The organism is Pseudorhodoplanes sp. (assembly GCF_046289595.1).
Lineage (GTDB): Bacteria > Pseudomonadota > Alphaproteobacteria > Rhizobiales > Xanthobacteraceae > Pseudorhodoplanes.
This window is the reverse complement of sequence record NZ_JBKBVB010000012.1, coordinates 1-49882: the sequence shown is the minus strand read 5'-3', so window position 1 is coordinate 49882 and position 49882 is coordinate 1. Positions and strand designations below refer to the sequence as shown.

Genomic DNA, 49882 nt, shown 5'->3' with positions numbered 1-49882 from the left:
TTCATCACGATCAGTTCCGAATCGTTCGACAGCCGGCCGATCGCATGCATCACCGCGATCATCAGCGCGATCGGCGCAATCACCAGAACCAGCATCGGTATCACGAGGCCGGTAATGCCAAGGAAGACCAGCACGGTCTGGCCCCGGCTGGTCATCAGATCGATGTCGCGCAGCGCCTGGGTGATCCAGATGACCGAGGTCAGACTGAACAATACGATCGCGAACGCGCCGAAGGTGGTGCGGAAAATATACCGGTTGATGGCACCCAGCCCCGGCACCGCCGGCAGACGAACGGGAAGGCGCGGCCAGCCCGCGGGCAGGCGCGGCCAGCGCAACCGCAGATGCGGCAGCTTCAGCGATCCAGACCCGTACAAAGCCATGCGGCCCGACATTCCCCCTGATACCGTCCGCGGGCCCCAGCTGGACCCTTGGCGCATCCCGGCAGCGACTCTCCGAACCTGCCTTCCAGGACATCTTCATGATCGATTCACAAAGTGTCTCAGCCAAGGCAAAGCTGTTGAAAATGCATCGAAAAAAGTTAATCCGGCGGCAAGATTTACGGCGCTGTGGCTTCCGCATCACGTTCCGGCGCAGGGTCAGGTTCCATTATGGTTAACCGATGCCGGCCGGTCGGCTCTGACGGGTGACGCCGCGGGGTGGCGAAAGTCATTGGCGCGACCGCGGCGAGCCCCTAAACGGTTCCCAGGCGCAAATTTGACAGGGAATAGACATGGCTGGCGCACTGAAGATTGGATTTTCGAGCTATTCGGCGCCGGAAAAGGCTGTCCTGATCGTATTTGCCGGCTCTGACCTGGCATTCGGGCCGAAAACCCGGGCCTTGCTAAAGCCCGCGGTCGATCTGTTAAGGCGGGCGGCCGCCGCCGACGGCTTCAAGGGCAAGAGCGGCACCGCGCTCGACCTGGTGGCACCCTCCGGCCTGAAAGTGTCACGGCTGATCGTGATCGGGGTCGCGGCCAAATCGGTTGCGGAGTCGTCCGACGACACGTCTCCCGACGAACCGGGCCGGGATATGGTCAAGCTTGGAGGGGCGGCGTTCGGCCGGGTTCCGGCGCGCGCCGCCGAGATCGCGATCGCGGGCGAGTTCCCGGACCGGGACTTGACACCGGACGAAGTGGCCGATCTTGCGCTTGGCGCGTCGCTGCGCGCCTATTCGTTCGACCGCTACAAGACCAAGAAAAAAGACGACGACACTCCCAAACAACGGCGGCTGACCATCGGCACCGCCGAACCCGACAAGTCCCGCAAGGCTTTCGCGTCGCGCGAGGCGATTGCGGACGGGGTGACGCTGGCGCGCGACCTGGTCAACGAACCGGCCAATGTCCTGTATCCCGAAGAATTCGCCCGCCGCGCCGGCGCATTGCGCAAGCTCGGCGTCGGCATCGAGATTCTCGATAAGAAGGCGATGACCAAACTCAAGATGAACGCGCTGCTTGGCGTCGGCCAGGGTTCGGCGCGTGAGAGCCGCGTCGTCATCATGCGCTGGGATGGCGGCAAGAAGGGCGACAAGCCGCTCGCCTTCATCGGCAAGGGGGTATGCTTCGATACCGGCGGCATCTCGATCAAGCCGGCGGCCGGGATGGAAGACATGAAAGGCGACATGGCGGGCGCGGCCTGTGTGGTCGGCCTGATGCATGCATTGGCGGGCCGCAAGGCGAAGGTGAATGCGATCGGGGCGATCGGGCTGGTCGAGAACATGCCCGACGGCAATGCCCAAAGGCCCGGCGATATCGTGACCTCGATGTCCGGCCAAACCATTGAAATCATTAACACAGATGCCGAGGGCCGGCTGGTCCTGGCCGACCTGCTCTGGTATGTCGGCAAGACCTACAAGCCGCAATTCATGATCGATCTGGCGACGCTGACCGGGGCCATCATCGTCTCGCTCGGGCATGAATATGCCGGGCTTTTTTCCAACAACGACAAGCTCGCCGAACAGCTCACGCAAGCGGGAAAGCTGACTGGCGAGCGTGTCTGGCGGATGCCGCTCGGCCCCGAATACGACAAGCAGATCGATTCCAAGTTTGCCGACATGAAGAACACCGGCGGCCGCATGGGCGGTGCGATCACGGCTGCGCAATTCCTGCAGCGGTTCGTCGACAAGACGCCCTGGGCGCATCTCGACATTGCCGGCACTGGAATGGGATCGCCGCAGACCGACATCAACAAGAGCTGGGGATCGGGCTATGGCGTTCGTCTGCTCGACCGGCTGGTGACCGAGTCGTACGAAAAATAGCAGCGCAGAACAGGCCGCGATGAGGCGCGCATTCGCGATTGCGTTGGTGCTGTTGACGGCGCTCGGCGCGCGGGCCGAGGTCGATCTGCCGCTGATCGAACGCATTGCCGTCCAAGGCGAAAACGGCAAGCCGGTCGCCGAGGCCGGCGTGATCGCATTCCTGCGCAAGCCCGCCGATGCGCCGCGTCCGGTCGCATTCGTGATCGGCGGCGGTCCCGGCACCTCGTCGGCCTATCTCAATCTCGGCGCGCTCGGCCCGCAGCGCATCGCCTTCGACGGCGCCGCCTCCGAGCAGCGGCCGCTGGTGCCGAATGCCGAAAGCTGGCTGCCCTTCACCGATCTGGTCTTCGTCGATCCGCCGGGAACGGGGCAGGGACGCTTCGTGCCTGGAAAGTCCGAGGCCAGGGCCAGGGAGCAGATCTGGTCGGTCGAGGGCGACATCGATTTTCTCGCCGACGCGATCGCCACCTGGCTGCGCAAATACGAGCGGATCGGCGCGCAAATCGTGCTGGTCGGGCAGAGCTATGGTGGATTGCGGACGCCGCGGCTCGCGGAGGCGCTGCATCGCCGCCATGGCGTCGCGGTCAGCGGGCTGATCCTGGTCTCGCCGATCCTCGATTACGGCTGGCGCTATCATGCGCGGACCTCGCCGCTTTCCTTCATGACTCTGCTGCCGTCATTCGCCGCCGCGCGCATGGAGAGCGAAGGTACCTTCGATGCGCAAAAGCTCGGCCCGATTCAGGATTATGCCAGCACGGCGTTTGTCGACGATTTTCTGAAAGGGCCGCGCAACCGCGAAGCTTTGCAGCGCATGGTGGTGCGCGTGACCGCGATCACGGGCCTGCCGCGCAGCGTGGTCGAGGCGGCGCGAGGCCGCGTCGACGAAAACCTGTTCACGCGCGAGTTCGCCCGGCAGCACGGCAAGGTGGTCTCGGCTTACGACCCCGCCGTCACCGGCGACGATCCCGATCCCTCGGTGCCACGGCCCGATTTTTCCGATCCTTTTCTCGCGGCGCTCAAGCCGCCGCTGACCGCTGCCATGGACAATGCGCTGCGTGTCGCCGGCAAGCCTGTCGTCCCGTATGTCGTCTCGAACGATACTGTGTTCCAGAACTGGCGCTGGAGCGACGGTCACGGCCTGCCGGAGGCGGTCACGGCCTTGCGCAAAATGCTGGCGCTCGATCGCGGCCTGCGCGTGATCGTGGCGCATGGCTATTCCGATCTGCAGACTCCGTATTTCGAAAGCGCGCTGATCCTCGCCCAATTGCCCGATTTCAACGGCCGCCTCGAACTGCGCACGTACCGCGGCGGCCATATGTTCTACGGTCGCGACGAGTCGCGCCGGCAATTTCGGCGTGATGCGGAAGCCTTGTTTGCCGCGCTGGCAAAGCGCCCTTAAGAGACTGCGAGAAGCGTATGGCCGAAATCCGCTTCTATCACCTTGTCGACCGCCCGCTGGAACGGGTCTTGCCGCAGCTCTTGGAAATTTCGCTTGAGCGCGGCTGGCGGGTGGTGGTGCAAGCCGCGTCCGATGACCGGATCGAGGCGCTCGACGCGCATTTGTGGACCTATCGCGACGACAGCTTTCTGCCGCATGGCACGGCACGCGGCGCCGATGCGGCCGATCAGCCGGTTCTGTTGGCCGCCGACGATCGCAACCTCAACGACGCCAATGTCCGCTTTCTGATCGATGGCGTGCCGATCCCTCAGGACGCGTCGCGATACGACCGGCTGGTCCTGATCGTCGACGGCAATGACGAGGATCTGGTTGCGCAGGCCCGCATGCAATGGACCGAAGCAAAGGCCGCCGGCCATGAGACGAGCTACTGGCAGCCCGACGAGAATGGCCGCTGGGTGCAGAAGGCGTGACCGCGCCCCGTTTGCGGCACGCCAGGGAATGAAAATATCACTCTATCTCAATACGTTACACAGATTTCTAGGTGTGGGCTGACCCGCGTTAACGAGCCTCGCATTCTGTGATCGGGCCAGATTGATTGCTGCCATGTTGCTGACTAACAATCCGGGCTTCTCTCGACCGCAAGGTCCGGAGTTGGGGGTCTAGCCGTGCGAACCTGCGTAAAGTTCCGATGCGTGTTGCGCCTTGCGACGCCGCTCGCCGCCATGTTGCTGGCCGCCTGCGCGTCTTCGGACGCCACGCAGCCCGGCGCAAAGCCTGCGGATATATTTGCGACGCCGGACTGGGCGAAGGCCAATCAGGCCCGCGCCGAAACCAGACGCGCCATCACCCAGGCCGATCTGATCAATCCGGACGGTTCCTGCGCGATGCCCCAGACGACGGACGGCATGGCGTCGCCCGCGCTCGACCCGGCCGATGCGCTTGCCGGGCAGGGCCAATTGCCGGTGCTGGCCGGCGGCGTCGCGCTCGGCATGACCGAATGCGAGGTGCTGCAGCGCACCGGCGCCCCGGACACCTTCAACATCGCAAACGAGGGTACCATCCGTGTCGCCACCCTGACCGTGACGCAGGGACCGTCGCCCGGGCTTTATCGCTTTCGTGAAGGACGGCTGGTCAGCATGGAGCGGGTGCAGGCGCCGCCGGCAGCAAGACCTGCGCGACCCGCACGACCGCAGAAAGCCGCGAAGCAGGGGCAGCAGCAAGGCATGCCGACGCCTCTGCGCGGTCCCCAGCAATAAGCCGGTTCGGCAGTCGGCATCACGCCTGCGCGGCTTCGAGCGCTGCGCTGGCCTCCAGCCATTCGTCTTCGACCTGCGCAAGCTTGTCCGCCGCCTCCGCGCGGGTCTTTGCGAGTGCGGCCGCCTTTGCCGGTTCGGAGACGAACAATTCGGCAAGCGTGGCATCCATTTTCTCGATCTCGGCGGACAACTTCTTGGTCATCTGCTCCGCGGCCGCGATCCGCTTCCTGAGCGCGGCCAGCTCCGCACGTCGTTCGCCGGACGCCTTGCGGGCCTCGGCGCCGGGTTTGGGCGCAACGGAACCGGAATTGGCGTTGCGGGTATCGCTTGCCTTGCCGGACAGGATCAGCCGGCGATAGTCGTCGAGATCGCCGTCGTAGTTTTCGACGCCGCCATTCTGCACGATCCAGAGCCGGTCAACGCTGGCTTCCAGCAGGTAGCGGTCGTGCGAAACGAGGATCACCGCACCGGGATAGTCGTTGATCGCCTCGATCAATGCGGCGCGGCTGTCGATGTCGAGATGGTTGGTCGGTTCGTCGAGGATCACGAGATGCGGCCCGCCGAAGGTGGCAAGCCCGAGCATGAGGCGCGCCTTCTCGCCGCCTGACAGCGTTTCGACGGTGGCATCGGCGCGCGCCGCCGAAAAGCCGATGGCGCCGGCCTTGGCCCGGACCTTCGCCTCCGGATCGTCCGGCATCAGCCGCCGCACATGCTGATACACGCTGTCCTTGGGCCGCAATTCGTCGAGCTGGTGCTGCGCGAAATAGGCGATCCGCAGCTTGTCGGCGCGGGTGATGCGGCCGTTCATGGGCGCGAGGCGGCCGGCCAAAAGCTTCACCAGCGTCGATTTGCCGTTGCCGTTGGCGCCGAGAAGCGCGATGCGGTCGTCGTCGTCGATCCGCAGCGACAGGTTGCGCAGCACCGGCTTGCCCGGCTCGTAGCCGACCGACACCCCGTCGAGGGCGAGGATCGGCGGCGACAGCGTCCTGTCGGGCGCGGGCAGCACAATCGGGCGGACCTCGTCGTTCACCATGGCGGCCGGCGGTTCGAGCCTCGCCAGCATTTTCAGCCGCGACTGCGCCTGACGCGCCTTGGTCGCCTTGGCGCGGAAGCGGTCGACGAAAGCCTGCAGATGCTTGCGTTGTGCTTCCTGCTTCTTGGCGAATTTCGCATCCAGCATCTGGCGCTCGCGGCGCTGCCGCTCGAACGACGAATAGCCGCCGCGATAGAAGGTCAGCTTGCCGTTCTCCAGATGCAGGATCGAATCCACCGCGTTGTCGAGCAGGTCGCGGTCGTGGCTGATGACGATCACGGTATGCGGATAGCGCGCGAGGTGGTCTTCGAGCCAGAGCGTGCCTTCGAGGTCGAGATAATTGGTCGGCTCGTCGAGCAGAAGCAGATCGGGTTCGGAGAAGAGGACCGCTGCAAGCGCGACACGCATGCGCCAGCCGCCGGAAAACTCGGAAACTGCGCGGGCCTGATCCGCGGTCGAGAAGCCAAGGCCCGCAAGGATCGCCGCAGCGCGCGCCGGCGCGGAATGCGCATCGATATCGGCGAGCCGGGTATGGATTGCGGCGATGCGGTCAGCGTCGGTTGCGTGCTCGGCTTCGGCGAGCAGTGCTGCGCGCTCGCGGTCGGCGGCCAAGACCACGTCAATGAGGCTGTCCGGCCCGCTCGGTGCTTCCTGCAACAGGCGCCCGACGCGGGCGCGCTGGCGCACCACGAGACTCCCGGATTCCGGCGCAAGATCGCCGGTGATGACATTGAAAAGCGTGGTCTTGCCGGTGCCGTTGCGGCCGACCAGGCCGACGCGGCTGCCCGCGGGCACCCGCACCGAGGCGTCGTCGATCAGCAGGCGTCCGGCGACGCGGACGGTGAGGTTGTCGATCGTCAGCATGAGCGCGCGTTGTGGCCAATCGCGGTCCCGAGATCAACCGGCCGTCTGCGCGCGGCCGGCGGCCGATTCCCCGGCCAAGCCGAGCTGGTCTCAAACGAAATCGATGAGGAAAAGAATTGCGGGGATGATTGAAGACGGGGGGATGACAGTGACTCTTTTTGCGAATCACGGAACATTACGGCGGGGCCAGCCCTCCGGCGGCTCGAGTGGCGTTTCACCTCAAACCTGAACGAGGACGCTATGGCGAAGAAGGCCAAGAAGAAAAAAGCTGCGAAGAAGAAAAAGAAGTAAGTCGGAGTTTACATCGGCCCGGGCGGAAACCTCCTCCCGGGCCGAATGCTTTCCGGGTGCGGGCCGCGATCTGCCGCCGGTCGCCCGGCGGCCGATCAAGCGTCAGAGCGGCGGCAGCTGCCAGTCCGGCTTGCGGGTCTGCGAGGTCAGCATTGCACGCCCGGCCGTGATGGTCGCGATGACCTTGATGTCCTTGATGGTCTTGGCGCTGACTTCCTGCGGATCCTTGTCGAGCACCACGAAGTCCGCGTATTTGCCGGCCTCGATGCTGCCGACCCGGTCGTCGACGCCAAGCGTATAGGCGGCGTCGATCGTCACCATCCGCATCGCCCGTTCGACATTGCGCACGCGCTCGGCCGGCGCATGGGTCTTTCCGGACAATTCGCCGATGCGGTTCACCGCGGTCCAGACTTCGTAGAGCGGGCTCGGCACGCCGACCGGGGTGTCGGAATGCAGCGACAGCACGATATTCTCGCGCAGGATCGTGTTCATCCGCGCCGCGAGCGAGGCGCGGTCGGTGCCGATATAGTCGGCATTCAGGTCGGCGCGTTCGGAGACGTAATAGGGGTTGGTCGAGATCACCGCGCCGAGCGCCTTGACCTGACGCACCTGCGCGGTGCTCGAAATCCCGAAATGCTCGAACGAGAAGCGGTGGTCGAAGCGCGGCGTCTCGGCCTGCAGGGCGGCCAGCGCATCGAGCGTGATCTGGTTGCCGCCGGAGCCGTTGGAATGCACATGAATCTGGAAGCCGGCATTCCACCACGGCCGCATCGCGTTCAGGAACGCCTCTTTCGAGGTGTACATGAACAGACCCTTGAACCGGTCGTTGTTGATGTAACCGGGATATTGCAGCTCCATGCCGAACGAGACGAAGGCGTCGTCGGCATAGAATTTCACGCCGTTGAAGATCTGGCGCTCATTGCTGGTGTAACGCAGTTTGGTCACCTCCTCGACGGCGCGGTCGCCATACAATTCCTGGAAGGTGGCGCCGTCGGCGACATGCACGATGCGGGCGATCGAGTTGGGCTGGCCGAAATACTGGCGGGTCAGCATGTTTTCGAGTTCGAGATTGACGCCGCCGTAGAACAGGTCGCCCGTGGTGGTGATGCCGGCCTGCTGCATCAACGCGCCGAGATAGCGCAGCCGCCGCATGCCTTCCTCGGGCGTCAGAACCTCCGCGAGCGGCTTCAGCATGATGATCTTGGCGGCTTCGGTGCCGAGGAATTGACCGTTCGAGGAGCCGTCCGGATTTTTTCCGGCGCCGATGGTCTTGGCGACCAGCTCGTTGGTGATGCCGTATTTCTGGATCGCGGCCGAGTTGGCGAAAACGTAATGCTCCGATGCATCCCAGACAATGATCGGCTGGGTCTTCGAAATGGCGTCGAGCTGATCGCGATCGAGCAGATCGCCGCCCATCGCAATCACGTCATAGCCCCAGGTCAGCACCGTGGTGCCCGGCTTGGCCTCCTTGACGTATTTTCGGAGCGCTTTCATCGCGTCGTCGCGGGTCTTCACTCCCGGAAAGTCCGGTCCGTAAGGGTTGCGCAGCGGGAAATAAGTCAGGGGCGGCAGGCTGATTGCCACCGACCCCATCACCGGATGGCCGTGCGCCTCGACAAAGCCCGGATAGATCACCTGCTTGGCAAAGCGCCGGTCGATTTCGTAGGGAAAGCGCTTCATCCAGGGCTGAAGGTCTTCCAGCGTGCCGACCGACAGGATGCGGCCGTCCTTGACCGCAACGGCGGTCGCGGTCGGCCAGCCCGGATCCATGGTGACGATCTTGCGCGCGACAAAGATCGTCATCTTTTCGGTGGTTTCCTGCGGCTTGGCCGACATCGAGGGCGGCAGCGGCTTCAGCAGCGGGAGGCTGGATGGCTGGGCCGTCGTCTGCTGGGCGGGCACCGGGAACATGGGCTTGATGTTCACCGTTCCCGGCGGTTGGCTCTTGGGCGCCGTTGTTGGTGCAGTTGCCGGCGCGGCATCGGTCGCCGGCTGGTTGGCCTGTGCGAGCTGGATGGCCTCGCGAAACAGCGGCGCCAGTTCGGTGATGCAATAGGTGCCCCAGGTTTCCGGCGCGCCGGTCGGCGTCTTGTGGCTGGCGCCGAGGCGCGGCCGGGGATGATGGACGCCATGGGCGTCGGCAGAGAAACGGACATCCGAAAAAATCAGGGCCGTGCATAAGGCGGTTGCGACCACAACAGCTTTCAGTCTCATCGGCGCACATACCTCCCCAAAGTCATATGCACCGACCATCTAGCGTGATTCGCGATTGCGCTTCATGATGCAGCTTACGCGGGCCGGTCATGCGACAGGCGTCACGATGACGCGGTGTCCGCGGCCGAAGGAGTGTCCGTCATGTGCGTGCCAGGATGCCAAGATGCGGTGCGCGCAGCGTTGAGCCGGCGCGGCTTCTTCAGGGGCGGTGCTGCGGCCGCATTCGTGGCGACGGCGGTCAATGCCGGGCCTGCTGTCGCACAGGAACGCAGGTTCAGCCGCGTGATCGATCTGACGCATGTGATGTCGCCGGACTTTCCGACCTTCTTCGGCGTGCCGGGAATCGAAATGAAGCGGCAGGCCGATCTGAAGAAGGACGGGTTCAATGCCTATGTCTGGCAGCTCATGGAGCATGCCGGGACGCATCTCGACGCGCCGATCCATTTCTCCGAGAACGGCGTGACCGCCGACCGGATCGAGGCGGGCTCACTGGTGGTGCCGCTGGCGGTGGTCGACGTGTCGGAGCAGGCGGCGAAGAACACAGACTATCAATTGTCGCGGGCCGACCTCGATGCCTACGAGAAAAAGCACGGCCGCATTCCCGACAATGCCTGTGTGGCGATGCATTCCGGCTGGGCGCGCTACATAACCGACGGCGCGAAATATACCGGCAAGGACGCGGCGGGGAGCTTCCATTTTCCGGGCTTTGCTCCGGATGCCGCGCATTGGCTGATGACCGAGCGCAAGGTGGCAGGGCTTGCGGTGGATACGCTGTCGCTCGATCACGGCGCCTCGAAGGATTTCAAGACGCATTATCTGTGGCTGCCGTCCGGCCGCTGGGGGCTGGAGAATGTCGCCAATCTCGACCGGGCGCCGGCCGCCGGCGCGACGCTGGTGGTGGGCGCAGCCAAAGTGAAGGAGGCTACCGGCGGCCCGGTGCGGCTGATCGCGCTGGTCTAGGGGCGGGCTATTTGATCGTGATCTGCCCTGCCGTCTGCACCTGCAGCTGCGCGTCCTTGGCGAGCGCGCCATGGTTCGCCAGCACATAGGCGGTGACATCGAGCCGCTGCGTGTCGTTGATCAGGGTCGGATCGTTGAACGGCATGATCTGCATGTATTCGATCAGGTTTTGCGCGTTGCCGAATTTTGCGGCCAGCAGGCTGCCTTCGCCCCAGATCGGGGTCTGATAGCCTTCGCCGCGTTTGCCGTCGACGCCGTGGCACTGCGTGCAGAATTGCGCGTAGACCTGTTTGCCTCGCTCAAGCTGGGGATGGGGATCGGCGATCGAACGAATTGCCGGAAAGCCGCAAAGCGCAGCGGCAACGGCAACAGCAATGACATGAAGCTTCATCGAAACAAACCGCATTGTGTTGGTCGGAGACACGCACAGAAGGAGAGGATGGAACCGATCTGCGCCATGCCGCAGACATGCCGCGGCATGGCGATGTTGCATGACGTTGCGGTCAGACGACCTCAATCTTGAACTTCGGAATCGACCAGTTCGCCATGCCGAGCGTGTTCAGCGGGATTTGCTCCGGCTGCGAAACGCCCGCGTTGTCGGTCGTGCGCGTCTCGATCGTATGCTTGCCCGCCTTGGCGTCCCACGGAAAGGTGAAGCGGACCCAGGTGTAACGGCCAAGATTGGGCTGCTGGATGGTGGCGCGCTGCCACGGTCCGCCGTCGATGCGGTATTCCACCGTATTGACGCCGTGTTGCGGCGCCCAGGCATATCCGCGCATGGTCTGCTGTCCGGCGCTGAGCTTGGGCCATTCGTCCCTCTTCAGCGGATAATTCGAAGGCACTGACGGGGACTTTTCCAGCACCAGCGGTACCGTGAGCGTCGACTTCGGCGGCATCCAGGTGACCATCGGCCCCTTGATGTCGGCGGCGGTGATACCGGGCAGGAATTCGTCGTCAGGGCCGTGTTCGGGCGCCGCATAGGTCGGGCCGAGATAGACCTCGCCTTTGGTGTTGAGTCGCGTCCAGACCCGTTTGTTGGTAACGCGGATCTCGGTCACCCATTTGATCGAAGCGGTGCCGCCCCAGCCCGGCACGACGATCCGCACCGGCGCGCCGTGGTCGGGCGTCAGCGGATTGCCGTTCATCGCAAAGCACACGCCGATGTCGTCGGCCCGCGTCGCGACCTCCGAATAGGGCATCGGCCGGCCCATGTCGTTACCGTCCACACCCGACCAGAACAGCACCGTCACCGCGTCCGGCTTGATGCCTGCGCGCGCGAAGATTTCGCTCATCGGCACATATTGCCATTCGGCCTGGCCAATGGCGCCGAGCACCCAGTTGCCTCCGGACACGTCTTTGGCGGTGAAGCCGCCCTGTTCCCAGAACAGCGTGCGCCCGTTGCCGTGGCACTCCATCGTGGCGATGATGGTGCGGGACGGCATCTTGAGGAGATCTTCGTAACCGATGTCGAACGGCCGCTCGACCGATGCGCCATGCACCTTGAGGCGCCACCTGTCGCGGACCAGTTCGGCTTTCTGCTCCGCGGTCGGCGTCGGATAGTGATTGCGGACGTAGAACTCCTCGACCGGGGTCATGAAGGTGGTGAAGTTCCAGTAATTCCCGGAGCGCACCGTCGCGCCGATATTGAGCACGCGGGAATCGTCCTTGACGATGATCCGGCGTGCCGGCGCGGCTGGAGCCGCGGGTGCAGCAGGCGCTGCCGCGGGCGCTTGCGCCACCGCAGGCGCTGCCGCGAGCGCGCCGAATGCTGCAGCCGAAACAAAAAGACTGCGCCGATCGATATTCGAACCATGCTTGAGAATGCGCTGCGCAGTGGCCGCATCCTCGGCCTCGTGCCGTTTCCAACCCATGTCATCCCTCCGGATGTTTATGAAGGGGCGACGATCACCGCCGTGCCCGCGCACAAACTTGCAACGAGACCGCGGGCAGGCAAGAGAAAAAGGGGGAATACCTCAATTATTTCAATGACTTGTTCTGATTTTCGAACGTGTGCGACGCACCATGTTCAGCGTCTTGAACGTTTGAAGGCCTGCGCCTCGATGCCGAGCGCCTTCATCCGCGACCACAGCGTGGTGCGCGAGATTTCGAGACGGCGCGCCGCTTCCCCAAGCCGTCCCTGTGTTTGGCTGAGCGCACGCTCGATCTCGCCTTTCTCCGCCTCCACGAGGGCATCGCGCAAGCTGTTGGAATGCGGCCGTTGTCCGTGCGCGCGAGGCGAGATCTTCGCCAGCCGATTCAGCAATACGCTCATTTCGAATGGCTTTACGACGTAATCGGCGGCCCCGGCTTTCATCAAACGGACCGCCTGATCGATGTCGGAATAGGCGGTCATGAACAAAAAGGGCGTCGCGGCTTGACGGCGACGGGTCTCATTGAAGACCTCCTCGCCACTGCCGTCCGGAAGTCTGATATCGCAGATCACGATATCGGGATTTGCCGCCGGCAGCGCCCGCAAGGAGTCGTTTTTGGTCCGCCACCAATGGACCTTCGCGCCTTCAAGCGACAGCCGCTGCACCAGCGACTCGCCCATGATCGGATCGTCCTCGACCAGACCGATGACGTGACGCTCAGGCGACATGGCGGATCTCCGTCTCGCTCTGGATTGGGAGACTGACGGAAATCTCGGTGCCTTGTCCGCTGGCGGTCTTGAAACGAATGTGGCCCCCGAGGTCGAACACCATGCGGCGGATCAGCCAAAGACCGAGTCCGCTACCTTCGGAAAAGGAAGGCGTATCGGGGCGCGATCCATCGAGAATGGCTTGGGCATGTTGCGGCAGGCCCGGACCTTGATCGGCCACGTCGAGGATGAGGGTGCCCGCGCCGCCATGGACCCGGACATTGACGGTCCCGCCATCAGGCGAAGCGGTGATGGCGTTCAGCCCGAGATTGAGCACGATCTGGCGAACCTGCGTCGCAGGCAGAGCGATTTCACCCGAAACAGCATTTGACCACAGGATGCGAAGATTGCGGCGCGCCGCCTCGGGCGCCAGCAGGAGGCGCATATCGTTCAGGTCGGCCGCCGTCAGATTGCGCGGCTGGTGGTCGGTGCGATAGGTGGCGAGGATAGTCCGGACGACGTCGCGAATGCCGCGCAGCCCGCGCTCGATCAGGTCGAGTGACTGCAATCTCACGCTCGGCCGCTCGCCATGGCGCTTCAAAGTGTCGACGGCATTCAGCATGCCGCCCAGCGGATTGTTGATCTCATGTGCAACTCCCGACGCGAGGCGGCCGAGGCTTGCCAGCTTTTCCTCGGCCGCCAGTTGCTTGGCCATCGCCTCGCGTTCGTTGAGCGCTTGGGCCATCGCATTGTAGCGTTGGAACAGGCGGCCGATCTCGCTGTCCGGAGAGGGCAGGGATGCCGGAAGCACCGGGTTGACCGGACCTTTGGCGCCCTGGTCGAGATGGCTTGACAGCACGCCGAGCGGCGCGAGCATCCTGCGTGTGGCCCAATATCCCAAGGCCGCGAGCATCAGGGCGATCGCGGTATTCGTGGCAATCAGGGTGAGCAGCACCTGCCGCCGCTCGTGCAGAAGATGGGAGATGTCGAAGTCGGCGAAGAGCTGGCCAATGGTGCGTTCCTGATGGGCGAGCACCTTGCGCGCATAGGCGCGGCCGCGATCCTCGTCCACCTGCAGGGTTTCATTTGCAGCGAAACGCTCCGACAGCGAAGGCTGGTCGCTGCCGAGCGGGATGGTGCTGGGATCGCTGGAAGCGAGCGTCTGGCCGCGGCTATCGAGGACGACGACATTGGCCCGGCCGAAGCCGCCGCCCAAGCCGGTCCGGCGATCGATGGCGTCGAATGCTTCCCAAACATCCTCGCGCAGGACGTAGGGCGTCAGGGATGCGGCGAGACCTTCCAGATAGGTCGTGGACAGCGTCGCAAGCTGGCGCTGCTGCAGCGCCTTGAGCCGCGACAGCACTGCGTTGGTAATCACGATGCTGACGCACAGCATCAGCAATGCGACCAGAACCGGAACTTTGATTGCAATGGGCCAGCGCCTCGGAACAAGGTTGCGCAGCATCAGTCGAACTGCCTGACCAGAGCTAAGCGATTGGCGATGCCATCGAACAATTCGGGCTTTGGCTCGGCAAATCCATCGAGCCGCAACAACGACAGGACGCGGCGGCCGAGTTCGTCGGCTTGCATCTCCCGCAGCGCCGCCGCGAAACGCCGCAGTCTTTGCGTTTCCGCAAGGCTCCGGGACGTCGCGATCGGCGGAAAACCGAACCAGTCGGATTTCCAGACAACCCGCGTCTTTTGCGTCAGCTCGGGTTCGGTTTCGGAGACAACTTCCCAGACATAGCCGTCGACGCTCCCGGATTGTGCGAGGCCGGACGCAACGGCGCGAACCACATTGCGATGTCCGTAGGTAAAGAAGCTGCGGGAGAAGAAGCTCTCTGGACGCATGCGGCGCTCGGCGAGGGCGGCCCGCGTCACCAGAGAGCCGGAATTTGAATCCGGATCTGAGAATGCGTGGACATCGCCTTTCAGATCCTCGATCGTCTGCGCCTGACGGCCCGCCGCGGCGATCAGATAGGCCTGATAGGTGCTCGAACCGCGCCACACCGGAAGCGCGACCAAGGACAATTGCGAGCGATATGCCACGAAGGGATAGCCGCAAATCCATGCCGCATCGATCTGTCCGGCGACCAGCTGCGAGGTAATCTCCTGATATGTCCGGCGCAGCACCAGCCGGACTTCGGACTTGATCGATCGCTTGAGATAACCCTGCAGCGCCTCGAGCAAAGCAAGGTCCGATGTCAGGAAAACCGGCGTGAGGCCAAAGGTGAACGGTGCTTCGGCACGCGCCGCACCGTCGAAAGCGCCATGCGCGGCCGCCGCCGCGGCGCCTGCGATCAGACGCCGGCGATTGATCTTACGTCCTGCTCCAGGCGCATCCATCGAACAAGCGAATTCAGTTTCAGATATCTTCTCGATTATGCTGACCGGCTTAGTTTCGCAGAAGCCCAGGTTTCTGCAAAGCTCCTGTCTACCGCAGCGCCATCCGGCGCCGCGGAACAGGCCGAATGCCGGTTCCCTCAACGCGAGGCTGCACGAAGCAATGAAGCGGTAATGATGCGAGCCAAAAGGAAGAAACCCCGGTCCCGCAACGGAATCCGGGGCTCTCTGCCTCCCGGCAGGATCGTCTGCCGACAGCGATCAGTAGCAGACGTTGATCCGCTTCCAGTAGCCATACTTGCCGCCAACCCAGATCCGGCGCCAGCAATTGTAGTAGATCGGGCGGACGTGGACGTGAACGTGGCCCCAGTGCCCGTGATGGTGGCGCTTCCAGCCGGCTTCCGCCGAGGTGGTTGAACCGAGCGAGGCAATGCCGACGGTGGCGACGGCAGCGAGCGCGATAGCAGTCATGCGAAGCATGTCATCTCTCCCTTTTGCGTGGATGCCGGAGCGCATCCCGTACAGGTCTGTCGCGCGTGGAGAGCAGTCCGTTCGCGCGTTCGATTAAACTTGCGCAATGAAGGCTGCGACATGATGTACGAAGTTTTCCAGCGACCTCCGGACGGGTTCGCGCGAGCGCGCGGATCGCTGACGCATCCCAGATCGCGTCGCCGCATCAGCGCGTGATCTCGGCAAAAGAAAAACCCGGCCTCGCTTTGTCGAGGCCGGGTTCTGCACGGCGCCACCGGGCGTATCGTGCTTAGTAGTAGCGGTACGAACGGTAGTACGAACGATAGCCGTAGTACGGCTTGTAGTAGCGGTAGCCGTAATAGGGCTTGTAGTACGACTTGTAGCCGTAATACCCGCCGTAATAGTGGGCCGAGGCGGCGGTCGGGGCGAGCGCGGCAGTGACGAGCGCGGCACCGGCGGCCAGGCCAAGAAGGGTCTTGCGGAACATGGGGTCTCTCCTGTGGTGGATGTGATGTCACATCCTGATCTTCAGTCGCGGCCTGCGCGGAATTGGTTCGAAACCCGCGGAGTTTCGGAAACCCACGTGAATTCAGCGGTTTGTCAGACGCCGGAGTGCGGCCGGGCGCCGCAGGCGCTGTCTTGCCGCGATCCGGGCGCATGGCTATAAGCCGCTCGCGCCCATTCCGGGCTTTCTTTTCCGAGCACCTTCAGAGGACGTCATTCATGGCGATCGAGCGCACTTTTTCGATTCTCAAGCCGGACGCCACCGCGCGCAACCTGACCGGTGCGATCAACGCGGTCATCGAAAAGGCCGGACTGCGCATCGTCGCGCAAAAGCGCATCCGCATGTCGAAGGCGGAAGCCGAGACCTTCTACGGTGTGCACCGCGAGCGGCCGTTCTTCGGCGAACTCGTCGAGTTCATGACGTCGGGGCCGGTTGTGGTCCAGGTGCTGGAAGGCGAAAACGCGATCGCCAGGTACCGTGAGATCATGGGTGCCACCGACCCAGCCAAGGCCGCGGAAGGCACCATCCGCAAGATCTATGCGAAGTCGGTCGGCGAGAATTCGGTCCATGGCTCCGACGCCGTGGACACCGCGGCCAAGGAAATCGCCCAATTCTTCTCCGGCAATGAAATCGTCGGCTGAGATGTCTGGCCGGGTCCGATAGAGGGTTTCTATCGGCTGACGGGCGATCCCTGTTGCCACCGTATATCTACGGTCGTAGATACCTGTAGTTTGACAAAGGGGTATCGGGTGGCATCGCTTCTGGCCGAGATGCTGTCGCCGGCCTTCTGGCTGGCGGCAGGGCAGATCATTGGGATCAATATCGTCCTGTCCGGCGACAATGCGGTGGTGATCGCGCTTGCCTGCCGCATGCTGCCCGCCAAGGAGCGATTCTGGGGCATGATCCTCGGCGCCGGGGTGGCGGTGCTGCTGCGGATCGTCTTCACCCTCGTGGTGGCGCAGGCAATGGGCTACCCGTTCCTGAAGCTGATCGGCGGCGTGCTTCTGCTTTGGGTCGCAGTCAAGCTGGTGGTCCCGGAGGAGGATCACGGGGAGGGCAAGGTCGCGGCCGCCGACAATCTGTGGCGGGCGGTGCGGATCGTCGCCATCGCCGACATCGTGATGAGCCTCGACAATGTCATTGCCATCGCGGCCGCAGCGGAGACCGCGGGCATCCGGGTCGATCCTCTGAATGCAGAGCAGATCAAGGCCGCGCTGATCGTGTTCGGTCTGGTCACCTCGATCCCGCTGATCGTTGCCGGTTCGGCGCTGTTGATGTCGCTGCTCGACCGCTTCCCGGTCCTGGTCTGGGCCGGGGCCGCGCTGCTCGGCTGGGTGGCGGGCGACATCATGGTCAAGGACGCAGCACTCGCCTTTGTGCTAACTGCGTCGGACATCCAGACCCTGCATTATTTCGCAGCGGTCGGCGGGGCAGCCTTCGTGGTCGGGATGGGCTATTGGCTGCGGCAATACCAGCACAAGAAGCTGTTGCAGGCCCCGCTGGTGATCGATCCGCCGGGACCAGAGGAGTTCCCGCACAGGCGGTAGGCATTCCCGATGGCGTGCAATCGGTTTTGATAAAACGCGCGCAGTAAACTAGAACAAGAGGCAGGATGAACATCCATCACCCTGCCTCTCTTGTTGTCCGGGCATCGGCCTGTCCGCACGATTGCCCCTCGACCTGCGCGCTCGAGGTCGAGGTGATCGATGGCGCGCGGATCGGCCGGGTGCGGGGCGCGGACGAGAACGCCTATACCGCCGGTGTGATCTGCGCGAAGGTCGCGCGCTACGCGGACCGCATCCATCATCCCGACCGGCTGACCAAGCCGATGCGGCGCAAAGGCGCGAAGGGTGCGGGCACGTTCGAGCCGATCGGCTGGGACGATGCGCTCGACATCGTGGCCGAGCAATTCCTGAAGGCCGAAGCGCGCTACGGCGCGGAAACGGTGTGGCCGTATTTCTACGCCGGCACCATGGGGCTCGTGATGCGCGACGGCATCAACCGGCTGCGCCACGCCAAGAAATATTCCGGCTTCCAGACCACGATCTGCGTCAACCCGGCCTGGACCGGCTTTATCGCCGGCACCGGCAAGCTCGCTGGGGCGGACCCCCGCGAGATGGCGAAGTCCGATCTTGTCGTGATCTGGGGGACCAATCCGGTCTCGACGCAGGTCAATGTGATGACGCATGCGACGCGCGCGCGAAAGGAGCGTGGCGCCAGGATCGTCGCCATCGACATCTACATGAACGGCACCATGGAACAGGCCGACCTGCCGGTGCTGGTGAAGCCCGGCACCGACGGCGCGCTCGCCTGCGCCATCATGCATTGCCTGTTCCGCGACGGCGCCGCCGACTGGGATTACCTGAACCGCTACAGCGATGCGCCGCGCGAGCTCGAGGCGCATCTGAAGACCCGTACGCCGGAATGGGCGTCGGCGATTACCGGCTGCCCGGTCGAGACCATCGAGGAGTTCGCGCGGCTGGTGAAAGAGAACAAGCGCGCCTTTTTCCGGCTGGGCTACGGCTTTTCGCGCTCGCGCAACGGGGCGGTCAACATGCATGCGGCAAGCTGCATCCCGGTGGTTACCGGCGCCTGGCAATACGAGGGCGGCGGCGCGTTCCACAATAACGGCGCGATCTATCACTGGAACAAGGACATGATCGAGGCGCCGGAGCTCACCGATCCGTCGGTGCGCATGCTCGATCAGTCGAAGATCGGCGCGATCCTCGACGGCGATCGCGACGCGCTTTTCGGCGGGCCGCCGGTGACGGCTTTGCTGATCCAGAACACCAATCCGGTATCGGTCGCGCCCGACCAGAATGTGGTGAAGCGCGGCTTCGCCCGCGACGACCTGTTCGTCTGCGTGCACGAACAGTTCATGACCGAGACCGCGGCGATGGCTGACATCGTGCTTCCCGCGACCATGTTCATGGAGCACGACGACGTCTATCAGGCCGGCGGCAGCCAATATATCCTGCTGGGTCCGAAGCTCGTCGATCCGCCGGGCGAATGCCGCAGCAATCACGACGTGATCTGTGGCCTCGCGCAGCGGCTCGGCGTGACCCATCCGGGCTTCGCCATGACGCCGCGCGAGATCATCGACTGGACGCTGAAGAAATCTGGCTGGGGCGATCTGGAGCGGCTCGAGCGCGAGCGCTGGATCGATTGCCAGCCGCCGTTCGAGAAAGCGCATTATCTCGACGGCTTCAAGTGGCCGGACGGCAAATTCCGGTTCAAGCCGGACTGGCCGACGGTGCCGTTCAAGTCGCCGTGGACCGCGGGCCCGGTGGCGCAGATGCCGGCCTTGCCGGATCACTGGGCGGTGACGGAGGAGGCCGACACCGAGCATCCGTTCCGGCTCGCGACCTCGCCGGCGCGTCAGTTCCTGAACTCGACCTTCAACGAAACGCCGGTCTCGGTGAAGCGCGAAGGGCGGCCGACGCTGATGATGCATCCGGAAGATGCCGCAGCATACGGTATTGCCGACGGTGATCGCATCGTGGTTGGCAACAGGCGCGGCGTTGTGCGGTTGCACGCGAAGCTGTTCGATGGCGTGCGGCGCGGCGTCGTGATCGCCGAATCGATCTGGCCGAATACTGCCTACGAAGACGGCTGCGGCATCAACTCGCTGACCGGAGCCGATTCGATCGCGCCATATGGCGGCGCCGCCTTTCACGACAACAAGGTGTGGGTGCGTTTGTCGCAGGCGTGATTTGCGGCGAGTCAAGGTCTTGCGTGGAACTGCCGGTAAGAGGCACCACGTGAATCTGGCCGATCCGAGGGACAATGCCCGCACAAAGTCACACAAAGCCAATTGATGCACACCCGTTGCCCGCACCGGTGGGTGCCGCGGATGCGCCATTCGCCTGGCACGCTGTCCCTGTCGATGACTGCCTGCAGCGCCTCGATGCGCAACGCGAAGGACTGACCGAGAGCGAGGCCGCACGACGTCTCGCCACCTTCGGGCCGAACCGTCTGCCGACCTCGAAGCCGCGTTCCGCGCTGATGCGGTTCCTGATGCAGTTTCACAATCTCCTGATCTACGTGCTGATCGCGGCGGGCGTCCTCGCCGGGCTGCTCGGCCACGGCGTCGATGCCGCCGTCATCTTTGCGGTCGTACTGCTCAATGCGGCGATCGGCTTCATCCAGGAGGGGCGCGCCGAACAGGCGCTGGACGCGATCCGCAGCATGATCACGCCGCGCGCTTCCGTGCTGCGCGACGGCCGCCGCGTGACGGTCAATGCAACGGACATCGTTCCCGGCGACGTGGTGCTGATCGAGGCGGGCGATCGCGTGCCGGCGGATCTGCGCCTGATCCGCGCCCGCAACCTCACGATCGACGAGGCGATCCTGACGGGCGAGTCGGTGCCCGTCGAAAAGGGCACGGCGCCTGTCGAAGCCAAGGCGACTTTGGGCGACCGGTCGCCGATGGCGTTTTCCGGTACGTTCGTTGCGGCGGGGCAGGGCGTCGGACTCGTCGTGGCAACCGCGCTCTCAACCGAGCTCGGCCGCATCAGCGCGATGCTGGGCGCCGTCGAGACGCTGACCACGCCGTTGGTCCGGCAGATGGATCAGTTCGCGCGCCAGCTCACGGCGGTGATCCTTGCCGTGTCCGTGGCCGTATTCGCCTTTGCGGTCTATCTGCGCGACTATGCATGGGCGGACGCCTTCATGGCGATGGTCGGGCTTGCCGTTGCCGCCATTCCCGAAGGCCTGCCCGCCGTGATGACCATTACACTTGCCATCGGCGTGCAGCGCATGGCGGCGCGCAACGCGATCATTCGCCGGCTGCCGGCGGTGGAAACGCTGGGCTCGGTTTCCGTCATCTGCTCCGACAAGACCGGCACGCTGACGCGCAACGAAATGACGGTGCAGACCGTCGTCACGGCGGATGCGACATACGAGGTGGCCGGCAGCGGCTACGAGCCGAGAGGAGAGATTTCGCGGGACGGTCGCGTTATCGACGCCATCGACGACCCCGTGCTGGGTGAAATTGCACGCGCGGCGTTGCTCTGCAACGACGCGACGTTGCGTCAGGCGGACGCCGGATGGATCGTCGACGGCGATCCGATGGAGGGGGCATTTGTCAGTTTCGCCGCAAAGGCCGGCTATGATGTGGCCCTGACGCGCAAGCAAATCCCGCGCACCGACGAAATCCCGTTCGATGCGCGGCATCGCTTTATGGCGACGCTGCATCATGGCCATGACGGCAATTCGATCCTCTATCTCAAGGGCGCACCCGAAACCGTGATTGGTCTGTGCAAGAACGCGCTCGGACCTTCGGGTGCGGAACCCTTCGATACGGCGGATTGGCACCAAAGAATCGAGTCGCTTGCTTCGCGCGGCCAGCGGGTTCTGGGGCTGGCGATGAAGCCGATGCCGTCAGGCAGCCGCGATCTCACCTTTCAGGATGTCGAGAGCGGTCTGGTCCTGCTTGGCATTGCCGGTCTGATCGATCCGCCGCGCGAGGAGGCGATTGCCGCGATCGGCGAGTGCGGCCGCGCCGGCATCGCGGTCAAGGTCATCACCGGCGACCACGCGGTGACGGCAGGCGCCATTGCCGAGCAACTGGGCCTGCCGAACCACCGTGCGGTCATGACGGGCGACATGCTGGAGGCTCTTGAAGAGCCGCAATTCCGGGAGGCCGCACGGAACACCACGGTGTTCGCGCGGGCGACGCCCGAGCAGAAGCTGCGGCTGGTCGAGGCGCTGCAGGCCGACGGCGCCGTGGTCGCCATGACCGGCGACGGCGTCAACGATGCGCCGGCGCTGAAACGCGCCGATGTCGGCATTGCGATGGGGCAGAAAGGCACCGAGGCGGCGAAGGAGGCTGCGGAGATTGTGCTCGCCGACGATAATTTTGCCTCGATCGTGGCCGCCGTCCGCGAGGGCCGCACGGTCTACGACAACCTGACCAAGGTGATCGGCTGGACGCTGCCGACCAATGGCGGCGAGGCCATGGCGATCATCGTTGCCATCCTGTTCGGTCTCGCGCTGCCGATGACCCCGGTCCAGATCCTCTGGATCAACATGGTGACGGCGGTTGCGCTGGGACTGACACTCGCCTTCGAGCCGACCGAGCCGAACGCCATGCGGCGTCCGCCGCGAAAGCCGGATCAGCCCATTCTATCCGGCCTGTTGATCTGGCGGGTGGTCCTCGTGTCTCTGCTGTTCGTGACCGGTGCCTTCGGCATGTTCTTCTGGGCGAAAGCGCGGGGCCTCCCGGTCGAGGAGGCGCGCACCATCGTCGTCAATACCATCGTGGTGTTCGAGATCTTCTATCTTTTCAGCGTGCGCTATCTGCACGAAACGTCGCTGACCTGGGAGGGCCTTGTGGGAACACCGGCGGTGCTGATCGGCGTCGGTCTGGTATCGGCCGCGCAATTCGTCTTCACCTATGCGCCGTTCATGCAGACGATTTTCCAGACCCGCGCCGTCTCACTGGCCGATGGCATGAGCATCGTCTTGCTGGGTGTCGTGTTTTTCGCAATTCTCGAACTCGACAAGTTCATCCGGCGCCGGTTGATGATCTTGCCGGATTAAATTGCGGTAAGGGCTGCTTCGCATTCGCAGCATTTGCGGAAAGTTTCGTTCAAACCTGCGAACCAGAAGCGTTGCAGTGACTGCAAGACGCAGGCCCCGTGTCTTGCTAAAGCCGCATTCCCGGCATCCTATTGCCTTGCAATCTGACCTTGGCTCCTTCGCCCCGCTGCCTTGTTGCGACGTGACCGTTCGGACCCTCGAAAGCTTAGGTTGTGGCGCCGATGCGGCAGATCGTTTGGGCGTCATCAATGACTGACAGATCAGGAGACAGACGATGCCGATGGGTACCGTCAAATGGTTTAATCCGACCAAAGGTTACGGGTTCATCAAGCCGGAGACCGGCGACAAGGACGTGTTCGTTCATATCTCTGCCGTCGAGCGTGCAGGACTTTCGACCCTGAACGAAGGACAGAATGTGGAATTCGAACTCGTCTCAAATCGCGGCAAGACGTCCGCCGAAAATCTCAAGGTGGCTTAGAATAGTCCATTATCCCAGTGCGCGGCGGGACCGCGTTCACTATTCAAGCCCCGGTTCGCCGGGGTTTTTTTATTGTGCGGCGCCGGGAAGAAACGCCGCTTCTTGATTGCTGACCGGGCCTTCGATCACGCAGCGCCCGTTTTCCACGCGGACCCGGCCCGATGCAACGAGCTTCAGCGCCAGCGGATAGATGCGATGCTCGATTGCAAGCACGCGGGCTGCAAGCGCGCTCTCGGTGTCGTCCGCAAAGACCGGCACGCGGCCCTGGGCGATGACCGGGCCCGAATCCATTTCAGGCACGACAAAATGCACCGTGGCGCCGTGCTCCTTTGCCCCGGCTTCGATGGCGCGGCGATGGGTATCGAGCCCCTTGAAGTCGGGGAGGAGAGCCGGATGGATGTTGACCATCCTCTCCGGCCATTGCGCGACGAACCATGCGGTGAGAAGGCGCATGAAGCCGGCCAGGCAGACGATCTCGATCCGGTGCGCCTGCAGCACCTCCTGCAATGCATGCTCGAAGGCCTCGCGATCCTTGCCGAAGGACTTGTGATCGACGATCGCGGTTTCAAGTCCTGCTTCCGCCGCGCGTTGCAGACCGCCTGCATCCGGCCGGTTCGCAACCACGAGCACGATTTCGGCCGGATAGGAGGGGTCGCGCGCAGCCTCGATCAGCGCGGTCATGTTGGAGCCGCGGCCGGAAATCAGGATCGCGGTTCGCTTGCGGACCATGGTCTATAGCGACAGATCGAGTAAGCCGCGATAGGTCACGCGTTCGCCGCCTGCGGCGCAAGGCACCACGGTTCCGATCGGACGCGCGGTCTCGCCGTGCTCGTGCAGCACCTTGATGACAGCGTCGGCCTTACCGGGGTCGACGACCGCAATCATGCCGATGCCGCAATTGAAGGTGCGCAGCATCTCGGCCATCGCAACATTGCCTTCGCGCGACAGCCAGCGGAAAACCGCAAGCGCGTCCACCTGCGACAGGTCGATTTCCGCGCCGAGGTCTTTCGGCAGCGCGCGGGGAATATTATCCGGGAATCCGCCGCCGGTGATATGGGCGAGCGCCTTCACTGCGCCGGTCTGCCGGATCGCGGCAAGGCAGGACTTCACATAAAGCCGCGTCGGAACGAGCAGGGCTTCGCCCAGAGTCTTGCCCGGCGCGAAAGGGGCCGGCGCATCGAAGCCAAGACCCGAGCGCTCCACGATCTTGCGAACCAGCGAAAATCCATTGGAGTGGACGCCGGAGGATGCCATCCCGATCACGACATCGCCTGCCGCAATATCGCTGCGGGGCAGGAGGGTGCCGCGCTCTGCGGCGCCGACGGCAAAGCCGGCCAGGTCATAGTCGCCCGGCTGGTAGAGGCCTGGCATTTCCGCCGTCTCGCCGCCGATCAGGGCACAACCGGTCTCGCGGCAGCCCTGCGCGATCCCGGCCACCACTTTGGCCCCGGTATCCGGATCAAGCTTCGAGCAGGCGAAATAGTCGAGGAAGAACAGCGGCTCCGCGCCCTGGACCACCAGGTCATTGACCGACATGGCGACAAGGTCGATGCCGATGGTGTCGTGCCGTCCGGTTTCGATGGCGATTTTGACCTTGGTGCCGACACCGTCGGTCGCGGCCACCAGCACCGGATCCTTGAATCCGGTACGCGCGAGGTCGAATACCCCCCCGAAGCCACCGATTTCGGCATCGGCGCCCGCGCGCGCGGTGGCCCGCACCAGCGGCTTGATCAGATCCACCATGCGGTTGCCGGCATCGATATCGACACCGGCTTCGCCGTAGGTCAGGCCGCTCTTGTTGCCGGACATGAACCGAAAGCCCTCCGAAGCGCCATGGCGGCGGATTCACGCGGCGTGGTAGCGCGGAAATCGCATTAGGTGCAATGCCTTGAGCGCGGCTATAATTACCACAGGCCGGTCGATCCGGCCCGATTCCTGCCGGGACATTCATGAGCCTGCCGAACCTCATCACCATGGCGCGCATTCTCTGCGTGCCGCTCATTGTGTGGGCGATTACCTCCGGCCAGATGCTGGTGGCATTCGTGCTGTTCATGCTGGCAGGTCTGAGTGACGCTGTGGACGGTTTCCTCGCCAAACGCTTCAACATGTCTACCGAGCTCGGCGCCATGCTCGACCCGGTCGCCGACAAGGCCCTGATCGTGTCGATCTATGTGGCGCTGGGCTTCACCGAGGCATTGCCGCGCTGGCTGGTGATCCTCGTGGTCTCGCGCGACATCCTGATCGTCGGCGGATTTCTGGTGGCCAAGATGATCAACCGGCCGATGCCGGTACGGCCGCATCCGGTGTCCAAGCTCAACACCGTGGCGCAAATCCTGCTGGCGGGACTGGCGCTCGGGGCGCTTGCCCTGCGATTCGATGCCGGATCGGCCCTGCCGGTCCTGATCGGGCTTGTCACGATTTTAACCTTGCTTTCGATCGCCTTCTATGTCGCTGAATGGATACGCCATTTCGGTACCAACGGGGCTGCCCGTTAAGGCGATGAGGGGGATGGCACGGCCATGAACACCACGACGTCGGGTCCGACCGGAGGTCCGCCGCCGCAGATCACCAGCAATCCGCTTACGCTGCGCCGTCAATTGCTGTTCTGGTGCGGAGCGCTGATCGTTCTGATCGGGCTGTTATGGTTGCTGGGCGATGTGCTGATGCCATTCGTCGCCGGCATGGTGCTGGCCTATCTGCTGGACCCGCTGGTGCGTGCAGTGCAACGATTGGGCTTCAACCGTGCACTTGCGTCGGTTCTGGTCGTGCTGATTTTCGTCGTCGTCATCGTAACCGCGCTGGTCCTGCTGCTGCCCATTCTTGCCGATCAGCTTGCGGGACTGGCTGCGCGCATACCGGAATATGTCGAACGGCTGCGTCAGCTGATCAACGAGCAGAGCCAGGGCTGGCTCGGCCAATACATCAACGAAAAATTGCCGGAGGCGCAGAAATCGGCCGGGACTGTCGCCGCAGCCGCGGCCGGCTGGGCCGGCACGGTTCTCGGCTCGATCCTGAGCGGCGGCCGTGCGCTGGTCTCGGTGCTGTCGCTTGTCATCATCACGCCGATCGTCGCCTTTTATCTTCTGCTGGACTGGCCGCGGATGTTGCAGACGATCGATTCCTGCATTCCGGTCCCGCATCGCGAAACCGTGCGCGGCCTGGCGCGAGAAATGGATCGGGCGATTGCCGGGTTTGTGCGCGGTCAGGCGATCGTCTGCACCATTCTCGGTACCTTCTATGCGATCGCGCTGATGGCAATCGGCGTCAATTTCGGTCTGCTGATCGGTATCACCGCCGGGCTATTGGGCTTCGCCCCCTATGTGGGAACGATTTCCGGTTTTCTGCTTGCCGTTGGCGTCGCCACTGCCCAGTTCTGGCCGGACTGGACCATGCCGGCCCTCGCTGCAGGGATTTTCCTGATCGGCCAGTTTGTGGAGGGCAATATTCTGCAGCCGCAGCTTGTCGGCAAGGAGATCGGGCTGCACCCGGTGTGGCTGATGTTCTCGCTGATCGCCTTCGCCTATCTGTTTGGCTTTGTCGGGCTCTTGGTTGCGGTGCCGGTCGCTGCCGCGATCGGCGTTCTGGTGCGGTTTCTCGTGCGCCAATATCTTGCGAGTCCCTATTACACGGGCGGACAGCCGGGCTGAGGCGATGGCATTGCCGCCGCGTCAGCTTGCGCTTTCGCTCGATCATGCCGAACGGCTGACCCGCGAGGATTTCCTGCCCGGCGCCTCAAATGAGGCCGCACTCGCGATGATCGAGCGCTGGCCCGAGTGGCCCTCGCCCGCGCTCGCCATTGCCGGGCCCGAGGGCAGCGGCAAGAGCCACCTTGCCGCAATCTGGGCCGACCGGGCGGGAGCGCGGATTGTGTCCGCCGAGATGATGCATACCGACACCTTGCCGGAGGCGCTGGCCACGGGCGCGCTTGTTGTCGAACATTGCGCAGCCGGTGGATTTGACGAGCGCGCGCTGTTTCACCTGCTCAATCTTGTGCGCGAGCAGAGTGCGGCCCTTCTGATCACCGCAAGGGGTGTGCCGTCGTCGTGGGCCGTGACATTGCCGGATCTGGCCTCGCGGCTGCGCGCTTTGCCGACGGTTTCGATGGCGGCGCCGGACGATGCGCTGTTGCGCGCCGTGACGGTCAAGCTCTTCGCGGATCGTCAATTGGCCGTTGACGAAGCGCTGGTCAGTTACCTCCTGACACGGGTCGGGCGGTCCTTTGCGGCGATCAGGACCGCGGTTCAGACGCTCGACCGTGAGGCGTTGCAGCGCAAGAGGCCGGTCAATCGTGCGCTTGCCGCCGAGTTGTTCCGGAATTTCCAGCCCTGACCATGCCGGCAAATCTGCTATCCTGCGTCACCGGCTAGTCACGAATCCGTCTTAAGGTCCGGCTTTCCTGGAAACTCGCCATGCAAGATCGCGCCGAAGCCATTGTTTTGACGGATGAATCCGCTCGGGCGGACCATGAATCCGAGGCCCGCCTGCACGCGCTGATGAAAAGCCCGGAGCGGTTCATCAATCGGGAATTGTCGTGGCTGCATTTCAACCGCCGTGTTCTCGACGAAGCCGGCAATGCCAATCACCCGCTGCTGGAACGGCTTCGATTTCTGTCGATTTCGGCGAACAATCTGGACGAATTTTTCATGGTGCGCGTGGCGGCGCTCAAGGGCCAGGTGCGCGAGGGCGTCTCCGACCGCTCGCCGGATGGCCTGACGCCCTCCGAGCAACTGGCACGGATTGCCGAAGTGGTCTCGGTTCTGGCGAGCGACCAGCAGACGCGCTGGCGCGAATTGCGCGAAGAACTTGCCGGCAACGGCATTGTGATCGTCGATGCGCAGGGCGTGACGAAGCAGGAGCAGGACTGGCTGGAAGAACAGTTCCTGACGGCGATCTTCCCGGTTCTGACGCCGCTTGCAATCGACCCGGCGCATCCATTCCCGTTCATTCCCAATCTCGGCTTCACGCTTGCGCTGCAATTGTCGCGCGTCAGCGACGGCAAGGCGATGAATGCGCTCATTCGCGTGCCGCACAAGATCGAGCGCTATATACAGCTGCCCCGGACCGGCGAAGGCGGGCTGCGCGTCATCACGCTCGAACAGGTGGCATGCCTGTTTGTGGGCCAGCTCTTCCCCGGCTATGTGATGAACGGGGTCGGGGCGTTCAGGGTGATCCGCGATTCCGAGATCGAAATCGAGGAAGAAGCCGAGGATCTGGTCCGCTCGTTTGAAAGCGTGCTCAAGCGCCGCCGCCGCGGTTCGGTGATCCGGCTCGAGCTTGAACAGTCGATGCCGGAAGATTTGCGCCGCTTCGTGCAGCGTGCCATGGGCGTGAGCGACGACGAAACGTTTTTGGTCGACGGCATGCTGGCGCTCAACGATCTCAAGGAAATCGTTGCGATCGGCCCGTCCGACCTGCTGTTCGCGCCATACAATCCGCGTTTTCCGGAGCGCATCCGCGATCACGGTGGCGATTGCTTTGCGGCGATCCGGCAGAAGGACTTCATCGTCCAGCACCCCTATGAATCCTTCGACGTTGTCGTGCAGTTCCTGCAGCAGGCGGCGCGCGACCCGGACGTGATCGCGATCAAGCAGACACTCTATCGGACGTCGGCGGAATCGCCGATCGTGAAGGCGCTTGCAGAGGCAGCCGAGGCCGGCAAGTCGGTCACCGCGCTCGTTGAGTTGAAGGCGCGGTTCGACGAGGAAGCCAATATCCGCTGGGCGCGCGACCTGGAGCGCGCCGGCGTGCAGGTGGTGTTCGGCTTCATCGAGCTGAAGACCCACGCCAAGCTCTCGCTTGTGGTCCGCCGCGAATCCGGCAAGCTCGCCACCTATGTGCATGTCGGGACCGGCAACTATCATCCGATCACCGCCCGCATCTATACCGACCTGTCCTACTTTACGGATGATCCCGTAATCGCGCGCGACGTCGGCCGCATCTTCAATTTCATCACCGGCTATGCCGAGCCTGCCGAACTCGAAGTCATGGCGGTCTCTCCGGTGTCGCTGCGGCGACGGCTGGTCGAGCATATCGATGCCGAGATCGAACATGCCCGGGCCGGACGCCCCGCCGCGATCTGGCTGAAAATGAACTCGCTGGTCGATCCGGGCATGATCGACAAGCTTTACGAGGCCTCGCAGGCCGGGGTCTCCGTCGATATCGTGGTGCGGGGCATCTGCTGTCTTCGTCCCGAGGTTCCGGGCCTGTCCGACAATATCCGTGCGAAATCGATCGTCGGACGGTTCCTGGAACATTCCCGGATTTATTGCTTCGGCGCGGGCCACGGCCTGCCGCATCCCAAGGCGCTGGTTTACATCTCCTCCGCCGACATGATGCCGCGCAATCTCGATCGTCGCGTCGAGGCGCTGTGCCCGATCACCAACCCGACCGTGCACGAACAGGTGCTCGACCAGATCATGGTGGTGAATTTCAACGATAACGAGCAGAGCTGGAAGCTCTTGCCTGACGGCACCGCAACCCGCATAAGGCCCGCGAAAGGCGAAGAGCCTTTCAACGCGCAGAAATACTTCATGACCAATCCGAGTCTGTCGGGTCGTGGGAAATCGCTCAAAGAATCAACGCCGCGCCGCCTCAGCCGCCGTCAGGACCGACGCTAGTGCCCCGGGCGCCGGCGAATTCGGCATCACGAGCAAGGCCCGCAAAAACACCAAGACGAGTGCTCCGCCGTCTCTGCGGAACCGGCAATTGCGCAGCAAGAGCCAGGGTTCGCTGGTGAAAGCCTCTGCGCCTGTGGAAAACCCGCAGGGACGTCTGGATCACGGTCCCGCGGTTGCCGTCATCGATATTGGATCGAACTCGGTCCGCCTGGTCGTCTATGAAGGCCTGACACGCAGTCCGACACCGATTTTCAACGAGAAGATTCTGGCCGGTCTCGGCCGCCAGGTCCAGTCCACCGGTTTGCTGGCGCCCGATGCCGTGGTCGAAGCGCTTCAGGCGCTGCGTCGCTTCCGTGCATTGTGCGACAATCTGAAGGTCGGGCGGGTCTTCGGCCTCGCCACGGCGGCATGCCGGGACGCCGAGAACGGTCCGGCCTTCATCGCAGAAGCCGAGCGCATCTGCCGGATCAAGATCGATGTCTTGTCGGGCAAGCGCGAGGCTGAACTGGCCGCACTCGGGGTGATTTCGGGGGTCCACCGGCCGGACGGCATCACCGGCGACCTCGGCGGCGGCTCGCTGGAACTGATCGATGTGCGCGGCACCAAGATCCGGCGCGGCGTGACGCTGCCGCTCGGCGGTCTCGCGCTGAAGGACAGTGCCGGGCAGTCGCTCAAGCGCGCCGAAAAGATCGCCGAGCGCGCCTTGGCCGGTGTGCCGTTCCTGAAGACCGGCAAGGCGCGGACCTTTTACGCCGTCGGCGGCGCGTGGCGGGCGCTCGCCGGGCTGCATATGGCGCAGACCGGCTATCCGCTCCACGTCATGCATGGCTATACGCTCCATGCCCGCGAGGCGCTCGAATTCTGCGACCTCGTCAAGCGCGTCGATCCCGAGACGCTCGCCAATATCGAGGTCATCTCGGCGGCACGACGGCCCTTGCTCGGCTATGCCGCCGTGGTGCTCGGCCGCCTGATCCGCCTGATCCGCCCGGAGAATGTTGTGGTTTCGGCGCTCGGCGTACGCGAAGGGCTGCTTTATTCGCTGTTGCGCGAGCGCGAGAAGAACAAGGATGCCCTGATCGACGCTGCGCGCAATATCAATCTGTTGCGCTCGCGCTCGCCGCAGCATGGAGAGGAATTGCTGGCCTGGACCGACCGCTTCATGAAGTCGAGCGGCATCGACGAGACCGCCGACGAGCGCCGCTTGCGCCACGCCGCCTGTCTGGTCGCCGATGTCGGCTGGCGGACCCATCCGGATTATCGCGGAGAGCAATCGCTCAACCTGATCGCGCATGCCGATTTCGTTTCGCTGGACCATGCGGGCCGCGCCTATCTGGCGCTGTCGGTCTATTTCCGTCATGTCGGCATCACCCATGATGACGAATTGTCGCCGCGGCTGCGCGAACTCGCCTCGACCCGGATGCTCGACCGCGCGCGCATTCTGGGTGCGGCGATGCGGGTCGCGTACATGGTGTCGGCTTCGACGCCGGGCGTGCTGCCGAAGACGCCGCTGCGGGTCGAGCAGGGCAAGCTGGTGCTGCGGCTATCCGGCCGCAATGCGGCGCTCAACGGCGAACGCGTCGTCAACCGCATGCGGACGCTGGCGAGGCTGATCGGGCGCGAAGCGGTGGTGATCGAGGAGTGACAGGTGTCAGGCGAGGTGAAATTCCACCGCCACCTGACCGCTGCCGCTCGAGGGGAAATAGTCGCAAAGCTGCTCGGCCTTGCCGGCGTAGCGGTCCCAGCCCAGGGCGCCGAACAGCATGACGGTGTCGACCATCAGCGCTTCGCCGTTGCACTTGCGGGTATAGTCCGGGAGCATCGCGCAGAACTCGGCGAAGCGTCCCTCGCGCCACAAGTCGAGAACCCGCAAATCCATCTGCCGGTTGAACTCGCTCGAAATCCTGTTCCAGGCCTCGGGTCCGAGCTTCGAATTTTCGAACAATTGATGCGACAGCGAACCGCTCGCAAGGATCGCGACCTTGTGCTTCGAGCGCTTGATGGCGCGCGTAACGGCCGCACCGAACTTGCGATTCTCCTCGACCGAGGCAAAGACCGGAGAGGCGATCGGCACCACCGACATCGCGCTGTCCTTGTTCATGTAATGCATCGGGACGATGGTGCCGTATTCCACCGGCATGGTTCTGACCTTGTGCGCCAGCGCGAGCGGTCCGTCCTTTGCGGTTTCGGCTGCGATGAGGTCGGCGAGATCGGAATTGCCCGGGAAGTCGTAGGCGATATCGTTGATCATGTGCGGCGCTTCGGGACTGGTGTAGCTGCCGCTGTGCCAGGCATTGGCGTTGATATGGAATCCGAAATTCGAGATCCAGTGGGTGTCGAACACCACGAAAGTGTCGGCGCCCCGCTCGCGGGCGCGTCTGCCGATCAGCTTCAGTGCGTTGATGGGACCGTCGCGGGTGCCTTTGAGCGGCTCCAGCTGTTCCGACAGCATCAAGGACGGCACATGCGTGATCTTGGCGGCAAGAACCAGTTCGCCCATCTGACGACGCTCTCCCAAACGGATCTTGAGTCACATTAGGGAGCGCGACGGCCCACAAATTTGCGCTGGATCAATCCGGGTGCTTCTGACGGCAGTGGGCTGCGCTCACGCGACTCCGTTGCGCGCGCCGGTCAGCTGCGTGAGAAAAAACACATACTCCTCCGCGGCTTCTTCCAGCGCCGTGTAGCGGCCGGACTTGCCGCCGTGACCGGCGCCCATATTGGTCTTGAGCAGGATGGTGTTGCCGCCGGTCGTGGTGGCGCGGAGCTTCGCCACCCACTTGGCCGGCTCCCAATAGGTGACGCGCGGATCGTTCAACCCGGCTGTGACCAGGATGGCCGGATAGACTTGCGCTGTGACATTGTCATAGGGGCTGTAGCTCAGAATATATTCGAACGCCGCCCTGTCGGTGATCGGGTTGCCCCATTCCGACCATTCGCCCGGCGTCAGCGGCAGCGTTTCGTCGAGCATGGTGTTGAGCACGTCGACGAAGGGCACATGCGCGGCGATGGCGCCGTAAAGCTCCGGCGCCTGGTTGACGATCGCGCCCATCAACTCGCCGCCGGCGGAGCCGCCCGCCGCCGTCACCCGGCCCGGCGACGCGAAGCCCAGTGCGATCAGATGGCGCGTGACGTCGACAAAATCGTTGAAGGAATTGGTCCGCTTGTCGAGCTTGCCGTCCAGATACCAGCCAAAGCCCAGATCGTCGCCGCCGCGGATATGGGCGATCGCGCAGGCGAAGCCGCGGTCGAGCAGCGACAGCCGGTTGGTCGAGAAGCCGGGCGGAATCGCGTGCCCATAGGCACCGTATCCGTAAATGTGCAGGGGGCCCTTGCCGTCCTTGACGAAGTCGCGCCGGTAGACCACCGACACCGGCACCATGACGCCGTCGCGCGAGGGCGCCATCAGCCGCTCGGTGACGTATTGCGACGCGTCGTAGCCGCTCGGAATTTCGCGAACCTTCAAGGTTTCGAGGCGCCGGTCGGAGAGATGATAGTCGTAGACGGTGTTGGGCGTGACCATCGACTGATAGGTGAGGCGGAGCCGGTCCACATCATATTCGCGATTCCCGGCAAGGCCTGCGACATAGCTCGCCTCGGGGAATTCGATGTAATGCTCCGCACCGCTGTCGTAATCGCGCAGCCTGATCTGCGACAGCCCGTCAATGCGCTCCTCGATCGCCATCAGGTTGCGAAACGTGACGAAGCCGAGAATGTAATGGCGGTCGCTGCCCGCGATCATTTCCTTCCATGCGCAGGGGCGCTCGACCGGGGCCGTTACCACCCTAAAATTCACATGCGTATCGTTGCTGCGGATGTAAAGGACGCCCTCGCGTTCATCGAGGTCGTAGAGCCGGCCGGTAGCGCGCGGCGAGACCAGCACGGGCTTTGCGGAAAAGTCGGCAAGCGGAACGAGCCAGACTTCGTTGGTCGTATGGTCGCCGGTCGAGAAGGTCGCAAAGCGACGCGACTGGGTTCGCCCGAGGCTGACCGTGAACATCGGGTCGGACTCGCGATAGATTTCGCGGTCGGCGCTTTGCGGATCGCCGAGCCGGTGATGCCAGACCGCCTTCGAGCGCCAATGCTCGTCGGCATCGGTATAGAGGAAGCTCCTCGAATCCGCCGCCCAGACGAGGCCATAGCGCCAGTTTTCAATGACGTCGGCAAGCTCTTCGCCGGTCGTAAGGTCTCGCACCTTGAGCACGAAGCGTTCCGAGCCGTTGGTGTCGACCGCATAGGCAAGGAGGCGTCCATCGGGACTGACCGCATGTCCACCGAGCCGGAAATAGTCGTGACCCGAGGCGAGTGCCGGCTCGTCGATGATGACTTCGTCCCTGCCGCCTGCATATTTGCGCCGGTACCATTTCGGGTATTCGCCGCCGGCATCGAATGCGTGCCAGTACACGAAGTCGCCGTCCTTTTGCGGGACGCTGGAATCGTCGTCCTTGATGCGGCCTTTCATCTCCGCGACGATGGTGTCGACGAGGCCGCGATGCGGCTTCATCACGGCTTCGAAATAGGCGTTCTCTGCGTTGAGATAGGCGAGGATGTCGGCATCCTTCACGTCCGGGTAACCCGGATCCCGCAGCCAGGCATACGGATCCTCGATGGTGATGCCGTGATGGGTGACGGAATGCGGCACGCGCTTGGCGATGGGCGGCTTGGCGGGGACAGCGGTCATTCGCGCATCATTCCTTGTTTTCGCGAGGCGTCGCCTCAAACTCCGTTCATTCCCGCGAAAGCGGGAATCCAGTGTTTGCGGCTCTGGGTCCCCGCTTCCGCGGGGACGAACGGATAGATGGATATGAACCGCGCAGGGACTAATCCCGTTCGATGGCGATAACACGCCCCTTGTCGATCGCAAGCGCAAGCCGTCCGGCTTTCAGCGCCAGCGCCTTCTCGCCGAACAATTCCCGGCGCCAGCCCCTGAGGGCCGGCACGTCGGCATGGTCGTCGGCGGCGATGCGTTCGAGATCGTCCACGGTGGCGATCACCTTGGCCGCGACGGCGTGGCGTTCGGAGGTCATGCGCAGCAGGACTTTCAGCAGCTCGACGATCGCCGTGCCGTTCTGGGCGGGCTTGGCGCGCTCCATCACCGGCAGCGATTTCGGATCGCGTGCGAGACCGCGCTTCACGATGTCGGGAATTTCGAGGCCCCATTTCGAGCGCTCGAAACCTTTCGGCACCGAACGCAGCGAAGCCAGTTTCTCGATTGTGGTCGGCGCCTGGATGGCGATGTCCGCCACGAGATCGTCCTTCAGCACACGGCCGCGCGGGACGTCGCGCGCCTTGGCCTCGCGCTCGCGCCAGGCGGCGACCTCCATCAGTACGGCAAGCTCTTTCGGTTTGCGCACGCGCGACCGCAGCCGCTGCCAGGCCTGATCGGGATCCATCCGGTAGGTCTCGGGCGAGGTGAGAACATCCATTTCCTCGCTCAGCCATTCGCTGCGGCCGCGCTTTTCCAGATCGTCACTGAGCTTGCGGTACACGTCGCGCAGATGCGTGACGTCGGAAATGGCGTATTCGATCTGGGTCTTGCTCAGTGGCCGCCGGGTCCAGTCGGTGAAGCGCGAGGATTTGTCGAGCGTGTCGCCGGTGATGCGCTGCACGAGCTGGTCGTAGGAAATCGAATCGCCGTGGCCGAGGACCATGGCGGCGATCTGGGTATCGAACACCGGATGCGGGATGAGACCCGCGCGATGCCAGACGATTTCGATGTCCTGGCGCGCGGCATGGAACACCTTCAGGACGTTCTCGTTGCCCATCAGGTCGAAGAATGGCTGCAGGTCGATGCCGGGCGCGAGCGCGTCGACAACGACAGCCTCGTCGGGGCTCGCCAGCTGCGCCACGCAGAGCTGCGGATAATAGGTCGACTCGCGCAGAAATTCGGTGTCGACGGTGACGAAAGGATGCGCAGCAAGACGCTTGCAGGCGTCGTTAAGGGCATCCGTTGTGGTGATCAGGTCCATGCCGCGACAGTCACCCGCGCACCCGTGGCATCATGATGAATTCCCATGGCGACGGCATGGCCTGAACCGGCATGTCGATCAGGGTCGGACCGCCGCGCCGCCTGAAGCCGCGGCGCAGCGCCGCGCGCAATTCCGCCGGCGTTTCGACGCGCTCGGCGGCTGCGCCGAAGCTCTCGGCGAACTTGACAAAATCCGGATTGGTGAGGTCGCTGGCGATGGTGCGGCCGCCATACCATTCCTGCTGGATCAGTTTCACATTGCCGTAGGCGTTGTTGTTGAACACGACAGTGACCAGCGGGATTTTGTGGCGCACCGCCGAGGCCATCTCGGTTGCGGTATAAAGAAAGCCGCCGTCGCCGGTGATCGACAGCACCGGCACGTCGCGCCGTGCATCCTGTACGCCGAGCGCGGTCGCAAAGCCCCAGCCGAGATTGTCCTGATAGCCGGGCGAGATGAAGGTGCGCGGATTGTAGACCGGCAACGCCAGACGCGCGGCAAAGCCGATCTGCGTCACTTCATCGACGAAAATGCCGTTTTCCGGCAATTCGGCACGGATCGCATCGAGGATCGCCATCTGCGGCACGAGCTTCGCGAGCCGCTTGGCGAGCTTCGCCTGCCGCTCTTGCATCTCGGCCTTGCGCGACTTGCGCTTGGCATTGTGCGCGGGCAGGGCGGCGAGGAGCTTGCGCAGCACGGCAGCCGAATCGCCGAGGAGCGCGACGTCCGGCTTGCCGGCGCGTTCCGGCTCGTCCGGATCGGCCTCGACCCTGATCACCTTGAGGTTCTTGTCGGTGCCCCACACGGTGAGCTGCTGCAGGAGCCGCGTGCCGACGCCGATCACGACATCGACCTCGGGCCACATCTCGTGTGCCAGCGGCAGGGTGATCGACAGCGGATCGCGGCTGTCGAGGATGCCGCGGCCGCGGCGATAGCCGAGCACCGGCGCCTGCAGCATCGCGGACAGCCGCGTCACCTCTTTCGCAGCATCCTGCGCGCCGCCGCCGCAGACGATCATCGGATTTTTCGCAGCGCCAAGAAGCTTTGCGGCCGCAGTGACCGCGTCGTCGTCGATCGGCGGCTCGAAAACCGGGAGGGGCGCGCAATCGACCACCGGCTCGGCGCGGCCCCAGACATCCATGCCGCATTCCAGCGCGGCCGGACCGGGGCGATCGATGGACATCGACCGGATGGCCTCCGCCACGAGGCGCGGAGCGTCGGCTGCGCGCGGGATGCGGGCCGAATGGTCGACCAGCCGTTCGATGATGCCGGCCTGGTCGCGGATTTCATGCAGCTGGCCGAGGTCGCGGCGGATGGTGCTTTGCGGGATCTGGCCAATCAGCCCGAGGACGGGGGCATTCATCGAATAGGCGGTGAGGAGAGCCGCGCCGGTATTGAGAAGGCCGGGCCCCGGCACCACCGAATAGACCTGCGGCTTGCCGGTCGCGAGCGCGGCGCCGAGCGCCATATAGGCGCAGCCCTGCTCATGGCGGGTATGCACCACCCGGACCCGGTTTCCGGCCTTGTAGAGGGCGTCGAAGAAATGGTCGTTATGAACGCCCGGCAGGGCATAGACCGTGTCGATTCCGTGCGCGAGCAGGGCGTTCACCACGGCCTGGCCGGTGGTCATCCGAACCGCCTGCGTGCTCGATTTCCCGCGGGCGGCGGACTTCTTGGCTGGTTTCGGCATTGATTCCGTCGGACTGGTTTGCAGCCCCCAGAATGCAGAAAGAGGCCGCTCTGTCGAGGCATTCCCTCGCCTTGACAAAGCACGACCCCCATGCGCTTTTCCCGCGCCTCCAGCCCACTTTTTCTCGAATCCGGCCAGCGAAAGACCCGCCATGCATCGTTACCGCTCCCATACCTGTGGCGCGCTCCGCGAGAGCGACATTGGCGGGGCCGTGCGCCTGTCCGGCTGGGTCCACCGGGTCCGCGACCACGGCGGCGTCTTGTTCATCGACCTGCGCGACCATTACGGGCTGACCCAGGTCGTGGCCGACCCCGACAGCCCGGCGTTCCGGGACGCCGAGAAGGTGCGCTCGGAATGGGTGATCCGGGTCGATGGCAAGGTCCGGCAGCGTCCGGCCGGGACCGAGAATCCCGACCTGCCCACCGGACAGGTCGAGGTCTTCGCCACCGAGATCGAGATGTTGGGCCCTGCGGGCGAGTTGCCCATGCCGGTGTTCGGCGACCAGGAATATCCGGAGGATATTCGTCTGCGCTACCGCTTCCTCGATCTGCGAAGAGAGCGGCTGCATAACAACATCATGAAGCGCGGCCAGATCATCGATTCGATCCGCCGCCGGATGAAGGAGAGCGGCTTCTTCGAATTCCAGACTCCGATCCTGACGGCGTCCTCGCCGGAAGGCGCGCGCGACTATCTCGTGCCCTCGCGCCTCCATCCCGGCAAGTTCTACGCGCTGCCGCAGGCACCGCAGCAATTCAAGCAGCTGATCATGGTGTCGGGCTTCGACCGTTATTTCCAGATCGCGCCCTGTTTCCGCGACGAGGATGCGCGCGCCGACCGCTCGCCCGGCGAATTCTATCAGCTCGATATCGAGATGAGCTTCGTCACCCAGGACGACGTGTTTAACGCGGTCGAGCCGGTGCTGCGCGGGGTGTTCGAGGAATTCGGCGGCGGCAAGCCGGTGACGCAGAAATTTCCGCACATCGCCTATGCCGATGCGATGCGGCTCTATGGCTCGGACAAGCCGGACCTGCGCAATCCGATCAAGATGGCGAACGTCACCGAAGCATTCCGCGGGTCTGGCTTCAAGATTTTCGCCAACATGATCGCGAACGATGCGGCGGTCGAAGTGTGGGCTATTCCCGCCAAGACCGGCGGCAATCGCGCCTTCTGCGACCGCATGAATTCATGGGCGCAGGGCGAAGGCCAGCCGGGACTCGGCTATATCTTCTGGCGCGAGGGTGAGGAGGGCGGCGCAGGTCCGCTCGCCAAGAATATCGGGCCGGAGCGCACCAGGCAGATCGCGGATCAACTCGAGCTGGGCGTCGGCGATGCGGTGTTCTTCGTCGCCGGCAAGCCGAAGGACTTTGTGAAATTCGCAGGCCTCGCCCGCACCCGCGTCGGCGAGGAGCTGAAGCTGATCGACACCGAGCGCTTCGAGTTTTGCTGGATCGTCGATTTCCCGATGTATGAATGGAGCGAGGAAGAGAAGAAAATCGACTTCTCGCACAACCCGTTCTCGATGCCGAATATGCCGGTCGAGGAATTCTTGGCGCTCGACGCAAGCGAGACCGAGAGGATTCTCGGCATCAAGGCGTTCCAGTACGACATCGTTTGCAACGGCGTCGAATTGTCGTCCGGCGCGATCCGGAACCACCGCCCCGATGTGATGAAGAAGGCCTTCGCCATCGCCGGCTATGACGAGAGCGTGCTGGAGGCGAAGTTCGGCGGCATGCTGCGCGCGCTCTCGCTCGGCGCGCCCCCGCATGGCGGCATCGCGCCGGGCATCGACCGCATCGTCATGCTGCTCTGCGGCGAGGAGAATCTCCGCGAGGTCGTGCTGTTCCCGATGAATCAGCGCGCCGAGGACCTGCTGATGGGCGCGCCGTCCGAGGTTTCGCCCAAGCAGCTGCGCGAACTGCATATCCGGCTCAACCTGCCGCAAAAGTCCTAAGCGGCCGTCAGGCCGGACGGCGCGATCCGCTCTTTCAGGGCCTCGAGATCGGCGCGCTCGTCGATGGAGCGCCGGCCCTCGCGCCAGATCATCGCAAGATGGCGTTCGATCGCCTGGCGTTGCGTTTCATTTGCCAGCCCGCGCAGGTCCATGAGCCGTTCGGCGAGACGGATCAGGATCGCAGGGCTGCCGCTGCCGTTCTGACGAATCATATTGAAGGCGGCATCCATCAGGCCGTCAAAGCGTGAGGTCGGGACGACCAGCCGCATCCGTCCTTTCCGGTCGCGCCAGACCGATTGCGCCTCGCCCCTCTGCATGATCCGCGACAGCGACATGGCGAGGCGGTCGATCGCCGCCATGGCGGTGAAGGGGTCATTGACCCCAGGTGACAGGGCGCGAACCGCAATCTCAACCATTTGCCGGATGGCGAATTCCAGATCCTGAACCGGCGTACGCTCCCGTCCGACAATGATCGCAGTCTCGACACGCCTGGAGAGATCGGAGGCTCCCGCCGATGCAGGCACCGTCTTTCCAATCACCATGTTGTCCAGCACCAGATGTCCGGCGCGCACGTCAAGCACGATCACAGCATTGGCTTGCGTGGCGGCCTCGACAATCTCGTTGTGATCGATGGCCTGAATGTAACCTTGACGATGCGTGCGCAGGGGCGCCGACTCGCCGGACAATTCGTCCGCAGCACGCGCGTCTTCGTCGGTGCGCTCTGGCAGCATCTGCGTCGCCTGCTCGTCAATATCGCAGCCGACGCTCTCGATCACGGTATCGGCGATGATCGAGCGCGCCAGATGGTGCACGAACAGCAGCAACGAAACGGCGCTGAGCAGAACCAGGAACGTCCCGATCGTGACGGCAAGATTGGGTGCTTCGTCGCCGGCACCGTAGACGCGGCGCAGGATCAGCAGCAGATAAACGACCGAGGCGGTAAAGAGTCCGAGCGTGAGCTGGGTGCGAATATCGCCCATGAAGATTCGGATGAGACGCGGCCCCAGCTGCTGGGCCGCGAGCGTCAGCACCACCATGGTGATTGAGATGGCGAGTGTGGCCAGCGTGATCATCGAGGTCACGAGTGCGGACAGAAAGCTCGGCGCGTCCTTGGCATTTCCGCTGTAGAGGAACCAGGCTGGATCGGCGCCGATATCGAGCCGGATTTTCATCGCAACGATCGCGGTTGCGACGGCCAATGCGATCATCGCCACGGGAACCGCCCACAGGCTTGTGCGCACCGATTCCCAGATTGTCAGCAGGCGCGGCAGCATACGGATCACCCCGACCGGTTGCGGACAATGCGATCTCGACCGGTCCTAACAAACATTCGCAATCCGGTCACAAGTTCCATAAAGAAGGGCATCCGGCTCCTGGAGGGGCGAGTCGGATACTGGAGAGGGTCAATGCCGTCCGTCATGTCCAACCTGTCCGATGACCTGAAAAACCAGGCGCTCGCCTATCACCGCTTTCCCAAGCCCGGAAAACTGGAGATCGCCGCCACCAAGCCGCTCGGCACCCAGCACGACCTGGCGCTGGCCTATTCGCCGGGCGTGGCCGCAGCCTGCGAGGCCATCGCCACTGATCCGCGCGAGGCCGCCGAACTGACCGGCCGGCAGAACCTCGTCGCGGTGATTTCGAACGGCAGCGCCGTTCTCGGCCTTGGCAATATCGGGCCGCTGGCCTCCAAGCCGGTGATGGAAGGCAAGGCGGTCCTGTTCAAGAAATTCGCCGGGATCGACGTGTTCGACATCGAGATCGATGCGCCAAGCGTCGAGCGCATGGTCGAGGTGATCGCGGCGCTGGAACCGACCTTCGGCGGCATCAATCTGGAGGACATCAAGGCGCCGGAATGCTTCGACGTCGAGGCGCAGCTGAAAGAGCGCATGAAAATTCCGGTCTTTCACGACGACCAGCACGGCACCGCGATCATCGTCGGCGCGGCCGTGATGAATGCGCTCTATCTCTCCGGCAAAACGATCGGGGACGTTAAAATCGTCGCCTCCGGCGCGGGCGCCGCGGCGCTCGCCTGCCTGAACCTGCTGGCGTCGCTCGGCGCCAGGCGCGAGAATATTTTCATCTCCGACATCGAGGGCGTGGTCTACAAGGGCCGCCCTGCGCTGATGGATCGCTGGAAAGAGGTCTATGCGCAGGATACCGACGCGCGCAAACTCGGCGACATCATCGGCGGCGCGGATATTTTCCTCGGCGTGTCGGCGGGCGGCGTGCTGAAACCCGACATGGTCAAGCGCATGGCGGACCGGCCCCTGATTATGGCGCTCGCCAATCCGACGCCGGAAATCATGCCGGACGAGGCGCGGGCGGTTCGCCCCGACGCCATGATCTGCACCGGGCGCTCGGACTATCCGAACCAGGTCAACAACGTTCTGTGTTTTCCGTACATCTTCCGCGGCGCGCTGGATGTCGGCGCAACCACCATCAATGAGCCGATGAAACGCGCGGCGGTGGAAGCCATCGCGGCGCTGGCGCGCGAGGCGCCGTCGGACGTGGCGGCGCGCGCCTATGAGGGCGAGGCCCGCACCTTCGGACCCGGCTCGCTCATTCCAAACCCGTTCGATCCGCGGCTGATCCTGCGCATCGCGCCGGCGGTGGCGCGGGCGGCGATCGAATCCGGGGTGGCGACGCGGCCGTTCGGCGATTTCGAGGCCTATAACGAGCGGCTGAACCGCTTCGTGTTCCGCTCCGGCTTCATCATGAAACCGGTCTTCACCCGGGCCAAGCAGGATCCAAAGCGCGTCATCTATGCCGAAGGCGAAGACGAGCGGGTGCTGCGGGCGACGCAGGTCATCGTCGAGGAGGGGCTGGCGCAGCCGCTCCTGATCGGCCGCCCAAGCGTGATCGAGACGAGGCTGGAGCGCTACGGCCTGTCGATCCGTCCGGGCCGCGATTTTACGCTCATCAATCCGGAGGACGATCCGCGCTATCGGGAGTTCGTCCAGGCCTATGTCGAGGCGGCGGGCAGGCGCGGCATCACCCCGGATGCCGCGCGCACCATCGTGCGCACCAATGCAACGGTGATCGCCGCATTGGCGGTGCGGCTCAACATCGCCGACGCCATGATCTGCGGTCTGGAAGGCCGCTACATGGCGCACCTGAAGAATATCCGCGATGTGATCGGGCTGGCGCCGGGCGTGAACGAATTCTCGGCCATGTCGCTCGTCATCACGAACAAGGGCGCCTATTTCCTCGCCGACACCCAGGTGACGCCGGAGCCCGGCGTGGAAGCGGTCGCGGAGATGGCGGTTCTTGCCGCCGACCACGTCCGCCGATTCGGGCTGGAACCGAAAATCGCACTCCTGTCACACTCGGATTTCGGCTCCTACGACAGCGCGTCCGCCGCCAAGATGCGGGCGGCGATGCGGCTTCTGCAGGAACGCCACCCCGAACTCGAAGCCGAAGGCGAAATGAACGGCGATACCGCGCTGAGCCCGATGATCCGCGAGCGGGTGTTCCCGCATTCGCGGCTGAAGGGCGAGGCCAATGTGCTCATCATGCCGAACCTCGATGCGGCCAACATCGCCTATCAGATGACCAAGGTGCTGGCGGATGCGCTGGCGGTCGGGCCGATCCTGATCGGCGCCGCGCTGCCCGCCCATATCCTGACGCCTTCGGTGACTGCGCGCGGCGTCATCAACATGACGGCGTTTGCGGCGGTCGAGGCACAGAGCGCGCGGCGCTAGCTAGAACTGGTTGGCCAGAAACGCCTCCAGCGTCACCGGATCGGCCTTGAGCAGCGGCTCTGCCGGTTCGACGCCTTCAAACTCCGTCGCCTCGAAGAACCAGGCGCGCGTCGCCGGCAATCCCCAGAGCTGCGAGCGGCTGGTATTGGTCAGGTCCCAGCGGATCGGCGGCACGTCCGGATCGATCGCCTGATAATGCGTGTTGAACAATTCGATCCGGTGCCCGTCGGGATCGCGGAAGTAAACGAACAGCGCATTGCCGATGCCGTGCCGTCCGGGTCCGCGCTCCATGCGGCTCGCATAGCCCAAGCTCGCCGCGACATCGCAGGCATGGATCAGGTCGCGCACCTCCGGCACGGTATAGGCGAAATGGTGCAGCCGCGGGCCGCGGCCGTTGCTGAACACGATATCGTGCGGATTGCCTTTGCGCTGGAGCCACACGCCCCACAATTCGTCGGTGTTGTCGCGTGCGGTGTATTCGGTCAGCCTGAACCCGAGCGCCGTATAGAAATCGAACGCCCGCTGGATGTCGGAGGCCGCGACCTGGACGTGATCGAGATGCTGCGGGGAGCCGCCGTGAAATCTGTCGAAGGACTGCATCAGGCGGGGCACGATGTCCATCCGGGCGCAGAGTTCGATGGGCGATCCGGACCCGTCGGTAAAGCGCAGCGTGCGGCCCTGATAGGCCGCCTCGATCCATTGGCTCGCGATGCCGCGGCGGTCGAGCCACTCCTTGGCCTTTTCGAGATCGGTCTCGGTGAGAACGCGAAAGCCGATCGCCCGGCAGACCGGTGCATCGGGGGATTTGCGGATCACCAGCGAATGGTGGCCAGCCTCTTCGAGGCCGCGCAGATAGAGCGCGTCTTTGTCCCGGTCGCTTACGACCAAACCAAGCACGTCGCTGTAGAAGCGCTGGCTGGCATCGAGATCGCGGCCGGTCAGGATCACATGGCTGACGCGGGTGATGTTGAAGGGCGGGTCGAGAACGGGCGGGGGCAGGGTCATAACGGAGGCTGCGGGCTTTCAATTGTCTGCGGTGCTTCACCGTCCGGCCGGACAGGCCGGCGCAGCTTATGGGCCGGGACGCATCGTTTCAAATCGTGTGCGTCCCGCAGGTCATCGCATTGGCGTCATGGTTGCGTGTAGACTGCAGTCGGCGGCCCAACGGGACGGTTGGGCGAAGATTGTGGGACCGCACCGCGATGAGCTTCTTTCCAGGCGAGGATCCGGCCCCGGGCGACCGGCAGTCCTGCGATGCGCTGGAGCGCGTGATCGTCCCGCGCACCACCGATCTCGGCAATTTCGAGGTCCGCCGCGCGCTGCCGTCGGCGCAGCGCCGCATGGTCGGCCCCTTCGTGTTTCTCGATGAAATGGGTCCGGCGGCCTTCCGCGCCAGCACCGGCATCGATGTGCGGCCGCATCCGCATATCGGGCTTGCCACCGTGACCTATCTGTTCGACGGCGAGATCACGCATCGCGACAGCCTCGGCACCTTCGTCCCGATCCGGCCGGGCGAGGTCAACTGGATGACCGCGGGCCGCGGCATCGTGCATTCGGAGCGCACGGCGCCGGAGCGGCGGACCAACGGCGATACCCTGCACGGGCTGCAATGCTGGGTCGCGCTGCCCGCCGACAAGGAAGAGATCGAGCCGTCCTTCTTCCATCGCAACGCCGAGGATCTGCCGCTCGTCACCGACAACGGGTTCACCGCGCGCATTGTGGCGGGACAGGCATACGGCGCGCGCTCGCCGGTCGTCACCGCCTCCGACACCGTATTTGCCGATGTCGCGATGAAGGCGGGGACCATGATCCCGCTCGACCCGGATTACGAGGAACGGGCAATCTACATCGTCAGCGGCGAGATCGAGATCGCGGGCGACCGTTTCACCGGGCCGCGGCTTCTGGTGTTCCGGCCAGGCGACCGCATTACCGTGCGCGCCGTGAATGACGCGCGGATCGCGACCCTGGGCGGCGCTGCGCTCGAAGGTCCGCGGTACATCTGGTGGAATTTCGTGTCCTCGCGCAGGGAGCGCATCGAGCAGGCCAAGGAGGACTGGAAGTCCGCACGCTTCGACATCGTGCCGGGCGACGAGGAAGAGTTCATCCCGCTGCCGGATCGCTGACCGCGGTCCAATCCACGATCCGATATTAACCGTTGAGAAACCATGATGCAGGCGCTGCGCTGCGATCGCTGCAGGGCTTGCGTTTCCGCATTCGAAGGTTAAGCCCGCCTTTACGCCGAACCGGCAATTTGAACGGTAATTCGGTGCTGAGGGGCGCGTTTGTTGCCGCGAGGATTCACAAAACTGATCGCGATCGCGGTCGGCATCCTGCTTGCGGGCGCGCCGCTCATCGGCCTGCATTTCTGGGTCGATGGATTCCTGGTTCGGCAGAGCGCGAGCGACGTCGAGACCTTCGCGCGACGATCGATCCAATTGGTCGATATGCGCCTGGCCGCCGCCCTTGGAGAACTCGAACGCCTCGCTGCGCAGGGGGTCGATGGTTGCCGGCCCGAGCAGATCGAAGCCATGCGCAGCGCAAGTCTTGCCACGGCCTGGGTCCGGCAATTTTCCGTGCTCGGCGTTGCCGGTCAGCCGCTCTGCGCCGATCTCGGATTGCCCGGTCCGGTGAGAGTGCTGACGGCCCGGAACATCCAGGGAAGCGACGGTGAAATCAGTCACGCCAGTATCGAGGTGGTGCAACTCGGCGACCTGGACCGGCGGATGGTGCGGTTGCGTCTGCCCGTCGGGCCTGCGGGCAACCATAGCCTGGCCGCACTGTTGCTTCCGGACGTGTTGATCGCGCGGCTCGGTCTGAAGAACGAAGCCGGGTCGGGTTATGCGAAACTGGCTTCCGTCGACGGCACCAAGATCACCGAAACCGGGCAGCGGCCGGCGGATAGCGAGGCGCTATCCGAGATCAGCCGCAATGCCCGCATTTCGGACCGCTTCGGGCTTCGGGTCAGCACCTCGCATCCGCAGATCGCGGCGGAGGTGTCGCTCTCGGACTTGCGCGAGATCGCGATCGCCATGACCGGCATTCTGTCGCTGGCGCTGATTGCTTTCGCGCTGATCCTGCGCTTGCGCCAGCGCGACAACCCCGTGGCCGAGCTCGAGCGTGCGCTGGAGAACGACGAATTCGTGCCCTATTATCAGCCGATCGTCGATATCACCAATGGCCGGCTGCGCGGCGCAGAAGTCCTGATGCGCTGGAGGAAAAGTGACGGGACCGTTCTGCCGCCAGCAGCTTTCATACCGCTGGCTGAATCGAGCGGTCTGATTTTCGCGATGACGCGGAGCGTCATGCGCAGGGCCATTGCCGAGATGAGCCAGGCCTATTCCCTGCGTCCGAGGCTCAAGCTCGGCTTTAACATGACGGCCGAGCATTTTTCCAACGAGACCATCGTTCGGGATCTGCGCGCGATCGTCGAACGATCGTCGATCCGCTTTTCGCAGATATTCCTGGAAGTCACCGAGCGCCAGCCGCTGGAAAACCTGAATCGAACACGCCGGGTCATCGCCATGCTGCAGGATCTCGGCGTCCGGATTGCGATCGACGATGTCGGCGCCGGTCACGGCGGACTGTCTTATATTCTCAAGCTCGGCGCCGACATCATCAAGATCGACAAGATGTTTGTCGATGCGCTTGGGAATGACACGCATTCGATCACCATCATCGAGACGCTGGTGGATCTGGCCGAAAGCATGCGGATGGACATCATCGCGGAAGGCGTCGAGACCTTCGAGCAGGTCGTTGCACTCAGGGAGCGCGGCATCCGGACTGCGCAAGGCTATGTCTTTGCTCCGCCATTGCCCGGCTCATCCTTCCTCAAATTGATCGACACGATCGAGCCTCGTTCCGCCGCGGAGCCGGAAGCAACTGCGGAACTGAGGAGCGCGGCCCAATATATCTGACCCGCGATGCGAGTCCGTCGCTCGCATTTGAAGCCATCTGCGCCGGTGCTATGCTATCCTTGCCGAACCCCTTGGAGGAGGATCGTCATGATTCGCACCGGGATCGCTGTGGCGTGTCTGTTGCTTGCGCTTGCCGGACCTGCGCATCAGGCCAGCGCGCAGGACGGTGTCATCGGCGGCGCGCTCTTCGGAGGTGCGGCCGGCGCGATTATCGGCGGCGCAGCCGGCGGCCGCAGCGGTGCCGCGGCCGGGGCGTTTATCGGTGCGGCGACGGGCGCGATGATCGGCGCAGACATGGAGCGGCGCCGGACCGGATATTACTGGTATAATGGCCGTTGCTGGCGCCGCGATCGCGGCGGCAATTACCATCTTGTTTCCCGCGGCCTGTGCGGGTGAGGGCGGATCCGGGGCGAGGCGAGGGCGGCCGGCGCCGCCGCCCCATCGCCACGCCATCGGCGCAGTTGCCTCAGGATTGCCATCGGTCGCGCGCAGGAGCAGTCCTCCAAACCTCACCCGAGACCGTTTCATGAAAGTTCCAATCCTCGTGTTCGCGCTGACAGTCCTGCCAGCGTCCTTCAGCCTTGCCCAGAAGGCCCCACCGGCGCCGGCGCCCTTGCTGGAAAACGAGCAGATCAGGGTGCGCGAAATCCGCCTTGCGCCGGGCGCTTCTCAGCCTTCCGCGGCGCGGCCGAACACCTTTCTTTACGCGCTGACCGATGGCGCGATTGTCTTCACCCCGCCCGGCCGCAAGGGTTACGAACTGACATTCAAGGCCGGTGAGGCGTTGTGGCTGCCCTCGCAGGAAACCGCGGCCGCCAATGAAGGCGACAAGGAGGTCCGGGCGCTGGTTGTCGAGATCAAGGCGCGCGCCCCTGCCGCGAAAAAGCGTGCGCCGGCCAAGGCGACGAAAGGCAAGGGGACCAAGAAGGGCGCGCCAAAAAAATGAGCGCCGCCGAAACCGATGTGTTGCAGATTGTGTCTTGCGAGCGGTGGGTTTGCGATCAGATTTGATTGGTGAACGGTGCCGGGTGTCCTGGGGGATTTCGCGATGAACATGCTTTTGGTGATTGGACGCATCCTGTTCGTGCTGGTGTTCATCCTGTCCGGCGCGCAGAAGCTGATGGACATCCCCGGGACCGCAACGCTGATCGGCGAGAAGGTTCAGCTGCCGGCCTTGACCGCGGATTACCTGCCGCAGCTTGAGGCCGCAACCGGGATGACCACGCCGACCATGCTGGCGATTCTGGTCGGCGTGGTGGAGATCGGTGCGGCGCTGATGATCGCCGCCAATCTCGGCGCGCGGGCCGGTGCGGTGCTCCTGATTTTGTTCACGATCGCGGCGACCTGGTATTTCCATCCCTTCTGGACAATGACCGGGGCCGAGCGGGAGGCAAACATGATCCAGGCCCTGAAGAATCTGTCACTCTTGGGCGGTCTTCTGGTGATTTTCGCGGTCGGGCCATGGCGGCCCGGTTATGGTCGCTATGCCGAGCCCGAGACGCAGCGTCTGTGACGCACGGCTTACGATGGCGCCTACGATAAATGAGCGGAGTGGATTGATGCGGATTCTGACGGGCTTCGCCCTGACTGGAACGGTGATTGTCTCAGGGCTTTGCCTGCTGCCGACAGCGCTGCCGGTGTCGACAGCGGAAGCCCGCAATGCGTCTTACGCGACGCCCTATTGTGCCCGCGAATTCGATGGTGCGACCGACTGCTCCTATTTCACCTTGCAGCAATGCCTCGCCGCCGTGTCAGCGACGGGAGGGGACTGTGCGGTTAATCCGCGGTATGGCGTGGAGCCGAGGCCGCACTCTCGACGGGCGCAGCGCAATAGTCGCTGATATTTCGGAAGCGTCCGATCCGCTCGAAACAAGCGGGTGCGAGATCGGGGAGCGCGGAAATAAAGGGGGCGACCAAGTGGGCCGCCCCAAGTTTGATACGCCACGCGGGAGGAACCTCTGCGGGATCGGCCCCCTCTGATCGCCGGTCCCGCGTGACTGAAGAATCGAATCGAAATTCGATTGCAACCATTGCCTGAAATTTCGGCGGCGTCACTCTGATTGTCTTAACGAGTGTGTGAATTGCCTCAATCGTTGCCGGACCACAACACCCGCCGGGGCGGTTTGCCGAAGACCGGCTGCCTGACCCGGACCGGGAAAAATTTCGATTGCCCACAAGACCTTGCCCGCGGGCAGCGGAACGACCTGGCTTGCAAAAAAAATCGCCGGGCAAACCCGGCGATCCTGGCAACTTTGAAAAACCGGCAAGCCTTACTCGACGGTCCGGACCACACTCGCAGTCGGACGCTGGTCGACGGTCGGCAGCTTGGCCTCCTTTTTGATCATCTCGTCATATTTGGCCATCGACTGCACTTTGTCTTTCGCCCGCATATGCACGATCTTGAAGCCGCCTTCCTTCAGCTGCTTGAGGAGTTCGGGCACCGCCTCGGCGGTCTGCGTCTGGAAATCGTGGAGGAGAACAATGCCCTTGTTGGATTTCTTCAGCTTGGCCATCACCGAATTCACGACCTGTTCGGGCCGGCGCGCCCGAAAGTCGAAGGAGTCCAGATCGGTCGAGAAAATCGCGATGTTGCGCTCGCCGAGATAGGTCACGAGCGCTGGCGGATGACGCAGCGCGACAAAGCGGAAGAACGGGGCGGCCTGCGCGCCGAGCGACATATTGATGGCGCTGATGCCCTTCTCGATCTCCTCCTTGGCCTGTTCCGCCGTAATGTTCTTGCGGCCAAGATCGGCGTGGCTCCAGGTATGGGAGCCGATCGTGTGACCGGCTTCGGCGACCTGCCGCAGGATTTCGGGGTAATAAGTGGCGTGCTTGCCGATGATGAAGAAGGTGGCCC

At 63.8% G+C, this 49882-nt stretch carries 42 protein-coding genes; 23 read left to right on the top strand and 19 right to left on the bottom strand.

Annotation, left to right across the window (positions count from 1 at the left end):
* On the bottom strand, positions 1-269 hold a 269-nt coding region (locus ACK41X_RS04805; RefSeq protein ID WP_409719818.1), incomplete at its 3' end, for an LptF/LptG family permease.
* Positions 270-730: 461 nt separating this feature from the next.
* Here ACK41X_RS04805 and ACK41X_RS04800 point away from each other — a divergent pair.
* The 4 genes from ACK41X_RS04800 (at position 731) to ACK41X_RS04785 (ending at position 4909) form a co-directional block, all read left to right on the top strand.
* Positions 731-2254, top strand: a complete 1524-nt coding sequence (locus ACK41X_RS04800) for a leucyl aminopeptidase (RefSeq protein WP_409719811.1) — start codon at positions 731-733, stop codon at positions 2252-2254.
* Positions 2255-2273: 19 nt separating this feature from the next.
* Entirely contained in the window at positions 2274-3653 is a 1380-nt protein-coding gene (locus ACK41X_RS04795; RefSeq protein ID WP_409719809.1) for a S10 family serine carboxypeptidase-like protein, read from the top strand.
* Positions 3654-3670: 17 nt separating this feature from the next.
* Positions 3671-4123, top strand: coding sequence for a DNA polymerase III subunit chi (locus tag ACK41X_RS04790; RefSeq protein ID WP_409719807.1), 453 nt, complete (start codon positions 3671-3673; stop codon positions 4121-4123).
* 195 nt (positions 4124-4318) lie between these two features.
* On the top strand, positions 4319-4909 hold the full coding sequence (locus tag ACK41X_RS04785) for a hypothetical protein (protein ID WP_409719805.1): 591 nt from the start codon (positions 4319-4321) through the stop codon (positions 4907-4909).
* Positions 4910-4928: 19 nt separating this feature from the next.
* Here the strand turns inward: ACK41X_RS04785 and ACK41X_RS04780 are convergent, their stop codons facing one another.
* Positions 4929-6806, bottom strand: coding sequence for an ABC-F family ATP-binding cassette domain-containing protein (locus ACK41X_RS04780; protein ID WP_409719803.1), 1878 nt, complete (start codon positions 6804-6806; stop codon positions 4929-4931).
* A gap of 393 nt (positions 6807-7199) precedes the next feature.
* Complete coding sequence (locus ACK41X_RS04775; RefSeq protein ID WP_409719801.1) at positions 7200-9311, bottom strand: amidohydrolase; 2112 nt, start codon at positions 9309-9311, stop codon at positions 7200-7202.
* A 141-nt stretch (positions 9312-9452) separates the two neighbouring features.
* On the opposite strand from ACK41X_RS04775, the gene ACK41X_RS04770 reads away from it, so the two are divergent.
* Positions 9453-10271, top strand: coding sequence for a cyclase family protein (locus tag ACK41X_RS04770; protein ID WP_409719799.1), 819 nt, complete (start codon positions 9453-9455; stop codon positions 10269-10271).
* Between the two features lie 7 nt (positions 10272-10278).
* Here ACK41X_RS04770 and ACK41X_RS04765 read toward each other — a convergent pair whose 3' ends face one another.
* From ACK41X_RS04765 to ACK41X_RS04735, 7 genes are all read right to left on the bottom strand, one after another.
* Positions 10279-10662, bottom strand: coding sequence for a c-type cytochrome (locus ACK41X_RS04765; protein ID WP_409719797.1), 384 nt, complete (start codon positions 10660-10662; stop codon positions 10279-10281).
* Between the two features lie 112 nt (positions 10663-10774).
* The gene (locus tag ACK41X_RS04760) at positions 10775-12142 is read right to left on the bottom strand and encodes a molybdopterin-dependent oxidoreductase (protein ID WP_409719795.1); all 1368 of its coding nucleotides are present in this window, start codon (positions 12140-12142) and stop codon (positions 10775-10777) included.
* A gap of 155 nt (positions 12143-12297) precedes the next feature.
* A complete protein-coding gene (locus ACK41X_RS04755; protein ID WP_409719793.1) occupies positions 12298-12870 on the bottom strand; it encodes a response regulator in 573 nt (190 codons plus the stop codon).
* A complete protein-coding gene (locus tag ACK41X_RS04750; RefSeq protein ID WP_409719791.1) occupies positions 12860-14314 on the bottom strand; it encodes a sensor histidine kinase in 1455 nt (484 codons plus the stop codon). The genes ACK41X_RS04755 and ACK41X_RS04750 overlap by 11 nt, the downstream gene beginning before the upstream one ends.
* On the bottom strand, positions 14314-15195 hold the full coding sequence (locus tag ACK41X_RS04745) for a PhnD/SsuA/transferrin family substrate-binding protein (protein ID WP_409719789.1): 882 nt from the start codon (positions 15193-15195) through the stop codon (positions 14314-14316). The genes ACK41X_RS04750 and ACK41X_RS04745 overlap by 1 nt, the downstream gene beginning before the upstream one ends.
* Positions 15196-15453: 258 nt before the next feature.
* Positions 15454-15672, bottom strand: coding sequence for a hypothetical protein (locus ACK41X_RS04740; protein ID WP_409719787.1), 219 nt, complete (start codon positions 15670-15672; stop codon positions 15454-15456).
* A 280-nt stretch (positions 15673-15952) separates the two neighbouring features.
* Positions 15953-16150, bottom strand: coding sequence for a hypothetical protein (locus ACK41X_RS04735; RefSeq protein ID WP_409719785.1), 198 nt, complete (start codon positions 16148-16150; stop codon positions 15953-15955).
* A 236-nt stretch (positions 16151-16386) separates the two neighbouring features.
* On the opposite strand from ACK41X_RS04735, the gene ndk reads away from it, so the two are divergent.
* From ndk to ACK41X_RS04710, 5 genes are all read left to right on the top strand, one after another.
* Positions 16387-16809, top strand: coding sequence for a nucleoside-diphosphate kinase (gene ndk, locus ACK41X_RS04730; protein WP_409719783.1), 423 nt, complete (start codon positions 16387-16389; stop codon positions 16807-16809).
* 129 nt (positions 16810-16938) lie between these two features.
* Positions 16939-17715, top strand: coding sequence for a TerC family protein (locus tag ACK41X_RS04725; RefSeq protein ID WP_409719816.1), 777 nt, complete (start codon positions 16939-16941; stop codon positions 17713-17715).
* Between the two features lie 65 nt (positions 17716-17780).
* Positions 17781-19880 (top strand): molybdopterin-dependent oxidoreductase, encoded by a 2100-nt coding sequence (locus ACK41X_RS04720; protein WP_409719781.1) that lies wholly within the window; start codon positions 17781-17783, stop codon positions 19878-19880.
* Between the two features lie 74 nt (positions 19881-19954).
* Positions 19955-22711, top strand: coding sequence for a cation-transporting P-type ATPase (locus ACK41X_RS04715; protein ID WP_409719779.1), 2757 nt, complete (start codon positions 19955-19957; stop codon positions 22709-22711).
* A gap of 274 nt (positions 22712-22985) precedes the next feature.
* Positions 22986-23189, top strand: a complete 204-nt coding sequence (locus ACK41X_RS04710; RefSeq protein ID WP_409719777.1) for a cold-shock protein — start codon at positions 22986-22988, stop codon at positions 23187-23189.
* Positions 23190-23258: 69 nt separating this feature from the next.
* Here ACK41X_RS04710 and purN read toward each other — a convergent pair whose 3' ends face one another.
* Both purN and purM read right to left on the bottom strand, forming a co-directional pair.
* A complete protein-coding gene (purN, locus tag ACK41X_RS04705; protein ID WP_409719775.1) occupies positions 23259-23918 on the bottom strand; it encodes a phosphoribosylglycinamide formyltransferase in 660 nt (219 codons plus the stop codon).
* A gap of 3 nt (positions 23919-23921) precedes the next feature.
* Positions 23922-24998 (bottom strand): phosphoribosylformylglycinamidine cyclo-ligase, encoded by a 1077-nt coding sequence (gene purM, locus ACK41X_RS04700; protein ID WP_409719773.1) that lies wholly within the window; start codon positions 24996-24998, stop codon positions 23922-23924.
* Between the two features lie 140 nt (positions 24999-25138).
* Between purM and ACK41X_RS04695 the strand changes: the two genes are divergently transcribed.
* From ACK41X_RS04695 to ppx, 5 genes are all read left to right on the top strand, one after another.
* Positions 25139-25684 (top strand): CDP-alcohol phosphatidyltransferase family protein, encoded by a 546-nt coding sequence (locus ACK41X_RS04695; RefSeq protein ID WP_409719771.1) that lies wholly within the window; start codon positions 25139-25141, stop codon positions 25682-25684.
* 24 nt (positions 25685-25708) lie between these two features.
* A complete protein-coding gene (locus ACK41X_RS04690; protein WP_409719769.1) occupies positions 25709-26836 on the top strand; it encodes an AI-2E family transporter in 1128 nt (375 codons plus the stop codon).
* Between the two features lie 4 nt (positions 26837-26840).
* Complete coding sequence (locus ACK41X_RS04685) at positions 26841-27518, top strand: chromosomal replication initiator DnaA (protein WP_409719767.1); 678 nt, start codon at positions 26841-26843, stop codon at positions 27516-27518.
* Between the two features lie 80 nt (positions 27519-27598).
* Positions 27599-29806 (top strand): RNA degradosome polyphosphate kinase, encoded by a 2208-nt coding sequence (locus ACK41X_RS04680; protein ID WP_409719765.1) that lies wholly within the window; start codon positions 27599-27601, stop codon positions 29804-29806.
* A gap of 133 nt (positions 29807-29939) precedes the next feature.
* The gene (ppx, locus tag ACK41X_RS04675; protein WP_409719814.1) at positions 29940-31448 is read left to right on the top strand and encodes an exopolyphosphatase; all 1509 of its coding nucleotides are present in this window, start codon (positions 29940-29942) and stop codon (positions 31446-31448) included.
* Between the two features lie 6 nt (positions 31449-31454).
* Here ppx and hpaD (ACK41X_RS04670) read toward each other — a convergent pair whose 3' ends face one another.
* From hpaD (ACK41X_RS04670) to ACK41X_RS04655, 4 genes are all read right to left on the bottom strand, one after another.
* Positions 31455-32303: a 3,4-dihydroxyphenylacetate 2,3-dioxygenase gene (gene hpaD, locus ACK41X_RS04670; protein ID WP_409719763.1), complete on the bottom strand. Its 849-nt coding sequence runs from the start codon at positions 32301-32303 to the stop codon at positions 31455-31457.
* A 105-nt stretch (positions 32304-32408) separates the two neighbouring features.
* A complete protein-coding gene (locus ACK41X_RS04665; protein WP_409719762.1) occupies positions 32409-34484 on the bottom strand; it encodes a S9 family peptidase in 2076 nt (691 codons plus the stop codon).
* A 139-nt stretch (positions 34485-34623) separates the two neighbouring features.
* Positions 34624-35772 carry a ribonuclease D gene (gene rnd, locus ACK41X_RS04660; protein WP_409719760.1) on the bottom strand — a complete coding sequence of 383 codons (1149 nt, stop codon included), beginning with the start codon at positions 35770-35772 and terminating at the stop codon, positions 34624-34626.
* A gap of 10 nt (positions 35773-35782) precedes the next feature.
* Positions 35783-37399: a thiamine pyrophosphate-dependent enzyme gene (locus ACK41X_RS04655; RefSeq protein ID WP_409719758.1), complete on the bottom strand. Its 1617-nt coding sequence runs from the start codon at positions 37397-37399 to the stop codon at positions 35783-35785.
* A gap of 211 nt (positions 37400-37610) precedes the next feature.
* Between ACK41X_RS04655 and aspS the strand changes: the two genes are divergently transcribed.
* Complete coding sequence (aspS, locus tag ACK41X_RS04650; protein WP_409719756.1) at positions 37611-39410, top strand: aspartate--tRNA ligase; 1800 nt, start codon at positions 37611-37613, stop codon at positions 39408-39410.
* Here the strand turns inward: aspS and ACK41X_RS04645 are convergent.
* Positions 39407-40684, bottom strand: a complete 1278-nt coding sequence (locus ACK41X_RS04645) for a DUF2254 domain-containing protein (RefSeq protein WP_409719754.1) — start codon at positions 40682-40684, stop codon at positions 39407-39409. The two genes, aspS and ACK41X_RS04645, sit on opposite strands and share 4 nt — an antisense overlap.
* Before the next feature lie 144 nt (positions 40685-40828).
* Here ACK41X_RS04645 and ACK41X_RS04640 point away from each other — a divergent pair, with 144 nt between their 5' ends.
* Positions 40829-43111: an NADP-dependent malic enzyme gene (locus ACK41X_RS04640; protein ID WP_409719813.1), complete on the top strand. Its 2283-nt coding sequence runs from the start codon at positions 40829-40831 to the stop codon at positions 43109-43111.
* Here the strand turns inward: ACK41X_RS04640 and hpaD (ACK41X_RS04635) are convergent, their stop codons facing one another.
* Positions 43112-44116, bottom strand: coding sequence for a 3,4-dihydroxyphenylacetate 2,3-dioxygenase (gene hpaD, locus ACK41X_RS04635; protein WP_409719752.1), 1005 nt, complete (start codon positions 44114-44116; stop codon positions 43112-43114).
* A gap of 197 nt (positions 44117-44313) precedes the next feature.
* Between hpaD (ACK41X_RS04635) and ACK41X_RS04630 the strand changes: the two genes are divergently transcribed.
* The 6 genes from ACK41X_RS04630 (at position 44314) to ACK41X_RS04605 (ending at position 48866) form a co-directional block, all read left to right on the top strand.
* Positions 44314-45234: a pirin family protein gene (locus ACK41X_RS04630; protein ID WP_409719750.1), complete on the top strand. Its 921-nt coding sequence runs from the start codon at positions 44314-44316 to the stop codon at positions 45232-45234.
* A gap of 162 nt (positions 45235-45396) precedes the next feature.
* The gene (locus ACK41X_RS04625; protein WP_409719748.1) at positions 45397-47025 is read left to right on the top strand and encodes an EAL domain-containing protein; all 1629 of its coding nucleotides are present in this window, start codon (positions 45397-45399) and stop codon (positions 47023-47025) included.
* Between the two features lie 87 nt (positions 47026-47112).
* Positions 47113-47421, top strand: a complete 309-nt coding sequence (locus ACK41X_RS04620) for a glycine zipper domain-containing protein (protein ID WP_409719746.1) — start codon at positions 47113-47115, stop codon at positions 47419-47421.
* A 130-nt stretch (positions 47422-47551) separates the two neighbouring features.
* Positions 47552-47971, top strand: a complete 420-nt coding sequence (locus ACK41X_RS04615) for a hypothetical protein (protein WP_409719744.1) — start codon at positions 47552-47554, stop codon at positions 47969-47971.
* 102 nt (positions 47972-48073) lie between these two features.
* Positions 48074-48538 carry a DoxX family protein gene (locus ACK41X_RS04610; RefSeq protein WP_409719742.1) on the top strand — a complete coding sequence of 155 codons (465 nt, stop codon included), beginning with the start codon at positions 48074-48076 and terminating at the stop codon, positions 48536-48538.
* Entirely contained in the window at positions 48501-48866 is a 366-nt protein-coding gene (locus ACK41X_RS04605; RefSeq protein WP_409719740.1) for a DUF3551 domain-containing protein, read from the top strand. The genes ACK41X_RS04610 and ACK41X_RS04605 overlap by 38 nt, the downstream gene beginning before the upstream one ends.
* Before the next feature lie 429 nt (positions 48867-49295).
* Here ACK41X_RS04605 and ACK41X_RS04600 read toward each other — a convergent pair.
* Positions 49296-49882: polysaccharide deacetylase family protein (locus ACK41X_RS04600; RefSeq protein WP_409719738.1), on the bottom strand; the 587-nt coding region annotated here is incomplete at its 5' end.

Coding starts and splice junctions, on each gene's coding strand:
- ACK41X_RS04665 (WP_409719762.1), bottom strand. CDS start 34,484: ATGACCGCTGTCCCCGCCAAGCCGCCCATCGCCAAGCGCGTGCCGCAT.
- ACK41X_RS04695 (WP_409719771.1), top strand. CDS start 25,139: ATGAGCCTGCCGAACCTCATCACCATGGCGCGCATTCTCTGCGTGCCG.
- ACK41X_RS04760 (WP_409719795.1), bottom strand. CDS start 12,142: ATGGGTTGGAAACGGCACGAGGCCGAGGATGCGGCCACTGCGCAGCGC.
- ACK41X_RS04710 (WP_409719777.1), top strand. CDS start 22,986: ATGCCGATGGGTACCGTCAAATGGTTTAATCCGACCAAAGGTTACGGG.
- hpaD (WP_409719752.1), bottom strand. CDS start 44,116: ATGACCCTGCCCCCGCCCGTTCTCGACCCGCCCTTCAACATCACCCGC.
- ACK41X_RS04605 (WP_409719740.1), top strand. CDS start 48,501: ATGGTCGCTATGCCGAGCCCGAGACGCAGCGTCTGTGACGCACGGCTT.
- ACK41X_RS04640 (WP_409719813.1), top strand. CDS start 40,829: ATGTCCAACCTGTCCGATGACCTGAAAAACCAGGCGCTCGCCTATCAC.
- ACK41X_RS04645 (WP_409719754.1), bottom strand. CDS start 40,684: ATGCTGCCGCGCCTGCTGACAATCTGGGAATCGGTGCGCACAAGCCTG.
- ACK41X_RS04620 (WP_409719746.1), top strand. CDS start 47,113: ATGATTCGCACCGGGATCGCTGTGGCGTGTCTGTTGCTTGCGCTTGCC.
- ACK41X_RS04680 (WP_409719765.1), top strand. CDS start 27,599: ATGCAAGATCGCGCCGAAGCCATTGTTTTGACGGATGAATCCGCTCGG.
- purM (WP_409719773.1), bottom strand. CDS start 24,998: ATGTCCGGCAACAAGAGCGGCCTGACCTACGGCGAAGCCGGTGTCGAT.
- ACK41X_RS04735 (WP_409719785.1), bottom strand. CDS start 16,150: ATGTTCCGCAAGACCCTTCTTGGCCTGGCCGCCGGTGCCGCGCTCGTC.
- ACK41X_RS04755 (WP_409719793.1), bottom strand. CDS start 12,870: ATGTCGCCTGAGCGTCACGTCATCGGTCTGGTCGAGGACGATCCGATC.
- ACK41X_RS04765 (WP_409719797.1), bottom strand. CDS start 10,662: ATGAAGCTTCATGTCATTGCTGTTGCCGTTGCCGCTGCGCTTTGCGGC.
- ACK41X_RS04780 (WP_409719803.1), bottom strand. CDS start 6,806: ATGCTGACGATCGACAACCTCACCGTCCGCGTCGCCGGACGCCTGCTG.
- ACK41X_RS04795 (WP_409719809.1), top strand. CDS start 2,274: ATGAGGCGCGCATTCGCGATTGCGTTGGTGCTGTTGACGGCGCTCGGC.
- rnd (WP_409719760.1), bottom strand. CDS start 35,772: ATGGACCTGATCACCACAACGGATGCCCTTAACGACGCCTGCAAGCGT.
- ACK41X_RS04615 (WP_409719744.1), top strand. CDS start 47,552: ATGAAAGTTCCAATCCTCGTGTTCGCGCTGACAGTCCTGCCAGCGTCC.
- ACK41X_RS04610 (WP_409719742.1), top strand. CDS start 48,074: ATGAACATGCTTTTGGTGATTGGACGCATCCTGTTCGTGCTGGTGTTC.
- ACK41X_RS04725 (WP_409719816.1), top strand. CDS start 16,939: ATGCTGTCGCCGGCCTTCTGGCTGGCGGCAGGGCAGATCATTGGGATC.
- ACK41X_RS04740 (WP_409719787.1), bottom strand. CDS start 15,672: ATGCTTCGCATGACTGCTATCGCGCTCGCTGCCGTCGCCACCGTCGGC.
- ACK41X_RS04630 (WP_409719750.1), top strand. CDS start 44,314: ATGAGCTTCTTTCCAGGCGAGGATCCGGCCCCGGGCGACCGGCAGTCC.
- hpaD (WP_409719763.1), bottom strand. CDS start 32,303: ATGGGCGAACTGGTTCTTGCCGCCAAGATCACGCATGTGCCGTCCTTG.
- ACK41X_RS04715 (WP_409719779.1), top strand. CDS start 19,955: ATGCCCGCACAAAGTCACACAAAGCCAATTGATGCACACCCGTTGCCC.
- ACK41X_RS04745 (WP_409719789.1), bottom strand. CDS start 15,195: ATGGATGCGCCTGGAGCAGGACGTAAGATCAATCGCCGGCGTCTGATC.
- ACK41X_RS04790 (WP_409719807.1), top strand. CDS start 3,671: ATGGCCGAAATCCGCTTCTATCACCTTGTCGACCGCCCGCTGGAACGG.
- ACK41X_RS04775 (WP_409719801.1), bottom strand. CDS start 9,311: ATGAGACTGAAAGCTGTTGTGGTCGCAACCGCCTTATGCACGGCCCTG.
- purN (WP_409719775.1), bottom strand. CDS start 23,918: ATGGTCCGCAAGCGAACCGCGATCCTGATTTCCGGCCGCGGCTCCAAC.
- ndk (WP_409719783.1), top strand. CDS start 16,387: ATGGCGATCGAGCGCACTTTTTCGATTCTCAAGCCGGACGCCACCGCG.
- ACK41X_RS04685 (WP_409719767.1), top strand. CDS start 26,841: ATGGCATTGCCGCCGCGTCAGCTTGCGCTTTCGCTCGATCATGCCGAA.
- ACK41X_RS04770 (WP_409719799.1), top strand. CDS start 9,453: ATGTGCGTGCCAGGATGCCAAGATGCGGTGCGCGCAGCGTTGAGCCGG.
- ACK41X_RS04750 (WP_409719791.1), bottom strand. CDS start 14,314: ATGCTGCGCAACCTTGTTCCGAGGCGCTGGCCCATTGCAATCAAAGTT.
- ACK41X_RS04655 (WP_409719758.1), bottom strand. CDS start 37,399: ATGACCACCGGCCAGGCCGTGGTGAACGCCCTGCTCGCGCACGGAATC.
- ACK41X_RS04800 (WP_409719811.1), top strand. CDS start 731: ATGGCTGGCGCACTGAAGATTGGATTTTCGAGCTATTCGGCGCCGGAA.
- ACK41X_RS04720 (WP_409719781.1), top strand. CDS start 17,781: ATGAACATCCATCACCCTGCCTCTCTTGTTGTCCGGGCATCGGCCTGT.
- aspS (WP_409719756.1), top strand. CDS start 37,611: ATGCATCGTTACCGCTCCCATACCTGTGGCGCGCTCCGCGAGAGCGAC.
- ACK41X_RS04690 (WP_409719769.1), top strand. CDS start 25,709: ATGAACACCACGACGTCGGGTCCGACCGGAGGTCCGCCGCCGCAGATC.